This window comes from Mucilaginibacter litoreus (genome assembly GCF_042676805.1).
GTDB lineage: Bacteria > Bacteroidota > Bacteroidia > Sphingobacteriales > Sphingobacteriaceae > Mucilaginibacter > Mucilaginibacter litoreus.
In genome coordinates this window covers 173,015-228,221 of the sequence record NZ_JBHTHZ010000003.1, presented here as the reverse complement: position 1 = coordinate 228,221, position 55,207 = coordinate 173,015, and the positions used below count along the sequence as shown (strand labels likewise).

The following is a 55,207-nucleotide window of genomic DNA, read 5'->3' as shown; positions in this document are numbered from 1 at the left end:
CTTCCAACTTGATGCCTGCGCCACGTTTACCGTAGTTAGGCACTTCAGGCTTCTCATGCAACCGCAAACCTACGCCATGGCCAACAAGTTCTTTTACAACCCCAAAACCATGCTTTTCGGCATGTTCCTGCACGGCGTAACCAATATCGCCTATGCGCATACCTACTACGGCTTTCTCAATACCTTTAACAAGGCATTCTTTAGTTACCTGCATGAGCTTTTGAGTTGTTTCATCAACCTCGCCGATAGCGAAAGTATAAGCAGAGTCGCCATAGTATTTATTCAATACTACACCGCAATCTACAGATACGATATCACCTTCAACCAGTGCATGTTTACCCGGAAAGCCGTGTACTACCTGGTCATTAAGCGAAATGCAAAGAGAATAAGGGAAACCGTTGTAATTAAGAAACGCCGGCACCCCTCCGTTATCGCGGATGAATGTTTCGGCAAGGGTGTTTAGCTCTAAAGTAGTAACACCCGGGGCAATAACCTTAGCTACTTCCCCAAGTGTTTTAGAAACAAGTAAAGAACTTTCTCTTATGAGTTCTATCTCCTCGACAGACTTATAATTGATCTTTGACATGCAATTTTATATAACCGGCGGCGTAGCACCAGAAGCAGCAGGCACACTTGAACGGCCTTTGATACGGCCTGTTTTCATCAAACCGTCATAATGGCGCATCAACAAGTGGCTTTCTATCTGTTGTAGTGTATCCAATACCACACCCACCAGGATGATCAATGAGGTACCACCAAAAAATCTTGCAAATAAGCTGCTTACTCCTACCATGCTGGCCAGCGCAGGGATGATCGCTACGATAGCCAAAAATATCGAACCCGGCAAAGTGATCTTAGAGATGACATCATCTATAAAGCTGGTAGTTGGGTTACCCGGTGCAACACCTGGTATAAAACCACCATTCTTTTTCATGTCATCAGACATTTGCTTAGGGTTGATAGTGATAGCCGTATAAAAGTAAGTAAACAAGATGATCAATATCGCAAATACCAGGTTATGCTCCCATGAGTTATAATTTGATAGAGCGATAAGTATACCGTTTGAAGCCGCGTTCGGGAAGAACTGAGCTACTGTAGCCGGTATAAACATTAACGCCTGCGCAAATATAATAGGCATTACACCGGCAGCATTTACTTTTAAAGGTATATATTGACGAACACCGCCATATTGTTTATTACCTACAATACGCTTTGCATACTGCACTGCAATTTTACGTGTACCCTGTACTATCAGTATAGTAAACATTACTACACCTAATAAAGCAACAATCTCAACTATAAAAGTAATTAAACCACCGGCACCATTGGTACGTGAGTTAAATTCAACCACAAATGCGCTTGGCAACTGGGCAATGATGCCCACCATGATGATTAATGATATACCGTTACCGATACCTTTATCAGTTATCTTCTCGCCAAGCCACATTACAAATAAAGTACCTGCAGTTAACACACACGTGTTAAGTATGGTAAAATAAGGGTTAGCGATCAGCATAGCATCAGGGTTTACCTGAGATTTCAGATAACCAACAGCCTGTAATGCAGTAATAATGATAGTCAGGTAACGTGTCCATTGATTGATCTTGTTGCGTCCGCTTTCACCTTCTTTTTGCAATTTAATAAAGTACGGAACGGCAATACCAAGCAACTGCACAACAATTGATGCCGAGATGTAAGGCATAACACCCAATGCCAGGATAGACGAACGTGAGAACGAACCTCCGGCAAACATGTTAAGCAAGCCTACAAGGCCTTCTTTGTTCTGCGATGAGTTAAGCGAAGCCGCGTTTACACCCGGCAACACTATAAATGAACCAACACGATATATCAAAAGAAATAAGAGTGTGTTTATTATACGCACTCTTAAATCCTCAATTTTCCAGATATTGGATAATGTGGTGAAAAATTTCTTCATTGAAATTATAACTTAACGATGGTACCGCCTGCTGCTTCAATAGCTTTTTGAGCAGTAGCAGTAAATGCATGTGCTTTAACTTCTAATTTGGCTTTTAACTCACCACGACCAAGGATCTTTACGATGTCGTTACGAGAAACCAAACCATGCTCTTTCAGCGTATCAAAATCAACTGAAGATAATGAATATTTTTCAGTTAATGCTTGCAATACGTCAAGGTTAACACCAACATACTCCACGCGGTTAGGGTTTTTAAAACCTACCTTAGGTACACGGCGCTGTAATGGCATCTGGCCACCCTCAAAACCTACCTTGGTAGATGTACCTGAACGTGAACCGGCACCTTTATGGCCACGGGTTGATGTACCGCCACGGCCCGAACCGGTACCACGGCCAATTCTTTTCCTATTTTTAGTAGAACCTTCTGCAGGTTTCAGATTACTTAAATTCATGATATTAGATATTTTCTACCGCTACAAGGTGGTTAACTTTTCTAACCATACCTATAATAGCTGCAGTGGCTTCAACTTCCACACTGTGGTTAATTCTCTTAAGGCCTAAGGCCTCAACGGTTTTCTTCTGGCGCTCGCTTCTGTCGATAACGCTTTTTATTTGTGTTATTTTGATTTTCGACATGACTGATTATCCGTTAAATACTTTACCTAAACTAATACCGCGCTGTTGAGCTACTGTATGTGCATCACGTAATTGGGCCAATGCAGATACGGTTGCTTTAACCACGTTGTGCGGGTTTGATGAACCTTTTGACTTAGCCAATACGTTATGTACGCCTGCACTCTCTAATACCGCACGCATCGCACCACCGGCAATAACACCGGTACCGTTAGCAGCTGGTTTAATGTATACAAAACCACCGCTGAATTTGCCAATCTGGTCATGCGGGATAGTGCTGTTGATGATCGGAACTTTTACCAGGTTCTTTTTAGCATCATCAATACCTTTCGCAATAGCTTCTGTTACCTCTTTAGCTTTACCTAAGCCGTAACCTACTACGCCATTTTCATCACCTACTACCACAATGGCAGAGAAGCTGAAAGTACGGCCACCTTTGGTTACTTTGGCAACACGCTGTATGCTTACCAAGCGGTCTTTTAATTCGATCTCGCTTGATTTTACTCTTTTTATGTTGATTGTTGACATTTCTCGTTTCGATTAAAAGTTTAAACCACCTTCACGTGCACCCTCAGCCAGTGATTTAACACGGCCATGGTACAGGTAACCATTTCTGTCAAACACTACATCGGTAATACCGGCAGCTTTAGCTTTTTCAGCTACAAGTTTGCCTACTGCTACAGATTGGTCTGACTTTGTACCATTAGCTGAAAAATCTTTTGATAAAGATGAAGCTGATACAAGGGTTTTACCTGTTACATCGTCAATAATTTGCGCATAAATGCCTTTGTTGCTTCTGTATACAGATAAACGTGGGCGGGCTGCTGAACCAGAAAGGCGTTTTCTGATACCTTTTTTAATTCTGTCTCTTCTTGATAATTTCATGACGATTATTTTTTAGATGCTGATTTACCTGCTTTTCTTCTTAATACTTCGCCAACAAACTTGATACCTTTACCTTTGTAAGGCTCTGGCTTACGCAGCGAGCGGATTTTTGCCGCTACCTGGCCAATAAGTTGTTTATCGTTAGATTCCAGGATGATGGTTGGGTTTTTACCCTTTTCAGCAGTGGTTGTAACTTTAATTTCCTGTGGTAGTTCAAATACATAGTGGTGAGAGTAACCCAACACTAAATCTAAAGTGTTGCCGGTGTTTGTGGCACGGTAACCCACACCTACTAACTCCTGCTCTACCTTGTAACCGGTGGTAACACCAACTACCATGTTATTTAAAAGCGCGCGGTATAAACCGTGCAACGCTTTATGACGTTTTTGGTCTGAAGGGCGTTTAACCAATAGCTGGTCGCCTTCTTGCTCTACAGTGATATCTTTATCAACTGCCTGGTGCAACTCACCTTTAGGGCCTTTTACAGTTACAACGTTATCTGCCGATACAGTAACTGTAACACCGCCGGTGATTGCAATAGGTGCTTTTCCTACTCTTGACATTGTTTAATTTCCTCCTATTAATAAACGTAGCATAAAACTTCGCCACCTACATTCAATTGCCTGGCTTCTTTATCAGACATAACGCCTTTAGAAGTTGACAGGATGGCGATACCTAAACCATTTAACACACGTGGCATGGTATCCATACCAGCGTATTTCCTCAAACCTGGTTTACTAATACGTGAAATGCTGCGGATAGCAGGTACTTTAGTTATCGGGTGGTACTTCAAAGCAACTTTTATGCTGCCCTGTGGCCCGTTTTCCTCAAACTTGTAATTAGCAATGTAACCTTTTTCGAAAAGCACTTTAGTGATTTCCTTTTTCAGATTTGATGCAGGAATTTCAACAACCCTGTGGTTGGCTTTAATAGCATTCCTTACTCTTGTAAGATAATCTGCGATTGGATCTGTATTCATTATTGTTGTTTATGGTAGTGGTTTCCTTTCGGTAACATCCCGAACGACCTTCTACCGGTTAATTCTAAAAAAATCGAGCCGCAAAATTACAAAAAAATTCAAAACATATCATGATATGCTTTGAATTTTGCTGCCCGTTAAAGCTTAAAGGTAATAGAGTAAAGCCGAAAGCTCTACCAGAGCTCTTCACTTTAAGCTTTAAGCCTTCGCTTAAATTACCAGCTTGCTTTTTTAACTCCTGGTATTTTACCAGCTAAAGCCATATCACGGAATGTTACACGTGATATACCAAACTGGCGCATATAACCACGAGGGCGGCCGGTTAATTTACAACGGTTGTGCAATTTTACCGGTGATGCTGCTTTAGGCAGTTTATCTAAAGCTTCATAATCGCCGGCTGCTTTTAACGCTGCTCTTTTTTCAGCATATTTTGCTACTAATTTGGCACGTTTTACTTCACGAGCCTTTACGCCTTCTTTAGCCATTGTTATTTTGATTTTTAAATGGTAATCCAAATTGTTTCAGTAACTCTAAGGCCTCAACATCGTTGGTTGCAGAGGTTACGAACGTAATATCCATACCCTGGATCTTGTTGATCTTATCGATGTTGATCTCAGGGAAGATGATCTGCTCAGAGATACCTAAAGTGTAGTTTCCACGGCCATCAAAACCTTTGTCGTTGATACCTTTAAAGTCACGGATACGTGGCAGGGCAACAGCGATCAGGCGGTCAAGAAACTCGTACATCGTGTTATCGCGTAAAGTTACACGTACACCTACGGGCATATTTTTACGCAATTTAAAGTTAGAGATATCCTTTTTAGATTTTGAAGCAACGGCCAGCTGACCGGTGATTGTAGTTAACTCAGTGATAGTGTGCTCGATAAGTTTTTTATCGGTAGTAGCACCGCCAACACCCTGGTTAATGGCAATCTTCTCCAATTTCGGAACCTGCATTACGCTTTTGTACTGAAATTTATCTTTCAGTGCGGTGCGGATCTCTTCTTTATACTTTGATTTTAATCTTGGTACGTAAGTCATTACTTAATTTCCTCCCCTGATTTTTTAGATACCCTTACTAATTTGCCGGCATCGTTTAATTTACGGCCAACGCGGGTGGTTTTACCTGTTTTAGGTTCAACCAGCGCCAGGTTTGAAATATGTATAGCAGCTTCCTGCTTTACAATTCCGCCGTTGGGGTTGGCTGCATTTGGCTTGGTGTGTTTAGATATCATGTTGACACCTTCTACCACCGCCCTGTTTTTGTCTATTATAACCTCAACTACTTTGCCTTGTGAGCCTTTTGAGTCGCCGGCTATCACCTGTACCAAATCACCTTTACGGATTTTCAATTTGGCTGGTTTTGTGTTTTTCTTGCTTTCCATATTACAATACCTCCGGTGCTAATGATACAATTTTCATAAATTGTTTTTCACGTAATTCCCTTGCAACAGGGCCAAATATACGTGTGCCCCTTGGCTCATCCTGGTTGTTTAACAAAACTGCTGCGTTATCGTCAAAGCGGATGTAAGAACCATCTTTACGGCGAATCTCTTTCTTGGTTCTAACTACTACGGCTTTAGATACTGTACCTTTTTTTACGTTACCTGATGGTAAAGCACTTTTTACGGTAACCACTATCTTATCACCAATAGAGGCATATCTTTTACCGGTACCACCTAATACACGGATCACTAAAACTTCTTTAGCGCCGCTGTTATCAGCTACATTTAATCTTGATTCCTGTTGTACCATGTTATTTAGCCCTCTCTAAAATTTGAACTAACCTCCAGTTTTTGTTTTTGCTCAGCGGGCGGGTTTCCATAATCAATACGGTATCGCCAATACCACAGGTATTTGCTTCGTCATGAGCCATAAATTTGGTAGTTTTCTTTACGAATTTACCATAGATAGGGTGTTTCACCTTACGTTCTACGGCAACAACAATAGATTTTTCCATCTTATTGCTAACTACCAGGCCGGTACGTGTTTTTCTTAAATTTCTTTCCATTTTTTCCGACGCTTAAAATTAATTCTTATCAGAAGCTGACGCCGCTTTACGCTTTGTTATTTCAGTATTTAACCGAGCAATATCTTTACGCACTTTAGTGATGCGTGAAGGGTTCTCGATAGCCGATACCGCATGAGCAAATTTCAGCCTGGTAAGCGTTTGTTTTTCTTCGCCCAGTTTTGCCGCCAATTCTTCGGTTGAAAGCTCTATAATTTCTGAGTTTTTCATTTTCTTAATTAGTTTTTTGAGTTTTTAGTTCCAAGCTCACATATCTAAACTGATAACTGCAAACTCAAAACCGCTAACTTATTTATGCTTCTACGTAATCCCTACGTGTTACAAACCTGGTTTGCACAGGTAATTTTTGTGCTGCTAGGCGTAATGCCTCTTTAGCAACTTCCAAAGGTACACCTTCGGCTTCAAAAATCATGCGGCCCGGGCGTACAACGGCAACCCAGTATTCTGGTGCACCCTTACCTTTACCCATACGTACCTCTGCAGGTTTTTTGGTTACAGGCTTGTCAGGGAATATCCTGATCCAAACCTGGCCCTCACGTTTCATATAACGTGTAACAGCAATACGTGCAGCCTCGATCTGGCGGCTGGTGATCCATGCTGCTTCGAGTGATTTTATACCGAAAGATCCGAATGAAAGCTCGGCGCCACGAGTGGCTAACCCTTTCATTCTGCCTTTTTGCATCTTTCTGAACTTCGTTCTTTTTGGCTGTAGCATTTTGTTAAGCTTTTATATCCTCACGGATATTCTTAATACTTTAATTATTGATATTATCTCCTCGGACCACCCGGGCGGTTACCACCCTGTCCACCACGGTTACCACCCTGGCCACCGCCTCTGCGGTCGCCACCTGGTTTACGGTCGCCTCTGCGTTCACCGCCTCTTTCGCCGCCGCGGGCATTGTCACGGCCGCCAAATGATGCAGAACCCTCTGGGCGTCCGCCTTTACCGCTGCTGCTGCTTGTACCACCAATGTTTGGAGACAAGTCGCGTTTGCCGTAAACCTCGCCTTTGCAGATCCATACTTTAACACCTATTTTACCATAGGTAGTTAATGCTTCTGCCAAAGCATAATCAATATCAGCGCGGAAGGTATGTAACGGAATCCTTCCTTCTTTATATTGTTCGGTACGTGCCATCTCAGCGCCACCTAAACGGCCTGATGTCATCACTTTAATCCCTTCAGCACCCATTCTCATGGTTGAAGCAATTGTAGTTTTCATGGCACGACGGAAAGAGATACGTGCTTCAAGTTGTTTAGCAATACCTTCGGCAACCAACTGGGCATCAAGCTCAGGGCGTTTGATCTCGAAGATGTTGATCTGAACATCTTTTTTAGTGAGTTTTTTTAACTCTTCTTTTATCTTATCAACTTCCTGGCCGCCTTTACCAATTACAATACCCGGACGGGCAGTGTGAATGGTTACGGTAATGCGTTTTAAAGTACGCTCAATTACCACTTTAGATACGCCGCCTTTATTGATACGGGCTGATAAGTATTTGCGGATTTTTTCGTCTTCAACTAATTTATCGGAGTAGTTATTTCCACCGAACCAATTAGAATCCCAACCACGGATGATCCCTAACCTGTTACCTATTGGATGTGCTTTTTGTCCCATCTTAAATTAGTTGTTATCGTTTTTACTATCCACAATCAGAGTTACATGGTTTGAGCGTTTGCGGATACGGTAACCCCTTCCTTGCGGAGCCGGGCGCAGCCTTTTTAACTGGCGACCGCCGCCTACTGAAACCTCTTTTACAAACAGGCCGCTATCTTCAACACGTTTGCCTTCGTTTTTTTGCTCCCAGTTTTTAATGGCTGATAACAAAAGTTTTTCTACACGTATTGCGGCTTCTTTGTTAGTGAATTTTAAGATGTTCAACGCTTTCTCAACGTTCTCACCACGGATCAGGTCAACCACCAAACGCATTTTGCGCGGTGAAGTTGGGCAGTTCTGTAACTTTGCAACAGAAGCGCCACCTGTCTGAGCTTTTGCAGCTTCTTTTTGTTGCCTGATCAGAACAGACTTTTTAATTTTTGTTGTTGCTTCCATTGCGTGTTATTTTTTCTTTTCTGCGTGTCCACGGAATGTACGGGTTGGCGCAAACTCTCCCAGCTTATGACCAACCATGTTTTCTGTTACATACACAGGTATGAATTTGTTACCGTTGTGTACTGCGAATGTATGACCAACGAAATCAGGAGAAATCATGCTACGGCGAGACCATGTTTTAACAACTGATTTTTTATTTGATTCATTCAGGGTCAGAACTTTTCTGTCCAGGTTATGATCAATATAAGGTCCTTTTTTAATTGAACGTGCCATTATTATTTCTTCCTTCTTTCAATGATGTAACGATCTGATCCTTTTTTCTTGTCGCGGGTTTTGTAGCCTTTAGCTAATAAACCTTTGCGTGAACGTGGGTGACCACCTGATGCACGGCCTTCACCACCACCCATAGGGTGATCTACCGGGTTCATGGCAACACCACGAACGCGGGGACGACGGCCTAACCAACGTTTACGGCCGGCTTTACCTAACACTGCGTTAGCTTTTTCGCCGTTTGAAACGGTACCGATGGTTGCCAAACAGGTTGACAAGATCATACGTGTTTCACCAGAAGGCAATTTGATGATGGCGTATTTACCATCACGCGCTGATAATTGTGCATAAGTACCGGCACTACGTGCAAGTGTACCACCCTGACCAGGGTTAAGCTCAATGTTGTGGATGATAGAACCCAGTGGGATGCTTTTTAAAGGCATGGTATTACCAACCTCAGGAGCAACACCTTCGCCAGATACTACTGTCATGCCAACTGTCAGGCCTTCAGGAGCGATCATGTAGCGTTTTTCACCATCGGCGTAGTGTAGCAATGCTATACGTGCTGAACGGTTTGGATCGTACTCAATAGTTGCAACTTTTGCAGGGATATCAAACTTATTACGTTTGAAATCAATTAACCTATATGCTTGTTTATGGCCACCACCCAGGTAGCGCATAGTCATTTTACCGCTGTGGTTACGGCCGCCTGATCTTTTGTTGTTAGCAACAACCAAAGACTTTTCAGGAACGTTTGTTGTAATATCTGAGTTAGATACATCAATCCTGAAGCGGGTACCCGGTGTAACCGGTCTAAATCTCTTTACTGCCATGTCTTATTATATATTGCTGTAAAAATCAATTGTTTCACCATCCTTCAGTGTAATGATGGCTTTTTTGTAAGTAGCAGAGCGGCCTTGTACTGCACCTGCTTTTGTGTTGCGCACTTTAAGCTTGCCTGCATATTTCATTGTGTTAACTGCTGTAACGTTAACACCATACATGGCTTCAATTGCACTTTTGATCTGAATTTTGTTTGCTCTGTGATCAACTTTGAAAGCATAACGGTTAAGCTTCTCAGTTAATTGAGTTACCTTTTCAGTAAGTAAGGGTTTCTTTAAAATTTCCATAATTACTTAGCTAACGCTTCCTCCAAAGTTTTAACAGAACCGGTAGTTAACAAAAGTTTGCCTGCGTTAAGCACATCGTAAGTGTTTAACTGATCGGCAGTGATAACCTTTGCTTTTTTAAGGTTTCTGCTTGATAAATACACATTGTTATTTGCAGCAGGCAATACCAATAAAGTTTTTTCATTGGTGATGTTCAGATCTGCAACCAGCTGTACATAGTTCTTGGTTTTGATGCTATCAAAGTTAAAATCTTCAAGAACCAGGATATTGTTATCCTGCGCTTTGTATGATAAGGCTGATTTACGGGCCAATGATTTAAGCTTTTTATTCAGCTTAAAGCTATAGTCGCGCGGCTGCGGGCCAAATACACGGCCACCACCATTAAATAATGGAGATTTGATGCTACCGGCACGTGCACCACCTGTACCTTTTTGTTTATGTAATTTGCGGGTTGAACCTGCAATTTCGTTACGTTGTTTTGCTTTGTGCGTACCCTGGCGCTGGTTTGCTAAGAACTGCTTTACATCTAAGTAAATAGCATGATCATTTGGCTCAACACCGAATACGGACTCAGGAAGCTGCACCTTGGCACCTGTTTCTTTACCTGATACGTTTAATACGTTAACTTCCATCTTATTTATCCACTATTACGAATGAACCCTTAGCTCCCGGTACGGAACCTTTAACTACTAACAGGTTTTGCTCGGCAAATACTTTAACTACTTGTAAGTTTTGTATTTTAACACGGCTGTTACCTGTTTGGCCCGCCATACGCATACCTTTAAATACGCGTGAAGGCCATGATGACGCACCCAGTGAACCCGGAGCGCGTAAACGGTTGTGCTGACCGTGAGTTTGCATACCCACACCACCAAAACCATGGCGTTTTACCACACCCTGAAAACCTTTACCTTTAGAGGTACCAACCACATCAACGAAATCTCCTGCTGCGAAAATCTCAACGGTAACGGTGTCACCAAGAGCTTTTTCATCTTCAAATGTTTTGAATTCAACAAGTTTACGTTTTGGAGTAGTACCGGCTTTTTGAAAGTGGCCTTTTAAAGGAGCAGAGGTGTTTTTCTCTTTTTTCTCGCCGTACGCTAATTGTACAGCGGCGTAACCGTCTGTTTCTACAGATTTTACCTGGGTTACCACGCAAGGGCCAGCCTCGATAACGGTGCAAGGAATATTCTTGCCTGTCTCATCGAAAATGCTGGTCATTCCTACTTTTTTACCAATAATTCCTGACATTTTATTTATTTTATTTTGTGCCCATCGAAGCAGTAGGGCTTCGTTCAAGGCATATTATCCCCTCGTAAGGGACGGCAAAGATAGGAATTTTGTATTAACTGTCAAACAGTTACTAAATTATTTTTTAATATTTATTTAATTGATGTTCAGCGGGAAAACAACCTGTAGAAATGAGTACGGATACTTGAGCTTTACAAAGCATCAGATCTATCCTTAAACAGATAAATAAATTTAAAAGAATGCCTTAAAATGCCCATAAATGCTGCACCCGATCTGGTGTTGATTTAAGGCCACAAATCCCTTAAGCTTAATATACTAAATAAATATTTTATCCATTTTTTAAAACCCTTTTAAAAACTAAAAAAATTAGCATATTGGCTGCACAATAAATCAACGGAGGATTAATGTCTCCGTTGCTCTTAGTATAAAGTATTTATACCTGCATCAGCCTTCGTATCAATTCGGCACTTTGCTTATTGCCTTCTTCTAACCGGCCGGCAAAAAAAGATTGCACCTCATTAAAGTGCTTTTTATAACCCTCCATATCGCCGTATCCAATTATCGCGCTCCACTCCCTAACTGCCGAGTGAAATTCAAGATCGTCACCGCGGATGGTCTTGTCATATAATGCGGTCTGGATAGACTCTTCCAGTAATTCCTCGTTCTTAAAAAGATATTCGGCAATACCCAGTCTTAACCTGAAAGGCGGTGTCTGGCAGATCAGGTTATCATAAGGGTTAACCCCCAGGTGGTACCAGGCGTCAACCATGCTTAGTATACTAAGGTGCGAATTGGGTTTCTGATGATGCGCTTCCGGTGATAACGAAAACTCGCGCATTACGCTATCATTAAGCATTATGGGCTTGCGGCTTTCATGGAACACAAAGTCGCGCGCTTTATATAGCCGCTGGCGGAATTCGGTTTCCTCTTCCCTGATCATCAGCTTAAACAGTTCCGACTCAGACATGGCATACTGCCGTACCTGCTGCCGGGCATAAGGGTTAAGTATAGCTAAACCGGCATATACGTGCGCCTTATAACTGAATATACGCAGTGTAGTCAATATTTTTACATTATCTATACCACCCACATAAGACGCGTTTTCCCAGGGAAAAAAGCCGGCCGATTTCCATGCTGTACCCATACTCTCGAAACCTACGTGGGTAACCGCCTGCGTATCGGCCACTATCTTATCATGCTCGTGATAGTCCTTCATCTCAACAATGTCGGTGCCTACCGCATTGAAAAGGTCAAGCATTTGCTGATAGGTTTGTGCGTTGCTGCGATGGTTGATCAGGATCAGTTTCTGGCCGGCGGGCTCAAAACCCGGGCCGTGCATTGCATGGAAAGTAATGATATTGGCATCAGCCGGAAGATACTTTTCAAAAACGGCTATCTCAGGGTGTTTAACAGAGGTTTGCCCTGCTACAATTGCACCATATTTTGTTGCCGGTGCATATTGCGCTACCACTTGCTCCAGTCTATCGGCTTCTACCGAATAAATGATCAGGTCGCTGATACGGCATACATCCTTACCATCACCCATTATTTTGATTCCGAGTGGGCTAAGTTCGTTTTCCAGCTTTTCGAGGTTGACAGGGATATCACACCCGCATACTTTATAGCCCGCTTTGGCAAAACTTTTAGCGTATAAACGCCCCATATCCCCTAAACCAATAATACCAATCTGCATAGCAAAATAAAAGCGGCTAATATATGGTTTTGATAAACAAACGCCTTGTTACACAGCTTTAAATAACACAATAATTGTAAACTTTATTTAAAAATATAATGCTAAAAACTATATTAGCACCGATACCCTGCAAAACTGATATTGTTATGATGAAGCTTTTTAACACCCGCGCATTTTTTTTGGTTCTGCTTATTTTGGGGAATATGTGTATTGGCCATGCGCAGGATACAACAAAAAAAAACAAGCCGACTGTTACTGAGGCCGATAAAAAAACCACGCTTACTAACAAAAATTATTATAAAAAGCCAATTGCTACACCAGCACAAAAATTAGGCAATGGCTCATCGCTGCAGGTGCCGCCCGCGCCAAAACCAGAAGCGGATAAAAGCCTTAGAGGGCAATATAAATACCTGCTTACTAAAGTTTACAATTACCAGCAACCCCTGGTAGCCGCTTTATTCAAAAACTACACAGATACGCTTAATGCTACACGCAAACAACTGAAGCAGGCGCAGGAAACGCTTGCCAAACAAACTAAAGCTATCGATACGCTTAAAGCATCCGCTTCGAGTAAAGATCAATCGCTTGCCGAATCGCAGGCTAAGGTAGATGAGGTAAGCCTGCTGGGTATTCCGCTTACCAAGGCTACCTATAACTGGATAATGTGGGGGCTTGTTATAGGCTTTGGTGTAATAGCCATAATTGTAATAGCCCGATCAGGCACCTACAGTCGTGAAGCAAAATACCGCGTAAAGCTTTACAACGAGTTGGATGAGGAATACAGAAACTACAAAGCTAAGGCTAACGAAAAAGAAAAGAAACTGGCGCGCGAACTACAAACCGAACGCAACAAGCTGGATGAACTGATGGGCAGGGGTTGATGCCATGAAAGCTTACTTATTTGGCTGGAACCCGCAAAAGTTTGAATGGGCGGATATAGATAATGATATTGCACGTTTAGCCAATGGAGATAAACTTGAAGAAAACTGGAGTGTTGCCAGCCATAAAACAATTAAACCAGGCGACAGGGCTTACGTTGTACGTGTGGGTGTTGAGCCTAAAGGCATATTTGCATCCGGCTATATTTCATCAGAACCGTTCCTGGCTTCGCGAAAGGGGCGTATATACTATCGTATTAATATGGTATTTGATGTACTGCTTAATCCCGATAAAGAACAAATACTCCCTTTAAACATTCTAAAAACCGGCAATTTAGCTGCACAAACCTGGACACCCCAGGCATCAGGCATCTCCATACGCCCTGAACTGGTTAACGAGCTGGAAGGCGTCTGGCTTGATTTTCTGAGCAGCAAAGGCGATTTCTCTTTTTAATTTTATTCTTTTACAAAGCCTTCTGCCGGCCAGGCATTTTTCCGCTCGTCACAAGGATCCGTTGTTGGTATAAGTATCAGCTTACTGTCCTTTAATACATATTTTATAACGGCGGTCTGGTCGGTGCTGCAAGGGCTTCCCCCGCTCAGTTTGTTAATGATTATCTCGTCGCCTTTAAGGGTGTACTTCATGCTTTCAATTACATTGTCAGTCCCGGCAATTACAATATTGATTGTATCTTTCTTAAACCGCAATATAACCTCTACATCTGTTGGCGCGGCTATAATACCCTTCCAGCTTGTATTAGCTAACTGGGCGCTGGCTGTTAAAGATGTAAAAACAATTGCAGCAATAAATATTAAAGCTTTCATAATGTGAGTTTTATACTAAGATATGATTTTTTATAAAATTATGCTCACCAACAAATTGTCGTAAATAGCCCTTTAACTTGTCGTTTTTGCACACTTGCAAGTAACTCTTGTTACTATACCTTTGAGTAAACTAAATCAATAAACCCCCATGGCAACTCAAATCTTTGTGAACTTAGCGGTTAAAGACCTGAACAGATCTGTAGAATTTTTCACCAAACTTGGCTATACCTTTAACCCAAAATTTACTGATGAAAAAGCAACCTGTATGATCATTAGCGATACTATTTATATAATGCTGCTAACCGAACCCTTTTTTCAAACATTTACCAGTAAAAGAATAATTGACGCGCACAAAGAGGTAGAGTGCTCGATCTGTATTTCGGCCGAAAGTAAAGATGAGGTTAACGAGATGGTGGCCAAGGCAGAAGCAGCAGGCGCCATAATACCTAACCCTGCTACCGACTATGGCTTTATGTATCAGCACAGCTTTGCCGACCTGGACGGCCACCACTGGGAATTTGTTTGGATGGATCCTAACGGCGCACCTGAACATCAACCGGAAGATTAAGATAATAGCCATTGATCAAAAGAAAGGCTTGCCAGAGTTTGGCAAGCCTTTCTTTTTTTTTTGATAATTAGCTGTATTTAACTACTCATAAAGAATAATTTATTAATAAACTCCTTCTCTTTACACTTGGCTTTATGTCGGCCGTTTTAATGGCACAACAAACCTTTAGCGTTGATGGTAATGTTAAACACCGACAAGCTTTATTACTATTACAATGCGGATAATGTTGAAAAAAGCGACTCAATTAAGATACTAAACGGTCAGTTCCAATTAATGGCCTACATCCAGCCCAAAATCAGTAACGCTTTTTGTTGATAAAAATCCTTTAAAAGATCATTTTGGCCCGGAGGATCGTCTTAACGAATTTTAATTTTGTGTTGATGGGGCAAGTTAAACCTTAACAGTAAGGACTCACTTGACAGACAAAATCTTCCCTAAGCTCAGTCAATCTGCTGAATGTTGTTCAGGCTAAACATAACGTTGTAATCTGGTCATAATAATCAAAAGATTGTTCATTAAATTTTAGAAACCTGGTTTTCCTTACTATCGCTCGGCTAACAAAATGAGTAAACAAAGCCAGTTTTTTGAACTGGCTTTATAATATCGGGTCCTGGCGGTTATCCCAGAATAATAAGATTTCTATTTGATCCTCTTTTACTTCATACAAAACAGAACAATTGCCATGGATATACCCTTTACGAATATTTGATTTATCATTAACAGACTGATATACAAATGGAGACTCTTGAATAATGTTAACTACTTTGACCACTCGCTGTTCAAATTCTTCTGCAATTTTAGCGCTCCATCGAATCTCTAACTGCTCTAATATTAAATAATAAGTTTCTAACGCGTTAGATGAAAATACAACCGAGTATTTCATTTAGCGAACTTTAGTCTCTTTTTGAAATCTTCAAACGTAATAAAGCGACCGGCCTCAATATCTTCCCGACTTTTAGCTATTCCTTCTAAAACGTGCGCAGGTAATTCACTCGATGAATCATCTTGTTCAAACGCTATATCAAGGGCCTTCAAAAAAGCTTTTACTACTTTTTCCTGTTCTTGTGTAGGATGTATAAGAAAAGTACTCATAAACAAATTTACTTAAAATACATTAAGCAACAAAAAAGCCATCCTTTTTCAAGAATGGCTTTTCATATTTTAGATCTTCCGGTACTATCACACTTTGATCTCAACTTCAACACCGCTTGGCAATTCAAGCTTCATCAAAGCATCTACAGTTTTTGAGTTTGAGCTGTAGATATCCAATAGCCTTTTGTAAGAGCATAACTGGAATTGCTCACGAGCTTTTTTGTTTACGTGTGGTGAACGCAATACAGTAAAGATTTTCTTTTCTGTTGGTAAAGGCAGCGGTCCGCTAACTACAGCGCCGGTAGGCTTTACTGTTTTTACGATCTTCTCGGCTGATTTATCAACCAGATTGTAATCGTACGATTTTAATTTGATCCTGATTCTTTGGCTCATTTTGTTTGTTTTTAAGTAACCATCCTAAGAGCTATTTATTAGGAATGATTGATTTATTGTGTTAATGAATTACTGATCAGCTAGGCCTTGTTCAGGCAGTCACTGATTCAGTAATTCAATATTATTTAGTCTACAGAAACCTGTTTACGGCCTTTTGATTTAGCCACAACTTCGTCTTGTACGTTACGTGGAGCTGGCTCATAGTGGTCAAACTCCATTGTTGAAGTTGCACGACCTGAAGTAATGGTACGTAACTGAGTTACATAACCAAACATTTCAGAAAGTGGTACCATTGCTTTGATAACCTGCGCACCGTTACGGGTGTCCATACCTTGCAGCTGGCCACGACGACGGTTCATGTCACCGATAACATCACCCATGTTTTCTTCAGGGGTAAGGATCTCGATTTTCATGATAGGCTCCAACAATACCGGTTTTGCTTTTGGTAAAGCTTCGCGGAATGCTGCACGACCGGCGATCTCGAATGATAATGCATCTGAATCGACCGCGTGGAATGAACCATCAATCAAACGTACTTTTAAGCTGGTAAGCGGGAAGCCTGCAAGTACACCATTGTCCATAGCTGATTTAAAGCCTTTTTCAACAGATGGAATAAACTCACGCGGGATAGCACCACCTACAATTTCGTTAACGAATTGTAAGCCTTCTTTCTCGTCGTCAGCAGGTGAAATAACAACCTGGATGTCGGCAAATTTACCACGACCACCGGTTTGTTTCTTGTAAGTTTCGCGGTGTTGAACTGTACCTGTGATAGCCTCTTTGTAAGCTACCTGCGGAGCACCCTGATTAACTTCTACTTTAAACTCGCGTTTAAGACGGTCCATCAGGATATCTAAGTGAAGCTCACCCATACCGCTGATTACGGTTTGGCCGGTATCTTCGTCAGTTTGTACGCGGAATGTTGGATCCTCTTCGGCCAGTTTACCTAAAGCCATACCCAGTTTATCAACGTCGGCCTGAGTTTTAGGCTCAATCGCTAAACCGATAACCGGTTCAGGGAATACCATCGACTCAAGAACAAGCTTTTGTTTCTCATCACAAAGGGTATCACCTGTTTTAATATCTTTAAAGCCTACTACCGCAGCAATATCACCCGCACCTACGTTAGGGATAGGGTTTTGCTTGTTAGCGTGCATCTGGAATATACGGGAGATACGCTCTTTAGACTCTGAACGCATGTTATACACGTATGAACCAGCATCCAGGTTACCAGAGTAAACACGGATGAAGCAAAGGCGACCTACGAATGGGTCGGTAGCTATTTTAAACGCTAAAGCGGCAAATGGCTCTTTAACATCCGGTTTAACCAATATTTCTGCACCAGTATCAGGATTGGTACCAACAACACCTTTAGAATCCAAAGGTGAAGGCATCAATTCCATCACGTAGTCAAGCATGGTTTGTACACCTTTGTTTTTGAAAGATGAACCGCAAGTCATCGGAACGATCTTACCTGCTAATGTAGCCTGACGTAACGCGTCTAATACTTCGCGCTCAGTGATAGTGGTTGGATCATCAAAGAATTTCTCCATTAATGAATCATCAAACTCAGCTACCGCTTCCAATAATTTCTCTCTCCACTCAGTTGCTTCATCCAGCATATCATCAGGGATTGGCACTTCGGTAAAGGTCATACCTTTATCGTGCTCGTTCCAAACAATACCACGGAAGTTGATCAGGTCAACCACTCCTTTAAACTGGTCTTCGGCACCAATTGGTAATTGTAATGGGATAGCTACACTGCCCAGCATTTCTTTAACCTGTTTTACCACGTTAAGGAAATCGGCACCGCTACGGTCCATTTTGTTAACGAAACCAATACGTGGTACGTTATAGTTGTTAGCCAAACGCCAGTTAGTTTCTGACTGTGGCTCAACACCATCAACCGCACTGAACAAAAACACCAAACCATCTAATACACGCAGCGAGCGGTTCACCTCAACGGTGAAATCCACGTGGCCCGGTGTATCAATGATGTTCATGTGATAGTTGTGGTTACGGTATTTCCAATTTACAGTGGTAGCCGCAGAGGTAATGGTAATACCACGCTCCTGCTCCTGCGCCATCCAGTCCATTGTAGCTGCACCTTCGTGTACCTCGCCAATTTTATGGCTTACACCGGCGTAGTACAATATACGCTCTGTAGTAGTGGTTTTACCCGCATCAATGTGAGCGGCAATACCAATGTTTCTTGTATATTTAAGATCTCTTGACATGTTAATATTGAGTTGTTGAATTACCGAATTACTGAATTAATGATTACCGGAATATTTCCAAATCACTAATTCAATAATTCAATCTTTCAAAAATTTTAGAAACGGAAGTGTGAGAACGCTTTGTTAGCCTCAGCCATTTTGTGCGTATCTTCTTTCTTCTTAACAGCTGCACCTTCGCCTTTTGAAGCAGAGATGATCTCGCCGGCCAGTTTCTCCATCATGGTTTTTTCACCACGTTTGCGGGCATAGCTGATCAGCCATTTCATACCCAAAGCAATTTTACGCTCAGGGCGAACCTCTGTAGGTACCTGGAAGTTAGCACCACCTACACGGCGGCTTTTTACTTCTACTGCAGGCATAACGTTGTTAAGCGCCTTTTTCCAGGTATCTAAACCGCTTTCGCTGGTTTTTTTCTCAACAATATCAACTGCGTTATAAAATATAGCGTATGCGGTAGATTTTTTACCATCATACATCATGTTGTTCACAAACCTTGTAACCAAAGTATCGTTAAACTTTGGGTCAGGAAGGATAATTCTCTTTTTTGGTTTTGACTTTCTCATTGTTTTCTATCCTCCTTTAATTATTTCTTTTTACCTTTTGCAGGAGCTGCTGCTGCCTGTCCTGGTTTAGGACGTTTAGTTCCGTATTTAGAACGACGCTGGTTACGGCCTGCAACACCTGATGTATCTAAAGCACCACGGATGATGTGGTAACGTACACCTGGTAAGTCTTTAACACGACCGCCACGGATTAAAACAATTGAGTGTTCCTGTAAGTTGTGGCCTTCACCAGGGATGTAGGCGTTAACTTCTTTACCATTTGTAAGGCGCACACGTGCAACTTTACGCATTGCTGAGTTTGGTTTTTTAGGGGTAGTGGTATACACACGGGTGCATACTCCTCTTCGCTGTGGACAGCTGTCCAACGCCGGAGACTTACTCTTGTCTTCCAGAGCTACTCTACCTTTTCTAACTAATTGCTGAATAGTAGGCATTCTTTCCTTTTTGTTTTACAGTTTTATCCTTATTTTAAGGACTGCAAAGGTAGGTACTATTTTTTGATTTTCAAGCGCTTAATTAAAAAAGTTTTTGTGTTTATGGGGCGCAGGCATTGCGGAGCGAGGTGATGCAATTAGTGGAGCGGGTTACAATGGAACTGTACTTGCAAGCTTAAGCCGGCAATTTAAACAAGTGAGAATGAAAGAATCTTTTGACTATACCCTTCGGTTATAGTATGGAGCGCTTGGCATACCGACGATACTGTAGAATCTGTCAGATATGCTCTATCGTGTTTTTCATTAAACCACTGGTGCCAGGGTTATGTCAGCTAAATTATCAAGTATGTGATTATCAGATAATTGATTGTGTTCACGACGTTCACCTGTGTGATCGTGAACATCTAAATAACTCATTATCAGTTATAACGCAAAAGTACTATAATAGCTTTTTAAAAAATATTTTTGCTATTAAAACTAAAATTATACTTTTGCCACCCCAAACGCGAAAGTAGCTCAGTTGGTAGAGCACGACCTTGCCAAGGTCGGGGTCGCGAGTTCGAATCTCGTCTTTCGCTCAAAAGCCTTCCCTTGCAGGAAGGCTTTTTAGTTTTAATGGTTTTGATATTAGTTGATAAAAACAATCAACATGAAAACTGATCTTTACACTAAAATCATCCTTACCATTATTGCCATTGCACTTACTGTAAACTTATTTAAGGCAAGTATTACCCCAGCTATGGCCGAGAGTAAAAAGTATGTCACCCTACCGGTTAATCCCGATGGTAGCATCAACGTAAATATCAACAAGACAACCTCTCCTATGGAAGTTAAACTTACAGATGTTGACAGAAATGCTTTTTTTATATATCAGCAATACCGGTAAAAATTAAAGAATAAATATCTAATTAACAGATACAACCCATTGCTATTAACTTTAAATATATTAATTATACTAAAACAATAAAATTGCTGTTAATATGCTAACTAACAGATTATTCAATCGGTCGGTTAATAGTTTAAGATTTAATAATGAAAAGCAGGTATAGCGCAAGGCCAAGCCTGCTTTTTTTTAAACTTTATACTTTATTTTTCTGCTGACATAGGGTTGTCATTAGGCACTTGTTTCTTTGAATCATAAACTAAAAACAACATCATCATGTCACTTATCAATTTTTATTTCGAGCAACTTAATCAGGAATCAGCAACCACCCGCAAAATGCTGCAACGTATACCCAACGATAAATACGATTGGGCACCACACGTAAAAAGTATGGATATACGCCGCCTTGCAACCCATATTGCTGAATTGCCGACCTGGATAACTATGGCCTTTACTACCGAGGAACTCGACTTTGCAAGCGCACCTTACAGCCCCGAATACGCCGATAATAATGAGCAGTTGATGCAATTATTTGAAAAATCGGCAGAGGATGGTCGCTCACAGTTAATACCGGAGAACGAAAGCCGCCTAAATGAAAAATGGGTATTAAGAAATGGAGACACTATATTAGTTGATACTACAAGGAGCGGATTAGTGCGTATTGCCTTATCGCAAATCATTCACCACCGCGCACAGTTGGGTGTATACTTACGCCTGCTTAATGTGCCTATTCCGGGCAGTTATGGCCCAAGCGCCGATGAAATGGAATTTCAGCAAAGTGCAGAAGCGGCGGTTTAACTTATCATTACCAATTATGTCATCACATAAAAGATGACATAATTGTATTTCTTTTAATCAACAGTAAGTTTAATAACGGTATCTACCCCATCCATAGCAATGCCATCAGTGTAAATAAAAACACCTTCCGGCAGCTGTTTGAACTTTAAAGTATTGCTGTTACTTAGCAATACCGCTTTGCTTACCTTTTCTTTCTGTCCGGGGATAAAAATGTAGTTGCCTTGGGGCTGCATAATATGCACATATTGTGTTTTACCTTTTACCGTAATTACCCCCCAGGGCTGCGGTGGCACGTAACTGCCCCGTGTGTCATAAATGCTTTCGCTGTTCTTTTGCATCCATTTGCCTACAATAGCAAGCGTATCGGTAAACTCAGGCTGTATCTTTCCGTTTGGCATTGGGCCGATGTTAAGCAGGAAATTTGCATTACGCCCGGCCGCGCCAACAAGGTAATGAATGATCTGTTTGGATGATTTAAAAGTATTGTCATTAATATTGAAGCCCCAACTGCCGTTGATGGTTTCGCAGGTTTCCAGGGGTAATGCACCGATCTTAGAGTCGCCGCTAAAGCCTGTATGGTTTTCGCCCGGCAGGTCTTTCTCAAACATCTGGAAATCCTCGCCATCTTTAGGTGCAAGGTGATGGTTATTGCCTATCATAATGGCTGGGTTAAGCCGATGTATCAAACCATAAATCTCATCATAATGCCAGTTAACATTCCTTCGCTCCCAGTCGCCGTCAAACCAAATACCTTTAACTCCCCGATACTTGGTAATCAACTCTGTTAGCTGATTTTTCATAAATTGAATATAGCTATCCCAATCGCCCTTAACCGGTTTTCCATTCCTAATTTCGCTTCCAAAGGCATAATCAGGCCGCCCCCAATCTAGCAGGGAGTAATAAAAATGCAGTTCAATACCCTCTTTTTCACACTCTCTGGCCAATTCCATCAGGGGGTCTTTATGATAGGGTGTGGCATCAACAATATTATAGGGTGAAAATTTTGTACCAAACATGCTGAATCCATCGTGATGCCTGGAAGTGATGGTGATATATTTCATGCCGGCGCTTTTAGCAAATTGCACCCATTCTTTGGCGTTAAATTGTTGGGGAGTAAAAAATCCTGCCAATCGTTTATAGCTATCGTAAGGAATATGTTTATTGTGCATTACCCATTCTCCGTCGCCCAAAATGCTGTAGATACCCCAGTGGATAAATAATCCGAATTTCATATCCTGAAATTTCTGCCTTTGTTCCAGGTTTTCTTGAGCAGGAGCATAGCTGCCCTGGGCAAATGTGGTTGCAGTGTAAAACACTATAAAAGCGATAGATAAAAGTTTTTTCATTCTACCTGTTATAACTGAAATATTTTGTCCATTAACATCCATTTAGCCCCTGCCGGTGCACCGGGTAACGCCTGCTGATACTTCCACATCAAGGCTTCCCACTCCTGCACTTTGGTATTATTCGCATCTAATTTAGCTTTACATTCAAAAGTAAATTCATCCGTAGTTTCCATAACCATAAAAAGGCGGTTGCCCAGGCGGTAAATCTCCATGTTGTTGATACCAGATACGGAGATGCTTTCTAATACCTCCGGCCACACGGCTTTGTGGTAGCTTTCATATTCAGCTATCAATACCGGGTCATCTATAAGATCAAGCGCAAGGCAGTATCTTTTCATAGGTTTGCTTATGCCTCAATTGGTTATACAAGTAAATAAAAGTTTACTGCAATAACAAACAATCTTTGTTGCATTTACCAGAAACCAACCGTAATTAGTTCATAATTTTTAGCTTAGCTATATGATTGAAACAACCAACCTTATTATCAAACAATTTACTGCCGACGATACCCCTTTTGTATTTGAATTACTTAATACAGAAACCTGGAAACAATTTATAGGCGACCGGAACATACAAATCCTTGATGATGCACTCGGATACATAGAAAAGGTACTTGCGCCTTATTATGATAAATATGGCTACGGCCCCTGGCTTGTGTCGCTTAAAGAAAAAGGAGAGCCCATTGGTTTATGTGGCCTGTTCAAACGCGATTACCTGGACCAACCCGACTTGGGCTTTGCTTTTATGCCCCAATATGCCGGTAAAGGACTTGCTTACGAAAGTTGCCTTGCCATACTTGAATATGTTACAAAAGCGTATAATATTAAAAAACTTTATGCCACTACCACGGCCGCAAACATCCGCTCGCAGGGACTGCTGGAACGATGTGGCTTTGTAAGGAATGGAGAGATAACACCGCCTGAAGGTGAGCCGTTATTGTTGTATCACCTCAGTTTACAATAATATAATACTAAGCTAACTCTATTATTCACCCGTTTAAAACAGGTTTGATATATTAGCGGCCTATGTCAGATACACGCAGAGAGTTTCTAAAAAAAGCCGCCCTGCTTGCAGGTGCAACCGGCTTAAGCAATGTTTTACCGGCATCTATACAAAAGGCACTGGCTATTAACCCTGCACCGGGCAGCACCTGGCAGGATGCAGAGCATGTGGTAATACTGATGCAGGAGAATCGCTCTTTTGATCATTGCTTTGGTACGTTGAAAGGAGTAAGGGGATTTAATGATCCGCGTGTAATCGATCTGCCAAACAAAAACCCCGTTTGGTTACAAAGCAATGAAAATGGCGAAACATTCGCGCCTTTTCATTTAGATATAAAGGACACCCGCGCCACCTGGATGAGTTCCTTACCGCATAGCTGGAGCAACCAGGTAAATGCCCGCAACGATGGCAAATATGACCAGTGGCTGGTTGAGAAAAAATCGGGTAACGAGGCTTACAGCCAAATGCCACTAACATTAGGCTTTCATAACCGGGAGGACCTTCCGTTCAACTACGCGCTGGCCGACGCCTTTACTATTTGCGATCAGCACTTTTGCTCGTGCTTAACCGGCACAACGCCCAACAGAAATTATTTATGGACGGGTACCATACGGCGGGAGCAAAATGAAGAATCGCGCGCTAATGTTTGGAATGAAGACTCTGACTTTGAAAACTCCGATTGGACCACCTTTCCAGAACGCCTGGAAGACGCCGGCATTTCATGGAAATGCTACCAGAATGAACTTTCGATAGGTGTGGGTCTACAAGGTGAAGAAGATGCCTGGCTAAGCAACTTTACCGATAATAACCTGGAGTTTTTTAAGCAATATCACGTAAGGTTGCACCCTGAGCATATTGCGCATGTAAAAAAACGCCTTACTGCCTTGCCTGCTGAAATAACCGCCATGCAGCGTAAAATAGCTGCCTTACCTGCGGATGATGCATCGGTGAAAAAGCTTAACAGGCAGCTTAAACAATTGCAAGCCGAGTTGAAGGATATCAAAGATAACGAAGCCATTTTAGAGCCTGGTGCTTTTGAAAAATTAAGCAAACGCGAGCAGAACCTGCACTTAAAAGCCTTCAGCACTAATCGTAACGATCCTGATTATCATCGGTTAACCACACTTAAGTATACTGATAATGGTGTACAGCGCGAAATGCAGGTGCCTAAAGGCGATGTATTGCATAATTTCAGGCAGGATGTCAACTCTGGCAAATTGCCGATGGTATCATGGATAACTGCACCCGAGAATTTCTCCGACCATCCCGGCGCCCCATGGTATGGCGCATGGTATGTATCGGAGGTATTGGATATACTTACCCATAACCCTGAGATTTGGAAAAAGACGATCTTCATCGTCACATATGATGAAAATGACGGCTACTTTGATCATATACCGCCGTTTACCGCGCCGCACTCCCATAAAGAAGGCACAGGCAAAGTATCCAACGGGATTGACACCCGCGTTGAGTTTGTAACCCTTGAGCAGGAACTGGCACGTAAAGGTTTCCCTAATGATTATAAGCGCGAAAACGCTATCGGCCTGGGCTATCGTGTGCCTATGATCATCGCATCACCATGGACGCGTGGCGGATACGTCAACTCAGAAGTGTTTGATCATACTTCCAACCTTCAGTTCCTGGAAAAATTCATAGCCGCAAAAACCGGCAAAAACATAGCCGAAAGCAACATTAGTGCCTGGCGACGCATGGTATGCGGTGATCTTACATCCTGCTTCCGCCCTTATAAAGGTGAGGCCATCAAACAGCCGGAGTTTTTGAAAAAAGATGCATTTGTAGAGGGCATCCATAAGGCGCAATTCAAAGGGCTGCCTACTTATAGAAGCTTAAGCGACACTGATATTGCAGCAATTAAAGCCGATCCTCGTAACTCCGGCCATTTGCCGCAACAGGAAAAAGGAATAAAACCCGCTGTTGCCTTGCCGTATGAGTTATATGCCGATGGCATGCTGAATGACAGCAAAACCGCATTTGAGATTAAATTTAAAGCAGGCAACACCGTTTTCGGTTCCAACGCTGCCGGTGCACCGTTTAATGTTTATGCACCAGGCAAATACGCAAGCCTAAATGATTCGCAGCAAATGGAAGCCGCGCGAAACTGGTCGTATGCTGTAAAAGCCAGCGACACTTTAGCAGACAGCTGGCCGCTTAATCAGTTTGAAGGGAATAATTATCACCTGCGTACCTATGGGCCGAACGGTTTCTACCGCGAGTTTAAAGGTAACGCCAATGATCCGGGATTGAATGCTTCCGTTGCTTATCAATCGGCAGGTAAAAAGCTAACCGGTAATATCATACTTACTTTTTCGCTGCATGGCAATACTGCCCCTTTAACGGTTGAAGTTACAGATCATTCGTATAAAACCGGGAAGCGTAAATTAACCATACAGCGGGAAAGTTTCGCCCCGCAAACCATCATTCTTGACCTTCAGAAACAACATCACTGGTACGATTTCAGTATCAAAGTACAGGGTTCCGATAGCTTCGAAAAACGGTATGCAGGGCGTGTAGAAACTGGTGCCCAAGGCTTTACAGATCCGTTTATGGGCAGGATGATATGATTAAAGTCTTTGGTAATTGTATAAGTTGACTGTTAGAAATAACAATTAATTATCTCTAACTTTATGGACCACTGCAGCCATGCAGATGCATAAACCTATAACAACATATAATAAATGAGAACGCTTGCCTTAGCCTTACTTACCCTTTGCCCTGCTTTCCTGTTTGCACAAACCGGTAAAGTTTATGATAACCTTACCCTTAACAGTAAAATATTGAAAAGCGAGCGCAAGTACGCTGTTTACCTTCCGCCAGATTATGAAAGCAGCGGCCGCAGTTACCCTGTTTTGTACCTTTTACATGGTGCCGGCGACGACCAGACCGGGTGGGTGCAGTTTGGCGAAGTGCTTAATATAACCGATAAAGCCATACGCGATGGTATAGCCACGCCCATGATCATTGTGATGCCCGATGCCAACACCGGCCGTCGTGGATATTTTAATGACATTAAAGGCGACTGGAACTATGAAGATTTCTTTTTTACAGAGCTGGTTCCGTTTGTAGAGAAAAAATACCATGTAAAAAGCGATAAACGTTACCGTGCTATAGCCGGCCTTAGCATGGGCGGCGGCGGAAGCTTTGTTTATGCTTTGCACCACCCTGAAATGTTTTCTTCAGCTTGTCCGTTAAGTGCCGCTACAGGCTTTTTAAATTTAGACGATGCTAAGGCGGGCATCAGCAAAAACAACCCGGGCCTGCCGGATAGTACAATAGGCAACTATTATAACAAATACAGCGTAATACCGTTACTTAACGCCTTGCCAGATGCACAAAAGAAAGCGGTACGCTGGTATATTGACTGTGGCGATGACGACTTTTTATTTGAAGGCAACGGGCTTGTGCATAATCTGATGCGTAAAAAAGACATTCCGCATGAGTACCGGGTACGGGATGGAGCACACAACTGGACGTATTGGCGTACAGCTTTACCGTCTGTACTTGAATTTGTGTCCCAGGCTTTTCATCAATATTGATAGAGCCTGAAATTTACTAACTTAGAAGTATATCGTTCACCATATTGCATCACTTATGAAACGCCGTAATTTTTTATTTAACACTGCAGTAGCTGCCGGTTCTTTATCATTGTTAAACAGGTCGGGCTTTGCAGCCGCCCTTGCTGCGCCAGCCTATCAGCTAAAACCATTACGTAACAATGTTGGCATTTTTACCGAGCAGGGTGGTACAATCATCTGGCTGGTAAATAAAGAGGGTATTGTTTGCGTGGATGCCGAATTCCCGGACCCTGCCAATAACCTGATAGCAGAGTTAAAGAAAAAATCGGCCCAGCCCTTTCAGTGGTTAATTAATACCCATCATCACGGCGACCACACCAGCGGCAACATATCTTTTAAAGGGCTTGTAAAAAATGTAGCTGCACACGCTAACTCGCTTACCAACCAAAAGGCCGCAGCACAAAAACAAGGCTCGGACGATAAGCAGCTTTACCCCGATACCACTTATACTGATAAATGGAAAATTAAAGTTGGCGACGAACGCATAACCGCACATTACTTTGGCCCGGGCCATACCAATGGCGACAGTTTTATCCACTTTGAGAACGCCAATATTGTACACTGCGGCGACCAGGTTTTTAACCGCAGGTATCCGTTTGTAGACCGCAGCGCGGGTGCATCATGCAGACACTGGCCTTTGGCTTTAGAAGCTGCGCAAAAACAATTTAACAAGGACACCATATTTGTTTTTGGCCATGCCTTTGATCCTGAAAAAGTGGTTGGGACCATGGATGACCTTAAGGCCATGCAAAATTTTATGGAACGCCTTGTTGCTTTTGTCGATAGCAGCATAAAAGCAGGTAAAACTAAAGATGAAATCCTGGCAGCAAAGAGCATTCCGGGCGTTACCGACTGGCAGGGCGACGGCATAGAGCGCGGGTTAACTGCTGCATATGAGGAATTGACAACCTAACCTATATCAAAATGAAACTTCGTACGCCCGTATATGTATTATGCGTTGCTATTGTTTTGTCTGTTGGTTTTACACCGTCAAAACAGCCAACGTCAACAGACATTATCAAAAAAATGTATAACCGTTACCATGGCAAATGGCATAGTTCGCTGGCATTTACGCAAACAACTGGGCGTTACCGTAACGATTCGCTGATCAAAACCGATACATGGCAAGAGCGTATACTATATCCGGACAGGCTACGCATTGATTTTGGCGACCCTGCCCTGGGCAATGGTGTCATCTATCGCGCCGACTCGTCCTACCTGTTCAGGAGTAATAAGATCATGCGGGCTGCAAAAGATGAAAATGAATTGATCTTTTTTTTAGGTGGCCTGTACTTTAAGCCCTTGCAGGATGTACTTGCTCATTTTAAAGCGCTGAATTTCGACCTGAATAAATTTCATGAAAGCACCTGGAAAGGCAAAGCGGTTTATGTTTTAGGAGCAGTTTCAGATAACGAAAAAGTAACCCAGCTATGGATAGATGCCGGCAAACTGGTACCCGTGAGATACTTTAAATATGCTACTAATGGCAAAATGGAGGCTACATTTGAAGAGCATAAAATGATTGCCGGTGCCTGGAGTGAAACCTTTTGCAAGTTTTACATCAACGATAAACTCCTGCAAACAGAAACTTATACAGGGATAAAAGCTAACCAGCAGTTTGATCAAAGTATTTTTGAGCCATCACAGATTGGTAAATAATGCCGTAATCAATAACCTACAAACTCTTTTTGGCTAATCTCTACCGAGCCTTTATTAGCGGTTGTACTTATCAGCATAGTAATATCATAAAAATCATTATTAAATTTATAGATATTATTTTGCTCATCCTGTCCCTGAAATTTCATGGTTAACTGCGCACGTCGGGCTTGGCTAATCAGGTTTACAATATGCTGCGGATCAGTAGTAGTATAAGTAACCGTGCGCAATATGGTGCCATTAGATAAAATGGCATTTTGCCCTATGGTAATAGTTTGATGCGCTACCTTGTTAGATTTTGAACTGAAATGCTCTATAGTTTTACCGTTACTCTCTTCAATGTATTGGTGCTTGAATACATTACCCAATGTTAGATAAGTATGCGCCTGGCCATCGGTTAAATTGGTAAGGTTTGTGAGATCAAAAAAAGAGATACTTTGCCCGTACGAATTTACTCCTGCAAAAAGCAGCGCTAAAAATACAATATACTTCTTCATCTTAATCGGCTAACAAATATAGAAGAATTTTTATAACTGTGCGGGTTATAGCTTCTTTACAAATGTTTAAGTAAGTATGATAATTGATATCAATTACCTGATATAAACATTTGTAACATTTTTGCAATTAAATATATCTTATTAATAATAATTTTCATTAACACCCGTTGGATGTGTATATTTGACATTTAATATCGTTTTTAAAAAGTCAAGGGTACGGCTTGATGTTCTATCTATCACATTTAAAGCATATTACACAAACATAAGCAACCTTAACTGGTTATGCTATAAAGAACTTGGATAAAGTTAAACATGTTATCTGAGGTTTAGTTGATCAACATTATTTGAGAGATGATGTTGCTGTGCGTTCCGGGGTGAGATACGGAACGCACTTTTTTATTTACAGCGTATAGTTATGCCTGTACATGGCCATAAGCAATAGTACCATACGGTTATAAGTATCTAAACCTGCGGGCTGATTGTTGGCCTTTAAAAAGTTATCGTAAAATAAACTTGTTACAGCATTTATTTTTGTTTGGTAAGATAACCAGTAAGTCCTTTCTGTTTTAAAGTCAGCCTTAACCAGTGGCGATATTCTGTTTTTAAGTTTTTTGAACTTTAAACTATCGGTATAGCGCAGGGTGCGCATAAATTCGCCAAGTGCCAGGTTATATGCCGAGTATCGTAACAGCCGGTCACCTGAGTTTCTGGCAGCTAAAAAGCCTGCAAAATTAGCTTCATCTTCGGCCCCATAGCCCATCTGATGCGACATTTCATGGCAGGCTACAAAAGGCCGGTTAAATACAGGCATTTGATAATTAATCTGAGCCTCCCCTGTAAACGGATTATAATAACCGTATGTACCAATATAATTAAGCAAAGGGGTAAGCAGCGAAGGCTTTATATCGGGGCTGTAAGTTTTAAACTGAACAGACGAGTTAGATAGCTTTATCACAGCCAGCCTGGCATTGTAGTAAACAGAATCGTTGCTTTGTTCAAGATCCTCAAGTGTAACCCTTGCCCGGCAGGCATTAGCGCTGTCTATCAGTAAATTAGTAACCTTTTGCAATTCGGCAATAGTAAAAGTACTGTCTGTAAGGTTTAACCTTTTCGCTGCAGATGGCCTGAAATAGTTTAGGCCCCACAATAAGTAAAACATCAACACGGCGCACTGTATGCCAATTATAATAGCCATTGTAAACAAGCCAGCCTGTGCAAACTGCTTTTTCACAAATAATTTTATCAACCTTACCAATGCATATATAATGTAGGCAATAACTAACAGGTAAATTATATCACCGGCGCTAAACGGAAAAATATTAAAAACAGGATGCAGGATGCGGCAGATAAATAAATAACTGCTCTCTGAATAGTACTTTTCTACGGCATCAGGGTGATTAGCAAACAACATTACCAGGTAGATAGCCATAAACAGGGAAAGTGTGATTATCCCCCGTTTTATTAAAACCTTTTTTAATGGCTGTTTAAGCATGAGTAGGATAAATATAACGTTTGTACAGATATTACAGCCACGAGCAATAAAAAACCCCGGTTGTTGCCGGGGTGTAAGTTATAATATAGCTAAGCTTATTTGATCTTAACCGGTACTGAAAGCTCGTCCCAATTTAATGAGAAACCTTTGCTATTTATTTTGTAAACCAGGCGCTCCTGTTTTGGTGCTTTTACCGGTTTAACAGTTACACGTAATGCATCCTGGCTTTCATCATATTTAAAGGCACCCCACTGATTAGCTACTTTATTGAAGATAACTGTCCAGTTGGTAGCAGTAGGTATAGCAAAAAACCCATAAGTGCCGGCAGCAAGTTTTTTACCTTCAACCATAATGTCCTTAGTAGTAGTAAAGGTGGTAGCCTGATTGGCTCCTGTACGCCAAACTTTATCATAAGGGACCAATTCGCCGTAAATTTTACGCCCTTTAACTGACGGACTGCCATAATTAATGGTAATTGTGGCCCCATTGATTTTTGCGCTTACACTGTCTCGGGGGCTTGGAACAGGTTTACCTTGTGCAAATGATGCTGTTGAAAATAACAGGGCAAATACAAAAAATAGCCCGGCTTTTAATAGTGTTGATTTTTTCATGATAGTACCTCTTTTTAGGTTTGCAGGTAAATATAGGTTATATAATGATTATGCGTAGAAAAAATAGTTTGATGAGCATTTATTACAAAACTATTTGAAATGTATAAACGTTATTATTATGAATTCACATTGCAATTAGGAATAGACCGAAAGGTTAAAACAATTGTTGTGAGTTTTTGCCCCTGCCCAAGGCAGGGGTTTTTTTATTGGACTTTATAGCTGTAAACTGCACGTCCAATATTGCCGTTGCTGTCTATCCCTTCAATTGTCACTCTATAACTTCCTGGCGCTGCATTATAGTACTCAAATACAGCATTTCCGGCCGTATCTGTTAATATATCGGGCTTCCATAACACCATAGCACGTTTTTTTAAAGCTATATCAGTATCAGTATTAAACCTACTGGGCTGGTAAAAGCCTTGTGGAGTGATTGCCATTATACCCGGGGACATGTTTGTTACTACCTGTTCAGAATCATTACTGTCTCCACGCTTAGTATTGATCACCAAAACGCCCGCCCCCGAACCCATGCCGTAAATTGAAGCGTTAGCGCCTTTTAATATCTCAACAGATTCTACATCTTTAGGCGACAGATTATCCATATTACCATTAGGTATAATAGCTCCGTCTATCACAAGCATCATAGGTTCCCTTACCGACTGACCTGAAGCAAATACGGTACTTAAGCCTCTTACATAAGCTCTTCCTTCCTCAAAATCCACCCCTCTTACTATACTTATTAATCCTTGTGATAAACTTGGCGCATTACGTATGTCCTTACTAAAAATTACCTGATCGGCATTGCCTGCCCCTGCAAGGCTGACAGTATGATAACTGCCCTTACCACCACCTCTTTTATTAAACGGATTAACCTTTGCATTTGCAGTATAAACATTTGCTTGCTTACTACTATCAATCAAAGCAACCCCATCACTATAAGTATACTGACCGTGTAGGGCAGTTGATGTAACCGGGATATTAGTATGATTTTCTTCTAAAGTCACTTGTGCTTTTTTGCGTATCGACTTGTTTTCGATAATCAACAATATCTTACTATTATTTGTAAAGTTAATATCAGAGAAAGTGAACCGGCCATCCGGATCAGTAACAGCCAATACAGACTGACTGTCGTCTATTAATACCGAAAGCTTTTCATTTGGCAAAGGTTTACCATCTTTAGAAAGCAACCTTCCTTTAATCTGCAAAGCTTTTTCTGGCTTTAAAGTGGTATCTGTTTTAACCGTATCATTCAAAACGTTTTCCCAGTTGAAGTAGCTATAAATTTGTGTAAGCATCAACACATCCAGGTCAGATGTACTGTTAGGGTTATTGCTCTTAAAATAATAGCCGGGTTGCTCAACGTAATCTTTAAGTTTTGATGTGAGTAAATAATAAGAAAGAATATTATCTCCTGTATCGTAATCGGCCGGAACCAAAGTTTCATTAACAACCGAAACGGAAAAGCTTGCTACTGCCGCTTTTCCATCCGGCGTTTTAGCATTTAATGCAATTTTAGCGGCCTGATAAGGTGCATAAATATTTTTATCACTGTTAACCTTTAATTGAAGCTGGTCATTTTTATTTATAAATACCATGCGTTGCCCCATAAGCTTCCCATCATCGTTAAATAAGGCGATTAAAGCTATACCAGTATTAAGGTCTTTTTTAGGGATATCAAAACCAATCATCTGGTTATCGAGCAGTGTTTTAACAGTCTTTAGCAACCCTTGCGAATAGATAAAAACAGTTAGTTGTTTATTTTTATTTGCCAGGTAATAAGGCTTGCTGGCGTTTAAATCAACAGCAACTTTATTACTATCGGCATTATTGACGGTAAGCGTAATACCACTTTCACTTGCTTCCGGTAAGTTGAAAGTGCCGACATTTCTGTTGGCCAAGTTAAACACAGCCTTATAACTTTTCCCTGCCAGTGGAGTGATATAACAACTACCCAACCCAAATTGTGATGAGATGATGTTCGAGATCACCTTACCTGTATTATCAGTCACTACACCTTTTACATCTGCACCCAAGCCGTTAGCACCAGTAGCTTTAAAGGCTACACGGCAGGGTATATCATTTACCAGCATGCCGCCTTCAGGAAAAAACTGTACATTAAATCCCTGATCTGTACTGACTGCTTTTCCCGGCTTCTTTTGATTAATAGCTATTACCTTATCAAAAAAACCGATGCTCCCATAATTTAGCATCCATTTTGTATAAGCCCGTACGCGGCAACTACCTTGTAATAAATACGCAGGTAATGCAAAATCGCCCCAGGCAAGTCCGTTATTTAATTTAAGTATTAAAGATTTTAAGATTGAGTCCTTACGGTTGATCAGGTCTACATGCAGCACACCGCTTATTTTTGACAACTGATGTTTTTCGCCCTGAGTTACATAAGCCTTAAAATAAATGGTATCTCCGGCACTATAGTAAGGTTTGTCAAAGTGCAGATAAACGTTCTCGGCATTATTGCCGGCAAAGGCTTTAAGCTTATCAAAAATTTCTTTGGTATTGGTTTTGGCAGGTACAATTTGCGCATGTATCCAGGCACTACAATGTAAGCTGACAGCACATAATATAAATAAGGCTTTCTTCATAGCGCGCTGAATTAAAATTTATTTGGAAACAGAGTTGAGCCTGTTATAACTGGCAAATAAATTTACTGATAACCAACGCAGTAATGCAAATATTAAAATAAATAGGATAATAATTCAGGCTGAATAAAGAGATAGGTACCTGTTTAAAAATGGTTATACCACGTCTTTAAATTCCTCCCAGTACACCGTATGCTCATGTATGCCATTTTTTGTGGCTACCTGTGCTTTGATTTTGTCAAGTTCGGCTTTAACTTCCTCGGGCGATAATTTTGCGTCAAGCGAAGAGTAAAAAATCACATAACCAGTCCTACTGTTTATGAATTTATAATGTTTTTCAGCAGTATCCATAATAATAATGCTTTACATTATTATAACTGTTGCTGCAGGTTTTAGTTTCAACAGGCCTTGTTAAATAATTTCAAATGCAGTTAACGCCGACCGCCTCCGCCTTCAGATGGCATTTGATCGCCATTATCGACTCTATCGTCCTTGTCTTTATTTTTAGAAAATTCCAGTTTTCCAAACTTATAACTTAACGTAATACCAAACGAACGGAACGGCAATTGCCTTAAGCTGGCCTGATTAAATGTTGGCCCTGTTGTGGTAGAACGCTGATTGATATATTCATTAAAAGGGTTGGTTGCTACTAAACCTATACTTGCTTTTTTATCCCAAAACTGCTTGCGTACCGCTATGTTATAAAAGAAAAACTGCGGGCGCCTGCCTTGCAACGTGCGCGAAGATGAATTGTAGTTACCAAATATCTCACCCATAAAATCTTTACCAAACTGGTAACTCGCATTCAGGTTTATACGGTACTGAAACGCGCTTACCCTATTTACGCCGGGGTTTACGTTGGTGCGGTTAACTACAAAAATATTACTTCGTAAGTTTAACTTATCAGTAACAGGTACCGATGCAAAAATATTACCGCCCACAGATGTTTGTGTGCCGATGTTACTGCGCTGCTCAAGCAATACATCTGTGTATTCTTTGCCATTTACTACAAGCGTATCAAAGTGGGTGCTGTAGTTTTGCATATCATTTTTGTTATGGCGGTAAAACGCGCCTACATAAATATTAGCCCCACTATTGAAAGATTTGTTATAACCCAACTCAAAAGCATGGCTAACTTCAGGTTTTAAATTAGGATTACCTGTGCTGATATTGTGCGGATCGCTTATATCATAAAAAGGGTTCACGTCCCTGTAATCGGGCCTCTCAATACGGTAAGCATAGCTTAACTTTATAGTTTCTGCAGCGCTTAATTTATGCGATATCACTGCCGATGGCGCTACTGTATTATACCCCGGTATAACCACCCCTGGAAAATCGGCCGTAGTTGTGGTATACTCGTTACGCAAGCCGAACTTTACATCTAAAAAGTTTTTGAAAAGCGAAGTCGAAGCCGACAAATACCCCGCATAAATATTTCGCTTATAGTTAAACGCGTAAGTTTGATCGGGGTTATTAACAAATGAACCGTCGGCTAAAAGCGTATCGGTATTTGTGATGTTGTTTAAATTCTCGATAACTAACTTTGCACCACCTTCAAGAGTAAAGTTTTTGCTTACAGGATGCGAATAATCAACAGAAATGTTTGTCTCCCTGTCTTTACCCGGATTGTTGCCGCGTAAGCCTGTAGAGGCCATATCATTGTTAATATAGTCCTGCTGCTGCAGATAATTGACCATATTTTTACTGTAGCTGCTGGTGAATAATACATTTAACTCCTGGCCTTCCTTCGCAAAAGTTTTTTTATAGTTCAAACTATAATCGGTGGCATAGGCACTGAAACGGCTGTCGGAGTTGCGCAAGCTCCGGATTTCTCGAAGCGTATTTCCAAATGCGTCTAACAGCGACTCCTGCTGGTTTGTACCGCCGTAACTATGATTGCCAAAATGATTGAAACCAAATGATGCTGTCAGATCGTCTTTGGGAGTAATACTCCAGTTAAAGCTAAGTCCTGATTGGTATCCGCCCCTTGATGAGTTTGAGCTACCATCCTGAAACAAGTTTGTAGTATTGTTATCTTCACCGGTGGTTGTACGGTTGTTTGTATTTAGCACTGTTGACCTTAGCTGAGCCCTGCCGCTAAAAAATGCATTCACGCCAACGTTGCCTTTACGGGCATTAAAATTAAAAGATCCATTCTCTTGCCTGGTACCTGCAGTTAGGTTTACGCTTCCATTTATACCTGATACTTTACTATCTTTTAATATGATATTTATGATACCACCGGTACCGGCTGCATCATACTTGGCACCAGGGCTGGTTATTACTTCAACACTTTTTATCTGGCTTGCTGGTATGGCCTGCAATGCATCGGCAAGGCTGGCGCCAAAGATGCTGCTTGGTTTACCGTTTATTAAAAATCTGATGTTACCACTTCCCTGCAACTCAACATTACCATCAATATCAACAGTTACCTGGGGCACCTTTTTTAAAACATCTATAGCCGCGCCGCTTTGAGCGGTTAAATCGTTAGCGGCGTTGAATACCATCTTATCTATCCGGTTTTCTATGATTGGCGCCTTAGCCACAATATTTACCCCTTTTAACTGCTTTTGATTGGGCTGTAGTAAAACATTACCTATTTTAGCTGTATTACCGTTAGTTACAATTACATGCGCTATGGTAAATTTCTGATAGCCCAAAAAATCAACAGTTACTTTGTAATCACCTGCCGCAACATTTTCCAGTAAAAAATCCCCTTTGGGATCAGTACTTATTCCGTTGAACGGACTTGTGCTGCCTTGTTTAAATACAGCTATAGTGGCGTAATCAACTGGAGTTTTTGTAACTGCATCTATTACTTTACCAGATATTTTCCCCTTTCCGTTACCCGCGTTTTGAGCGTTTGTTTGAATGCCTATAAATAAGAGAAGTACAAAAACTATAAAATTACGCATATCTGGCTTTTATTGAGAGGCGCAAAGCTGGTAAGAAACTTTGAATTAACAGGTGAAGGTTTCGTAATTGTTACATTAAAATGCCACCCCTTCAACTGGTTCTACATAACAATTTATCTATTTTAATATTAATTTTTATAATATACCTGGTTAAAATATATAATTTCATTTTAATTTTATTAATTTTGGAGATATTTAAAACAATCAATAATTTCATATTGGTTAAATAAAATCCCTTTATATTAAAAAAGTAGGTATTTTTCACAATATTGTCATTTTTATATACGTTTAGTCGTATATTCATCGTTTTAATCCCACATATGAAGAAAACTGATTTTATCTATTCACAGGAATCTGAGCCACATCGTATCCGAACGAAAAAGATCTTAAAACAATTTCCACAGCTAAGGACCCTTATAGGTAAAAATCCAAATACAATTTGGGCTATTATCGGGCTGGTAAGCTTCCAGGTCATAATGGCTTACCTGCTTCGTGATCAATCATGGTGGCTTGTGGTAGGTGCCGCTTATCTTTTAGGTGCATTTGCCGATCATGCGTTATTTGTTATGATTCATGAGTGTACCCATCAATTACTATTTAAAAATCGTAATGCCAATCGCTGGGCTTCTATATTTGCCAATTTGCCGCAAGTAATGCCAAGCGCCATGTCGTTTGAGAAATATCATATTAAACATCACTCTTTTCAAGGTATACATGAGCTTGATGCCGATTTGCCTAACCGTTGGGAAGCAAAGCTTATCAACAACTCATTTTTTGGTAAAGCCCTATGGCTGATGTTTTTCCCATTGTTCCAGATATTTCGCTTATCTCGCCTGCGCGAAATCAACCCGTTTGATAAATGGATAGTTATCAACTTTGTTGTACAAATGGCCTTTAACGTAGCTATATGGTATTTCATGGGTTGGCATTCAATTATATTCTTACTGTTAAGCTTTTCGTTTTCGGTTGGTTTGCACCCGCTTGGCGCCCGCTGGATTCAGGAGCATTATCTTACTCATAGCGCCGAGCAGGAAACCTATAGCTATTATGGTAACCTTAACGTTGTAGCTTTCAATGTAGGTTTTCATAACGAGCATCACGACTTTCCATCAATACCCTGGAATAAGCTACCGCAGATAAAAAAGACCGCTCCTGAGTATTACGAAACCCTGCACTATCACACTTCATGGACAAAACTGTTCTTCAGATTTTTATTTGACCGGGAAATTTCTTTATTCAACAGGATACTGCGTAAAGAGCGTGGCAAAGTTTCACTTAAAGATGTATCTAAACCAGATGCAGAAATTACTTTTGCCGATAATTCAAAATTAGTAGCACAAGATTGATATTTTAATAAAAATTTCGTTATAACTTTAACAGCTCATAATATCATGAGCTGTTTTTTTGTTATATAGCCTATATGTTTAAAAGAAAGGCTTTAAAAGTATTCATTCCTCTGGTTGTATTATTATTTATAGCGGCTTATGCCAAGCACCGGTTTATAGATAGCAAGTTAAAACCAGAAAGCAACCTTAAAAGCCGTGACATGGACGAAACATCCGGACTGGTTGTATCAGCCTTAAATCCTGGGGTGTATTATGCGCATAATGATAGTGGCGACACAAGCCGCTTTTTTTCTATAGATGCACAAGGCAATTTAAAAACCACGATTTATTTCAAAGGAATTGAGAAGAATCAGAACAGTGTAGTTGATTGTGAGGATATTGCTGTTGGCCCTGGGCCCGTTAAAAACAAAAGCTATGTTTACCTGGGTGATATAGGCGACAATTGGGCATCAAGAAAATACATAACCGTTTACCGCTTTCAGGAAAAAAGCATTTGGGCCGCAACAGGCGTAGCACACGCTAATGCCACAGCCTTTAACTTAAAATATCCCGACGGCCCCAAAGATGCTGAGGCTATGACATTAGACCCGGTGCAAAAACTACTATATATTATATCCAAAAGAGGTGATAGCGTAGGTGTTTATACTGCACCTTTAAATTTAAAAACAGCCGATACGATAACTTTAACCTTTCGGGGTAAATTATTTTTTAGCGGCATCAAACCTTTTAAGTGGATAACCGCGGCTGATATTTCTCCTGATGGAAGCCAAATACTTGTGCGCAGCTATGAAAAAGTATATTACTGGCGACGACGGGATAACGAGCCAGTATGGGAAACTATCAGACGAGCCCCTCGTGAACTCCCTTACAAAACCGAAAAACAAGGCGAAGCCATTGCTTTTAATTTAGATGGCAGCGGTTATTATACTACCAGCGAAGGTGTATACGCCCCTATTTATTTCTACAAAATAACAGCTAACAAGTAATAGTCTTTACCTTATTGCTTCTGCAAAACGGTTAACATAATCTCGTGGTGTTTTACCCATTATTTTCCTGAATACGTAATTAAAATTGGTAATACTGGTAAATCCGCAACTGTAGGCTACACCTGCTATATTATCAAACTCCCCGTTGATAAGCCGTTTGCAAGCTTGCTCAACACGAATTTTATTGACAAATTCAATAAGCGTAAGGCGGGTATGCTTTTTAAAATAACGGCAAAAAGCATTGGGCGTAAGGTGGGCCTGCGCGGCAACCTGCTCTAAGGTTATGGAGCTGTTGTAATTATTCATGATATAATTATAAACAGCAGCAATGCGCATACCTTCCGGATCTGATAAAGGTTGATTGTATGTTATTGCAGAAAGGGGTATAATATCGTCAGCCATAATCAAAGTATCCAGCATTCCAATAAAAACGGATAATCGTTCGGCACCATGGCTGTACACAATTTTGTTAATATACTCCTGGTATGCTGGCAGCTTTGCACTTTTCACTTTATAACCTGATTGCCAAGTTCCAAAATACTGTTTAACAGCATTCATCTCGGGTAAATTAAACAGCGGCTGTAGTTTACCCAGCGGGTCAAAAAATACGGTTAATGAATGCACCGGTGTATTACCGGCTGTTGCCAGATAGTCGACACTGGTTTTAAATACGTGCGGCAGGTTTGCACCAAACACAAAAATATCTCCCTGTTTAAAAACATGCATACTGTTTCCGGCTATCAGGGTACCTTCTCCTTTTATCACCCAGGTTAGCTGCACCTCGGCATGGCGGTGCAAATGCGGATAAAAATCGTCCAGTAAATCCTCCTGTACAATAATGGTACTGTCATGCGGTACAGGTATGGTAAACGGCAATACTTTCATTTAGGGTACTAATATCCTACATAATTTTTTAACTTCATTGGGCATTCACTTATCGGAAATTTTATTTTTTTTTTCGAGGCAGGCAACCTTTGTATCAAATGCCACGTGATGACCATAGATAAGGTAGCAATTTCAGAGCAAACGAATAACCCGATATGGGCGAAACAGATTTACATCAACTGATAAAAGACTGTTTAAACGACAACAGGTTAAGCCAAAAAAAACTGTACCAGTTGTTTTATGGCTTTGCTATTGGTATTTGCCTGCGATATGCTAATAACAGGTACGAGGCTTCAGAAATTATGAACCAGGGTTTTTATAAGGTTTTTAAAAATCTGAATAAATATGATACAGATAAACCCTTTAAAGCCTGGCTTGGGCGCATCATGGTAAATACATCAATTGATTATTACCGGGCCAACTTAAAAATTGCTTACACAGATGAGTTAGAAAAGGCTGAACACATTAATAATACCGACTTTGCCGACCAAAACCTGAACTATAACGAATTGCTTGCCATGATAAGCACGCTGCCCCGTTCATATCGTACTATTTTTAACTTGTACGCGATAGAAGGTTATACGCACGAAGAAATTGGCGAAATGCTGAATATCAGTACCGGCACATCAAAATCTAATTTACATAAGGCACGGGAAAAATTAAAGGCTATGATTGCCGAGAGCAACCGTGTGCCGGGTTATAATAATATACCTTTAAATAATAACAACATCATTCCTATAAATCAAAGCAACACACCCAACCTGTCCATATCTTTTATAAACAAGGTTACTAAAAAATGAAAGAGGAAAAAGAAGATAGTATTGATAAATTGTTTAGCCGCGGCCTTAGTAACCCGGGTGACAATGCGTCGTACCGGGAAGAGGACTGGGAGAGACTGGAATTTATGCTGGATGGTAAAAAGCCAAAAAGCAACCGCCGCAATATTATTTATTTAATTACAACAGCGGCCGCAATGCTGCTAATGCTAATTGGCTGGTTATTTTTTAGGCCAAACATAAAAACCGATAACGCACAACAAATAACAAAAGGCATACCCCGTCCAAAACAAGACTCCGGTAATTACGGCTCGCCCAAGCAGCAACGGAAAGATCTCGCAAGCAATACGCTTTCGGCCGGGATAAGTGAAAACAGAAATAACGTTGTATCAGGCCGTAAAAGTAAATCGTTCTTTACCTTATCTGCCGCAGCGGGCGGCCGTACAACTACCGGTTCAGATAGTTTCAACTATAACCTAACAGGGATTCCAGGCGCAAGTAATGGGACAGGATCTGCCGTACCAGTAAAGGATACTACACTGTATGGCAGTGAGCAACCACAAATAGCTTCGGTAATCAATCAAACCAGAGTTGATACAATAATACCGGATGACAACAAAACACAACTTGCCACAATAGCCAGGCAAACTAAACAGGATACTACACCTCCGGATGCCGACAAGCCTCAACTGGCTTCGGTAACCAATGATATTAAAAAGCCTGCAAAGACAAGTCAAGGCTTTTTAAATAATAAACCTACACTGGCAATAACTGTACTGGCATCACCGGATGTAAATAGTGTTGGTGGGTTCAATAATACACGGGTAGGTACTAATGCCGGCTTGCTGTTTACCGTTGGCCTTTCTAAATGGAGCATTAGCACGGGCGTTATCTATGCAGATAAACCCTATGCATCACCCTTCTCCAAATATTCTACAGCTTATAAATTTACCACAAACCCTACGCAGGTTTTCGCGAATTGCAGTGTGCTGGATATTCCGCTTAACATCGGTTACCAGGTTTATAGCAAAAACCGTAATAAGTTTAGCGTTGGCACTGGTTTGTCATCCTACTTCATGCTGCGCGAAAACTATTCGTTTGATTACCCTGCTTACGGTACACCAGGGCCCGCTACGTATAATATACGCAATCAAAACAAACATATAATGGGTGTGCTCAACCTGAACGCTACTTACCAGCGCGAGGTAAGTGCAAGGTTTGGCATAGGCGTACAGCCCTATCTTAAATTACCGCTTACGGGTATAGGCTACGGGCAGGTGAACCTTAAATCGGCAGGGGTTGCCGTTGGTGTAACGTGGAATATAATATCAGCTAAACAACCTTAGTAAAAACATGAAACATATCGGGTTAATTATACTCGTCTGGTTAGGGATAAACCAGGCGGGACAGGGAATCTATGCCTGTAAAAATGCGGTTATCAATCTTTATTCAAAGGCTCCGATCGAAGATATCGAGGCCAGGTCCGAAAGGGGCACCTCTATTTTTAACAGCACCACCGGTGAATTGGCTTTCGCCGTACCTATACGCTCATTTAAGTTTGATAAGTCGCTGATGCAAGAGCACTTCAACGAAAACTACATGGAAAGTGATAAGTACCCGCAGGCATCATTCAAAGGCACGCTGACCACCAAGCCAGACCTAACCAAAGACGGGGTGTATCCGGTATCTGCAACGGGAGTACTTGATGTGCATGGCATTAAGCAAACTCGTACTATACCCGGCAAAATCACTGTAGCCAACGGTGCTATAAGCCTTAGTTCAGAATTTATGGTAGCCTGCAAAGATCATAAAATTGACATACCTACACTGGTATTCAAAAATATTGCGGAGACCATTAAAGTAAACGTCAACGCATCCTACTCACCCTACAAGTAATCTTATCATCAATATGAAAAAACTCACACTCATAGCCGCCATACTACTTTTTGCTTCAACGGCAAAGGCGCAAACAGACACTACAAAAAGCAAATCGGCAACCGACTCGCTGATGCAGAGCCTTAGTGCCACAGACAAGGCCGAACCTGTAATTGCCACATTTAAAGCTACAAGGCTGATTTTTACACAGACAACGGAGACTGTTAAAAAGAAAGAGCTTAACTTCCTGGTGATACACCGCTTTGGAGATATAGGCGGCTCCGCAGGCGGAGGCAAAACACTATGGGGGCTGGATAACTCATCGGATATATATATTGGCTTTGAGTATGGCCTTACTGATAACCTGAACGTTGGTTTTGGGCGGAGCAAATTTGAGCAGTTACTGGAACTACAGCTAAAATACTACCTGCTGCATCAAACAACCGACAACAGTGTGCCGGTAGCCATAAGCGTTGTAGGTAAAACAGGCTTTAAACCCTACCATGTAGAAACCAATGTATTTGATGATTATACTAACCGCTTCTCTTACTTTGCCCAAGCTATTATAGCGCGCAAATTTTCGCCTTCCTTATCAATATTGGTTGCGCCATCGTTTGTGCGGACTAACCTACCCTACCCCTTTTTAGCAGGCAACGAGCAAAACTTTGCGGCGATCTCCGCAGCTGGCAGGTTTAAATTCTCTAAGCGGATGGGTATAGTGCTCGATTACTTTCATCCTTTTTCCAACTTCCGTAACAACAGTGTGAACCATCGGTTTTACGATGGTGTTGGCGTTGGGCTTGAAATTGAAACCGGCGGACATGTGTTCACCATCAATTTCAGTAATCCCCAAGCTATCTCAGAAATAAATTACATGAGTGATACAGTATCTAAATGGGGCAAAGGACAGTACAGGCTGGGCTTTACTATCTCTCGCATGTTTGATTTTAACAAGAAACATAAATCATCTTACTAAAAGAAAAAGAAATGGACAGACAAGAATTTTTATCAAAACTTGGCGTAAGCATGGCCGCGGTTTGCATAGGTTGCAGCATAGTTGGTTGCGGCTCAAAGGTTAATGATCCGGGGCCCGATGATGGCGATGGCGATAATAATCCACCTGCAGGCACTTTAATGAGCGTTAACCTTAACAATGAGTTGCAAAGTGTAGGGGCCTCAAAAATTACAAGCGGCATCATATTAGTGCGGCTGGCTGCCGCTAACGAACCGGCTTCGTTTACCGCAGTACAGGTTGCCTGCACTCATCAGGGAACAAACATTAACTTTAATACCAATCAGGGTATTTTTATCTGTCCTAACCATGGCAGCGAGTTCAGTACAACAGGGAGTGTGATACAGGGCCCGGCAACTACCGCTTTACGCCAATACAAGGTGAGTATAGAGGGCAGTAATTTAACAGTGACAGCCTGATCTATTATTGATACCTTGACGGCACAAACGCCTTAATGCCGATAGTTGTGCTTTGGCCGCTTAACAGCTCCTGTATAAGCTTACCGGTTGCAGGGGCCAGGCTCAAACCCATCATACCGTGCCCGGTAGCAACTGCTAAGTTATGGTATTTATCAGATGAACCTATGTAAGGCAGGCCATCCGGTGAACATGGCCTGAAACCATACCAGATATCCTTTTGAGCAGGCATGGCCGGTTTAAAGTTGGGAAAATAACGCGGGATCGACTCGACTATACCGGCTACCCTGTTCATGTTAACTTGTTGGTTGATCTTGCCTATTTCCATGGTACCGCCAAAACGGATGTGGCCGTTCATAGGGGTTACCGATACCCTTGCCTCGCAAAGCAATGATGGAGTGGTCATACGGTGCTGCGGCTCGCCAAACATAAAGGAGTAACCTTTGCCTGGCATCATCGGAATATTTAAAGCGGCAAGTTTGGCAATGGCAGGGGTCCACGAGCCGGTGGCCAACACGTACGAATCAGCTTTGAAGCTTTTACCGTTACTGATAATTTGTGTGATCTGCCCGCCTGAGTGCTCTATTTTAGTAACCGGCGTGTTGCGGTGAATAGTGACACCGGCATTTTGCAGATAGTTCAACAAACCGGCTATCAGTTTATTTGGATATAGATGAGCATCGCAACGGTAATGTACCGCACCAAGCACATCAAGCTCAACATCTGGTTGAAGTTTACGGCACTGGTCGGCGTTGAGGTATTCGGCATCTAAGCCTAACTGCTTCGCTTTTTCCAGCATGTGTCGTTCTTCATCCTCTATCTTTGCAGTTTTGAACAACATGAGTATGCCTTTATCAGCAAAACCAAAGTCGAAACCTGCTTCTTTTTCAAAATCCAGGTACAGCTTACGGCTTAACAATGAAAGGTCGCGCAATGGTTCGGCAGCGTTCTCGACATGCTGCCTATTTGCAGCTTTTAAAAACTTCAGTCCCCAGCCAATCAGTTCGCCACTTAATGATGGCTTAACATAAAACGGACTTTTACTGTTAAACATCCACCTTATACCCTGTTCAATCATTCCCGGCGCTGCCAGCGGTACAAAATGGCTTGGTACTATCATGCCCGCGTTGCCGAATGAAGCATTGTCATTCAGGTCGCCCTGCTCTAATATCTCTACTTCCCAACCGGCTTTGTTCAGGTAATAAGCCGAAAACAACCCGATTATTCCGCTACCTATTATTATTGCTTTACTCATTGCTTGTAATGTTCAGCGTCATAGCGAGGTACGAAGCAATCTCAAAGCTGTGTATCTATACATGCCCAAGTAAAGATTGCTTCGTACCTCTTAATGACGCTTATTTTGTTATTTACTTTTAGATCACCTGAAACCCATGTGCATACGGATCATCTTCATCATCAATTTTGATGGTGTTATAGCCGTATACCTTAGCCCATCCCTCTATACCGGGAATAATCGCCGGTTTACCGGCAAGTTCAGTTTCACCCTCGATAGTGCCAATAAATTTGCTGCCGATAATGCTTTCATGTACAAATTGATCGCCTTTTTTTAACTTGCCTTTTGCATGCCACTGGGCCATCCTTGCCGATGTCCCGGTGCCACATGGCGAACGGTCAATAGCCTTATCCCCATAAAAAACAGCATTGCGGGCCGTAGCTTCAGGCGTTATAGTTTTGCCAGCCCATAAGATATGCGAACAGCCGTTGATGGTAGGGTTTTGCGGGTGTACAAAAGTGTATTTTTCATTAATGCGCGTACGTAGCACGCGGCTCCACGAGATCAGCTGATCCGCCGTATAATTTTCCAACCCGCCAAAGTTTTCCTGTGGATCTACAATCGCATAGAAATTACCGCCGTAGCTTACATCCACTTTAAGCATCCCAAGATCCGGGCACTCTACCTCCAGGTCTTCGGCAGCCAGGTACGATGGCACATTCACCAGCTTTACCGATTTTACTTTTTTACCTTCCTGTTTATAAGATATCAGCACCAAACCGGCGGGCGCTTCCATGCGCACTATACCCGGCACTTTTGGCACTATCAAGCCTTCTTCTATCGCTATGGTGATGGTACCTATTGTACCATGGCCGCACATTGGCAGGCAGCCGCTGGTCTCAATAAAAAGAACTGCTACATCATTCTGCGGGTCATGCGGCGGATAAAGTATACTGCCCGACATCATATCATGCCCCCGGGGTTCAAACATCAGGCCTTTGCGTATCCAGTCGTACTCACGCAAAAAATGCTGGCGCTTTTCGCTCATATTATTGCCAATCAGGTTTGGCCCGCCACCGGCGACCAATCTTACCGGGTTACCGCAGGTATGCGCATCTATACAGAAAAAAGTTTTATTCATTCTTTGATATCATTGGATCTTTACTGCCCTGAATTTAAATTTCAGGCTACAGACTTATCGCGTCCATTCGTTATTATACAAACGCCATATATTTAAAGGATTGCCGTCTTTCAGTTCATCCGGCAACAGATCATTTTCCCAGTTTTGCCAGCACACCGGGCGTACAAAACGCTTAATGGCACCGGTACCCACTGATGTGAACCTGCTGTCAGACGTTGAAGGGTATGGCCCACCATGCTGAATGGCGTTACCTACTTCTACCCCTGTTGGGGGGCCATTTAAAATTACACGCCCCGCCAGTTTAGCCAGCTTATCGGTTATGTTCTTGTACCAGGTAAGCTCTTCCTTTTCGGCCATTATGGATGCGGTTAACTGCCCGTGCAAAGAATTTACTACCTGCTCTAATTGTGCTGTATCTTCAGCAACTACCAGCATAGAGAAAGGTCCAAAAACCTCTTCTTTAAATTTCTCATCAGCCAGAAATGCAGATGCGCTTATCTGGGTAACTACCGGCACTCCCTGGTTTTGCTTGCCGGTATCCAGTTTGTTTGATTGGGCAATTAAAGTAACAGCCTCATCGCTGAGCATATTGCCACTTAGCTTATTAAAGCTTGAGTAGATGCCAGGAGTAAGCATGGTGTTGGAGCTTATTTCTTTTATTTCGTTAGCCAAGGCTTCCTTAAACTTTTCCAAAGCTTCAGATTGTACAGCCAGCAGCAAACCCGGCTGAGTGCAAAACTGCCCGGCGTTATTGGTTATGGCAACAGCCAGCTTTGCCAGTTCTTCTGTGCGTTTCTCTAATGCTTGCGGCAATAGTATAATTGGATTGGTACTGCCCATCTCTGCAAATACAGGTATAGGTTCCGGGCGTTCCCGGGCCATTTTTACCAGCGCCATACCGCCTTTTAATGAGCCGGTAAAAGTTACGATCTTAGTCTCGGGATGCTTTACCAAAGCTTCGCCTACAGTGTAGCCATCGTCAAAAAGCAAGGAAAAAACGCCTTCGGGCAGTCCATTGGCCTTAGCAGCTTTTTTAACGGCCGAACCAACCAGCGCACTTGTGCCCGGATGCGCAGGATGCGCCTTAACCACTACCGGGCAACCGGCAGCTAAAGCGGCACAGGTATCCCCTCCGGCTACAGAGAAAGCCATCGGGAAATTACTCGCCCCAAAAACAACCGCCGGACCAATAGGTACCATCATCTTACGTATATCGGCACGGGGCAGGGGTTTACGGTCTGGTATGGCTGTATCTATTACCGCCTCTACCCATGATCCTTCCTCCAGCATATTAGCATACATATTCAGCTGGCCGGTGGTACGGCCACGCTCACCCTGCAGACGAGCTTCGGGAAGGCCGCTTTCGGCCATTGCGCATTCAATCAGCGCATCACCCAGATTATTTATTTCATCAGCTATGCTGCGCAAAAATGCAGCTTTTATGCTGCGGTTAGTCAGGCTGTAAGTTTCAAATGCCTCAGCCGCCAATCGCATGGCTTTGCCGGCATCTTCAACGCTTGCTGCGTTAAATTCAGCATCAAGGTATTCGCCTGTTGCAGGGTTTACTGCTTTAAAAGCTTTACCACCCTTTACATAGCTGTATCCAATTAAATTTTGTGTTTCCATAGTAGTATTACGGCCGTTGTAAATCATTTATTGCCATCACGGCCAGCCCGCAAATTAGATATTTGATGATTAACTTACGCCTGTCACATCAACCTCAGCCTCCACGCCCCAACTGCCTGCCGGTAATTCAGGGCGATTTTTCACTGCATGGTTAATCACACCCAACACGCGTTCGCGCTCATCTCCGGTGATTTTTAACCTTGGCAGGCGAACTGTTTCGGTACCTAAGCCGGTAACAGATTCAGCAAGTTTAATGTACTGCACCAGTTTAGGATGGATATCCAGCTCAAGCACCGGCAAAAACCAACGATAAATTTTAAGCGCTTCCTGTATGCGCCCTTCTTTAGCTAAACGGTAAACGGCTACAGTTTCTTTCGGGAAGGCATCAACCAAACCGGCAACCCAGCCATCGGCACCCATAAAAAGGCTTTCTAAGGCCAGCGTATCAACACCACATAAAATGGCAAACCTGTCGCCAAAGCGATTGATCATCCTGGTTACATTGCTTACGTCACGTGTGGACTCTTTTACTGCCTGTATATTTTTGTATGCTGATAGCTGCTCAAACATATCAAGCGTAACTTCAATTTTGTAATCGTAAGGGTTATTGTAAACCATTATGGGCAAACTGGTGCTTTTAGCTACATCTGTAAAATATTTTACAGTTTCTTCCTCATCAGCCTTATAACGTAATGGAGGCAGCATCATTAAACCATCTGCACCGTATTTCTCGGCATTGGCTGCGCAGGCTAAAGCTGCTTTAGTAGTTTGCTCTGCAATATTCAATATCACATATGCCCTTTTGGCAACTACTTGTACAGTATGCTTTAATAACTCAATTTTTTCATCATCTGTAAGTACGCTGGCTTCGCCTAACGAGCCGCCAATGATAATACCGCTGGCACCGGCCTCTAACTGTGCCTCTATATTTTTGTCGAATGCTTCAAAATCAAATTCATCGTTTTCGGTAAACTTGGTTGTAACTGCAGGGAATACCCCTTTCCATTGAATGCTCATTGTTTGTGTGTTTAATATCTTTTAATGGGTTAATAAATCGACATATTTTACCTGCTGCGGAAACCAAACCGTCATTTCCCCGGCGCCACGGTTGGCCCACGAATAATAAGGTATAGCAGTTAATGTTGTATTTTCAGTGCTGATGTTCTGCCCCCCGGCATCTACCTTCACCGCTTTAACGTTGGCTTTTAACACGGTAACTCCGTTAAGCAAACCTGGCTTATAAGCGGCGGTGAATGTTGTATTTTGCGGGATAATAATATTGGCTGCTTTGCCATTGTTATCCTTCCACTCTGCACAATACATCAAAGGGCCACGTTGTAAGGCTACCTTGTCGCAATTTTCCGGCAGTTTATCGTTAGCTACTACCCGGCGTATATCCATTGGCAGGTTCATTTCTACTTTATCTCCTTTTTTCCATTTGCGACTGATAACCGCGTAACCATTCTGCATTACATAATTCACCGTTTTACCATTCACTTTTATTTCCGCTTTTTGGCCTGATGGTGTTTGATAAGCGTAAAGATCTGACGGCATCGCAACATTTTGTGCCCAGCCTGGTATGCGTAGCTTCAGGTTCATATCCATACTGGCAGCAGGATTGATAGTGAAGGTCAGTCCGCCATCCCATGGGTAATTATTTTGTTGGATTATCTGCACCGCTTTACTACCCACTTTAAGATTGCCCGTGCCGCTTATAAAAAGATTTACAAACACATCTTTACCATTTTGGGCATAGATATAACCGGGAATAGATGGGATTAACCTCACCAGGTTAGTAGGGCAACATGAGCATACAAACCAACCCGAGCGGCCGCGTTCAATATCCGGGTGGTTAAAACTGTCATGTATCTGCATGGCATTGGTGTAAAAGAAGGATTTGCCATCAAGGCCGATGCCTGCTATTAGTCCGTTATACAAAGTCTTTTCAAGCACATCGATATACTTAGAATCTCCATGAAGTAAAAACATGCGCTGGTTCCAGTAAACATTACCAATAGCGGCGCAGGTTTCGTTGTAGGCAGTAGCATTTGGCAACTCATAGTTTTCTCCAAAGCGTTCACCATCGCCAACAGCGCCTATGCTTCCCTGCACGTACATCTTTTTACCAACCATGTTGTTCCATATTTTGTCTATGGCTGCCAGGTATTGTTTATCTCCAGTAAGCGCGGCAACATCAGCCATACCAGAGTAAAGGTACATGGCTCGCACGGCATGGCCTTCGGCCTCGTCCTGCTCAACTACAGGCTTGTTATCCTGCCAGTAGATACCGTTTTCGTAAACGTTCTTACTTTTCTTGTTATACTCTTTATGCCCCCGCTCATCTATAAAAAATTTGGCCAGGTCCAGGTATTCTTTTTTACCGGTTACACGGTATAGTTTTACAAGTCCCATTTCCACCACTTCATGGCCTGGGGCCACATGCCTTTTATTGGGGCCAAAAGTATTCACTAATAAGTCGGCATTTTTAATGGCGATATTAAGCAAGTTGCGTTTGCCGGTAGCCATGTAATGCGCTACCGCACCTTCGTACAGGTGGCCTGCATTGTATAATTCATGGCTGTTTTCCTGTTCCTTCACCCAGCGCTCGGTACCCAACCACGAGCCTACGTGCAATGGGTCGATAGTACGGGCGGTATAAAGGTAACCATCGGGTTCCTGTGCACGACCGACAATGGTTATTAATGAGTCTACGTATTTACTCAGTTTCTCATCCGGATGTAAGGCAAGCGAGTAAGATGCCCCTTCTATGGTTTTATAAATATCGGTATCATCAAAAGGATAAGTGGTGCAAAATTTCCCTTTATGTTCTGCTGCCATCTGAAAATTCTTTACCCTGCCGGTACTCTCGCAGCGCTCAAAGGAAGCCGGAATAGTAACTGTACGATTAGTTTCTATACGTGAATTCCAAAATTTATCAGTCAGCTTGACACTCGTAAAAGGAACAGGTTGTATCGGATAGTCTTGTTTCTGAGCGATTGCTTTTTGTGCAATAACTAATAATAATAACAATATTAACTTCTTCATGAAAATCAAGTTAAGAGCGTAACCAAATGTATGGCATTGTTGTCTTACCATTACTATAATAATTATCCAGTTATAGCAATATTTTAACATTATTTTTAATTTCAACTTCATTATATAGATAAGATATAATAACCAAAATAAAATAGTACTTTGTATTGCATAATACTATATTAAACATATATCTTTGTTATATAAATAAATTAAACAATGAAAACAAAATGTATCAAAACCTTAGCTATAAGCACCTTTATAGTGCTTTGCGCTATTACTGCCACATTTGCTCAATGTGATAAAGCTGTAACTTTGAAATCATCCGAAACCAGCTTTTTAGATGGTCAAGGAAATGTTACCCGTACCAAAGCTGAAGATGTGGTAGTAACCATTACACCGACAGATATTACTATTGAGCCTAATGATGATCCAAAAATGACGGGTAAAATATCATCTAAAACCTGTAATTGGACGGTACCTTTTAAAGAAGGAAGAATGGTAATTAAAAGCACCATAACCGGCCAGGGCGATGAAAAGCATATCACCGTTACTGTTGAAGGCAAGGGTGGAAAAGTAACCTTGACATTTGAGGCCGAAGAAATGAAAGACCGCAAAATACAAATTGTTGCAGATAAGTTTGAATAGCAAATACATTTTACAGCAGAGGTATGCTATATGCTCCTGCTGTTTTTTTTATTTAATATGCTGGAAATAAATTGATGTCTGAAAAACCTTATATTAGAGCTATAAAATAAACCAATATGAAAAAGAAGATTTTCACTACAGCCTTATTATCATGCTGCTTTGTAATTTGTATGGCAGTTGCTTTTGCCGATTTAAATGGTAAATGGTCCGGTTCTATCAATACGCCAGATGGTAACGCTATTGATGTTGCTTATAATTTTAAAGTTGATGGTGAAAAGCTAACCGGTACTGCCGAATCGCAAATGGGTGAAGTTACAATAGACAATGGTAAGATCAACGGTGACAATTTCTCATTCAGTGTAAATGTTTCTGGTACTGATTATCCGCATAAAGGTAAAGCCTATGCCGACTCTTGTGCCATGGATATCGATTTTGGCGGCAGCAGTTCTCACTTTGTTATCAAACGCGCTAAATAACACCCAAACCATATTATGATTGTAAGCCCTGCCAACCCGGTGGGGCTTTTTTGCGTTATATACTTAAACAAGGTGTATTTACACCTTGTTATATAGCACACAAAACTTACCTTTGCGCTCATGTTGCAACGTATAACCGCTTACTTACTGATTGTAGCGATGGTATCGGCCAACTTCTCGCGTTTTTTTATTTACGCGGGTTTTGAGCTGAACCGTAATTACATTGCGACAAAGCTTTGCGAAAACCGCGATAAACCTCAGCTCCATTGTAACGGCAAATGCTATTTCATGAAGAAATTAAAGCAAGCCGAAAACAATAAAAGCACCGAGGAACGACAGGCACAGAAAAACCTTATCCAGGAAGCTTTTTACAATCAGGCTTCAAAGGTTACATTTTACACTGTGCTGCTATCGGTTACCAAAGTACCCAACTACCGCATTGCTTTGCCGCAAACAACCCTTCCTATTTTTCAGCCGCCCCGGCTTTCATAAAAACATCATTTATTATATCAAAACAGTAAGCCTTTAGGCCTTGCTACGCCTTGCCTTTGCGCTGCTGTTATTTCCTATAACTGGTACCCGTAACTATAGGTACTGATACATGTTTTATGAAAATATCTACAATATTATTATATATAATGCTGTGCATTATACCTGCTGTAACATTTGCGCAGAGCAGCTTGCATGGCACCGTTACCGATGCCCGAACGCACGAGCCACTTGCCGGCGTAATGATTTACAATGTTTCTAACTCCAGTTTGCTCACTACTACCAACAGCAAAGGCAAATTTACTTTTCAGGCAGATACCATTACAACCCTGCGTTTTGCCATGATTGGCTTCACCGCTCAAACTTATACCTTAAACGGTGCTGCCAATATCGAGATAGCACTTGAACCATCAACAGTGGATTTGCAGCAGGTAGTTATATCAGCCAGTCGCGAGCGGCAGTCGCGCCAGAGCGCGCCTATTGCCATCAGTAAAATTAACGCCACACAAATACATGATACCAAGGCAACTGCACTTTATCAGCTTTTAAATAAAGTAACCGGCGTTTACATGGTTGATCTGGGTAACGAGCAGCATACCATGGCCATACGCCAACCCATTACTTACAATGCATTGTATTTGTATATGGAAGATGGTTTGCCCATACGCCCTACAGGTATATTCAATCATAATTCGCTTTATGAAATCAATATGAGTGGCGTGCGCGATATTGAGGTGATCAAAGGCCCCGCATCATCCTTATACGGAAGTAATGCTATTGGCGGCGCAGTTAACTTTATTACGCAAGGCCCGCCGGCCGGATATGCAGGCAATGTTTCGTTACAGGGTGATAATTATCATTACCGCCGGGTTGATGCAGATGGCGGCTTCACATCCGGTAAATTCGGCCTGTATGTTGGCGGCTATATAGCTAAACAACGCGACGGCTGGCAGGATTATACCGACTTTGACAAATACTCGGTAAATTTTAAAAGCACTTATGATTTTGATGCTAACACCAGGTTAACTGCATCTGCTGCTTATAACTACCTTAATACACAAACGCCGGGCAGTTTGGACAGCGCCAAGTTTTACAGCCGAAGTTATGGCGCTAACCAGCGTTTTACCTACCGTAAAGTTAAAGCATGGCGTGCCAATACCCGCCTTGATCATACCTGGAATGACAAGAGCAGTACTTTCCTTACCCTGTTCTACCGTAACAATTCAACCGGGCAATTGCCGAGCTATTATATCTCAGATGTTCGGGATAATGCAGGTAATTACGTCAGCTCTAATGGCCAGGAGAACAACCAAAGCTTTCATAGCCTTGGTCTGTTAACACAGCACCGCCAGGATTTTGATTTCCTGCATTCAAGATTGATTGTAGGTGCTTACCTGGATAACAGTCCAAGCTCATACTATGCACAGTTTCTGGATATACAAAAGGATGTAGCTAACAATTATTATACAAGCTATACCAATACCGGCACCTACATTGATGATTATCGTATTAAATTATTTAACACCGCGGCTTATGCGCAGTATGAAATTAAACCTACCGAAACTTTACGCATAGTAATGGGCCTTAGGTATGACAGAATTCATTACAACTTTACCAACGGCATCACCAATGGCAGCACCAAGTACAAACAGCACGAGGTGAACGACTTTAACATAGTAGCACCAAAAATCGGCCTTACTTATAATTTCGGTAACAATAAAGGCCTATATGCCAATTATAGTGTCGGCTTTCAGCCCCCAGAGACGGGCGACTTGTACAGCTCCCGCCAGTTAGTGCCGCTTAAGCAAGCAACATTCAATAACTATGAAGCAGGTGGCTGGTTTACTGCCTTTGATAAAAAGCTGTATCTGGAAGTAACATTATATGACCTGGAAGGCCGCAACGAGATCATTAACCAGTTACTGCCTGATAACACCACACAAAACCAGAATGCAGGCGCTACCCGTCACCGGGGCATTGAGTATTCAGTAGCCTTTGCACCGGTTAAGTCGTTAAGTTTTCG

At 41.8% G+C, this 55,207-nt stretch carries 65 protein-coding genes and 1 tRNA gene (2 of these 66 cut by a window edge); 22 read left to right on the top strand and 44 right to left on the bottom strand.

The features are described 5' to 3' along the window. The 23 genes from map to ACFQZX_RS06885 all read right to left on the bottom strand — a co-directional run. Nucleotides 1–586: the 5' portion of a type I methionyl aminopeptidase gene (map, locus tag ACFQZX_RS06995; protein WP_377113034.1), read on the bottom strand. The gene continues 206 nt to the left of window position 1, outside the view; the window shows 586 of its 792 coding nt (coding positions 1–586); its start codon is at nucleotides 584–586; the stop codon falls past the left edge of the window. Nucleotides 587–592: 6 nt separating this feature from the next. Next, nucleotides 593–1,936: a preprotein translocase subunit SecY gene (gene secY / locus ACFQZX_RS06990; RefSeq protein ID WP_377113032.1), complete on the bottom strand. Its 1,344-nt coding sequence runs from the start codon at nucleotides 1,934–1,936 to the stop codon at nucleotides 593–595. Nucleotides 1,937–1,941: 5 nt separating this feature from the next. Continuing rightward, nucleotides 1,942–2,388 carry a 50S ribosomal protein L15 gene (rplO, locus tag ACFQZX_RS06985; RefSeq protein ID WP_377113029.1) on the bottom strand — a complete coding sequence of 149 codons (447 nt, stop codon included), beginning with the start codon at nucleotides 2,386–2,388 and terminating at the stop codon, nucleotides 1,942–1,944. 4 nt (nucleotides 2,389–2,392) lie between these two features. After that, the gene (gene rpmD / locus ACFQZX_RS06980) at nucleotides 2,393–2,572 is read right to left on the bottom strand and encodes a 50S ribosomal protein L30 (RefSeq protein ID WP_095703474.1); all 180 of its coding nucleotides are present in this window, start codon (nucleotides 2,570–2,572) and stop codon (nucleotides 2,393–2,395) included. 6 nt (nucleotides 2,573–2,578) lie between these two features. Next, the gene (gene rpsE, locus ACFQZX_RS06975) at nucleotides 2,579–3,097 is read right to left on the bottom strand and encodes a 30S ribosomal protein S5 (RefSeq protein ID WP_095703473.1); all 519 of its coding nucleotides are present in this window, start codon (nucleotides 3,095–3,097) and stop codon (nucleotides 2,579–2,581) included. A 12-nt stretch (nucleotides 3,098–3,109) separates the two neighbouring features. After that, entirely contained in the window at nucleotides 3,110–3,454 is a 345-nt protein-coding gene (gene rplR, locus ACFQZX_RS06970) for a 50S ribosomal protein L18 (RefSeq protein WP_449288926.1), read from the bottom strand. Between the two features lie 5 nt (nucleotides 3,455–3,459). Next, nucleotides 3,460–4,017, bottom strand: a complete 558-nt coding sequence (rplF, locus tag ACFQZX_RS06965) for a 50S ribosomal protein L6 (protein WP_377113027.1) — start codon at nucleotides 4,015–4,017, stop codon at nucleotides 3,460–3,462. Nucleotides 4,018–4,034: 17 nt separating this feature from the next. Continuing rightward, on the bottom strand, nucleotides 4,035–4,433 hold the full coding sequence (gene rpsH / locus ACFQZX_RS06960) for a 30S ribosomal protein S8 (protein ID WP_449288925.1): 399 nt from the start codon (nucleotides 4,431–4,433) through the stop codon (nucleotides 4,035–4,037). Nucleotides 4,434–4,648: 215 nt separating this feature from the next. Continuing rightward, entirely contained in the window at nucleotides 4,649–4,918 is a 270-nt protein-coding gene (gene rpsN, locus ACFQZX_RS06955; protein ID WP_377113025.1) for a 30S ribosomal protein S14, read from the bottom strand. Further along, the gene (gene rplE / locus ACFQZX_RS06950; protein ID WP_377113022.1) at nucleotides 4,911–5,474 is read right to left on the bottom strand and encodes a 50S ribosomal protein L5; all 564 of its coding nucleotides are present in this window, start codon (nucleotides 5,472–5,474) and stop codon (nucleotides 4,911–4,913) included. The genes rpsN and rplE overlap by 8 nt, the downstream gene beginning before the upstream one ends. Continuing rightward, nucleotides 5,474–5,818 carry a 50S ribosomal protein L24 gene (gene rplX / locus ACFQZX_RS06945; protein ID WP_449288924.1) on the bottom strand — a complete coding sequence of 115 codons (345 nt, stop codon included), beginning with the start codon at nucleotides 5,816–5,818 and terminating at the stop codon, nucleotides 5,474–5,476. Before rplX ends, rplE begins: the two co-directional genes overlap by 1 nt. Before the next feature lies 1 nt (nucleotide 5,819). Further along, nucleotides 5,820–6,188 carry a 50S ribosomal protein L14 gene (gene rplN, locus ACFQZX_RS06940; RefSeq protein WP_073405786.1) on the bottom strand — a complete coding sequence of 123 codons (369 nt, stop codon included), beginning with the start codon at nucleotides 6,186–6,188 and terminating at the stop codon, nucleotides 5,820–5,822. A gap of 1 nt (nucleotide 6,189) precedes the next feature. Next, nucleotides 6,190–6,444 (bottom strand): 30S ribosomal protein S17, encoded by a 255-nt coding sequence (gene rpsQ / locus ACFQZX_RS06935; protein WP_100342673.1) that lies wholly within the window; start codon nucleotides 6,442–6,444, stop codon nucleotides 6,190–6,192. Between the two features lie 18 nt (nucleotides 6,445–6,462). Next, complete coding sequence (gene rpmC / locus ACFQZX_RS06930) at nucleotides 6,463–6,672, bottom strand: 50S ribosomal protein L29 (RefSeq protein ID WP_377113019.1); 210 nt, start codon at nucleotides 6,670–6,672, stop codon at nucleotides 6,463–6,465. 82 nt (nucleotides 6,673–6,754) lie between these two features. Then, on the bottom strand, nucleotides 6,755–7,177 hold the full coding sequence (gene rplP, locus ACFQZX_RS06925; RefSeq protein ID WP_377113017.1) for a 50S ribosomal protein L16: 423 nt from the start codon (nucleotides 7,175–7,177) through the stop codon (nucleotides 6,755–6,757). Between the two features lie 53 nt (nucleotides 7,178–7,230). Further along, the gene (gene rpsC, locus ACFQZX_RS06920; RefSeq protein ID WP_377113015.1) at nucleotides 7,231–8,079 is read right to left on the bottom strand and encodes a 30S ribosomal protein S3; all 849 of its coding nucleotides are present in this window, start codon (nucleotides 8,077–8,079) and stop codon (nucleotides 7,231–7,233) included. 6 nt (nucleotides 8,080–8,085) lie between these two features. Next, on the bottom strand, nucleotides 8,086–8,514 hold the full coding sequence (rplV, locus tag ACFQZX_RS06915; protein WP_377113013.1) for a 50S ribosomal protein L22: 429 nt from the start codon (nucleotides 8,512–8,514) through the stop codon (nucleotides 8,086–8,088). Nucleotides 8,515–8,520: 6 nt separating this feature from the next. Then, complete coding sequence (gene rpsS / locus ACFQZX_RS06910) at nucleotides 8,521–8,787, bottom strand: 30S ribosomal protein S19 (protein WP_100342678.1); 267 nt, start codon at nucleotides 8,785–8,787, stop codon at nucleotides 8,521–8,523. Between the two features lie 2 nt (nucleotides 8,788–8,789). Further along, nucleotides 8,790–9,617, bottom strand: a complete 828-nt coding sequence (rplB, locus tag ACFQZX_RS06905) for a 50S ribosomal protein L2 (RefSeq protein WP_377113010.1) — start codon at nucleotides 9,615–9,617, stop codon at nucleotides 8,790–8,792. Nucleotides 9,618–9,623: 6 nt separating this feature from the next. Then, nucleotides 9,624–9,914 carry a 50S ribosomal protein L23 gene (gene rplW, locus ACFQZX_RS06900; RefSeq protein ID WP_377113007.1) on the bottom strand — a complete coding sequence of 97 codons (291 nt, stop codon included), beginning with the start codon at nucleotides 9,912–9,914 and terminating at the stop codon, nucleotides 9,624–9,626. A gap of 2 nt (nucleotides 9,915–9,916) precedes the next feature. Continuing rightward, nucleotides 9,917–10,546, bottom strand: a complete 630-nt coding sequence (gene rplD, locus ACFQZX_RS06895) for a 50S ribosomal protein L4 (RefSeq protein ID WP_377113005.1) — start codon at nucleotides 10,544–10,546, stop codon at nucleotides 9,917–9,919. Nucleotide 10,547: 1 nt separating this feature from the next. Beyond that, the gene (gene rplC, locus ACFQZX_RS06890; RefSeq protein ID WP_377113003.1) at nucleotides 10,548–11,165 is read right to left on the bottom strand and encodes a 50S ribosomal protein L3; all 618 of its coding nucleotides are present in this window, start codon (nucleotides 11,163–11,165) and stop codon (nucleotides 10,548–10,550) included. 433 nt (nucleotides 11,166–11,598) lie between these two features. Beyond that, entirely contained in the window at nucleotides 11,599–12,858 is a 1,260-nt protein-coding gene (locus ACFQZX_RS06885; protein WP_377113000.1) for an NAD(P)-binding domain-containing protein, read from the bottom strand. A 146-nt stretch (nucleotides 12,859–13,004) separates the two neighbouring features. On the opposite strand from ACFQZX_RS06885, the gene ACFQZX_RS06880 reads away from it, so the two are divergent. Together ACFQZX_RS06880 and ACFQZX_RS06875 are read left to right on the top strand one after the other, a co-directional pair. After that, nucleotides 13,005–13,739 carry a hypothetical protein gene (locus ACFQZX_RS06880; protein ID WP_377112997.1) on the top strand — a complete coding sequence of 245 codons (735 nt, stop codon included), beginning with the start codon at nucleotides 13,005–13,007 and terminating at the stop codon, nucleotides 13,737–13,739. A 4-nt stretch (nucleotides 13,740–13,743) separates the two neighbouring features. Further along, entirely contained in the window at nucleotides 13,744–14,190 is a 447-nt protein-coding gene (locus ACFQZX_RS06875) for a hypothetical protein (protein ID WP_377112994.1), read from the top strand. 2 nt (nucleotides 14,191–14,192) lie between these two features. Here ACFQZX_RS06875 and ACFQZX_RS06870 read toward each other — a convergent pair whose 3' ends face one another. Beyond that, nucleotides 14,193–14,561, bottom strand: coding sequence for a hypothetical protein (locus ACFQZX_RS06870; protein WP_377112991.1), 369 nt, complete (start codon nucleotides 14,559–14,561; stop codon nucleotides 14,193–14,195). Between the two features lie 148 nt (nucleotides 14,562–14,709). Between ACFQZX_RS06870 and ACFQZX_RS06865 the strand changes: the two genes are divergently transcribed. Continuing rightward, on the top strand, nucleotides 14,710–15,129 hold the full coding sequence (locus ACFQZX_RS06865; RefSeq protein ID WP_377112988.1) for a VOC family protein: 420 nt from the start codon (nucleotides 14,710–14,712) through the stop codon (nucleotides 15,127–15,129). Nucleotides 15,130–15,724: 595 nt separating this feature from the next. On the opposite strand, the gene ACFQZX_RS06860 is transcribed toward ACFQZX_RS06865, so the two are convergent. The 6 genes from ACFQZX_RS06860 to rpsL all read right to left on the bottom strand — a co-directional run bounded on the left by ACFQZX_RS06860 (nucleotide 15,725) and on the right by rpsL (nucleotide 19,848). Next, on the bottom strand, nucleotides 15,725–16,012 hold the full coding sequence (locus ACFQZX_RS06860) for a type II toxin-antitoxin system RelE/ParE family toxin (RefSeq protein WP_377112986.1): 288 nt from the start codon (nucleotides 16,010–16,012) through the stop codon (nucleotides 15,725–15,727). Next, entirely contained in the window at nucleotides 16,009–16,221 is a 213-nt protein-coding gene (locus ACFQZX_RS06855; protein ID WP_377112984.1) for a DUF2683 family protein, read from the bottom strand. Before ACFQZX_RS06855 ends, ACFQZX_RS06860 begins: the two co-directional genes overlap by 4 nt. Before the next feature lie 87 nt (nucleotides 16,222–16,308). After that, nucleotides 16,309–16,614 (bottom strand): 30S ribosomal protein S10, encoded by a 306-nt coding sequence (gene rpsJ, locus ACFQZX_RS06850; RefSeq protein WP_022830652.1) that lies wholly within the window; start codon nucleotides 16,612–16,614, stop codon nucleotides 16,309–16,311. A gap of 125 nt (nucleotides 16,615–16,739) precedes the next feature. Continuing rightward, a complete protein-coding gene (fusA, locus tag ACFQZX_RS06845) occupies nucleotides 16,740–18,851 on the bottom strand; it encodes an elongation factor G (protein ID WP_377112981.1) in 2,112 nt (703 codons plus the stop codon). Nucleotides 18,852–18,946: 95 nt separating this feature from the next. Continuing rightward, nucleotides 18,947–19,414, bottom strand: a complete 468-nt coding sequence (gene rpsG / locus ACFQZX_RS06840) for a 30S ribosomal protein S7 (RefSeq protein WP_377112978.1) — start codon at nucleotides 19,412–19,414, stop codon at nucleotides 18,947–18,949. 20 nt (nucleotides 19,415–19,434) lie between these two features. Beyond that, nucleotides 19,435–19,848 (bottom strand): 30S ribosomal protein S12, encoded by a 414-nt coding sequence (gene rpsL, locus ACFQZX_RS06835; RefSeq protein ID WP_079717716.1) that lies wholly within the window; start codon nucleotides 19,846–19,848, stop codon nucleotides 19,435–19,437. A gap of 505 nt (nucleotides 19,849–20,353) precedes the next feature. On the opposite strand from rpsL, the gene ACFQZX_RS06830 reads away from it, so the two are divergent. The 3 genes from ACFQZX_RS06830 (at nucleotide 20,354) to ACFQZX_RS06820 (ending at nucleotide 21,529) form a co-directional block, all read left to right on the top strand. Further along, nucleotides 20,354–20,426 (top strand) — tRNA-Gly (locus ACFQZX_RS06830). Between the two features lie 71 nt (nucleotides 20,427–20,497). Beyond that, entirely contained in the window at nucleotides 20,498–20,734 is a 237-nt protein-coding gene (locus ACFQZX_RS06825; RefSeq protein ID WP_377112975.1) for a hypothetical protein, read from the top strand. Between the two features lie 273 nt (nucleotides 20,735–21,007). Continuing rightward, nucleotides 21,008–21,529, top strand: a complete 522-nt coding sequence (locus ACFQZX_RS06820; RefSeq protein ID WP_377112972.1) for a DinB family protein — start codon at nucleotides 21,008–21,010, stop codon at nucleotides 21,527–21,529. 53 nt (nucleotides 21,530–21,582) lie between these two features. On the opposite strand, the gene ACFQZX_RS06815 is transcribed toward ACFQZX_RS06820, so the two are convergent. Both ACFQZX_RS06815 and ACFQZX_RS06810 read right to left on the bottom strand, forming a co-directional pair. Beyond that, a complete protein-coding gene (locus ACFQZX_RS06815) occupies nucleotides 21,583–22,875 on the bottom strand; it encodes an alpha-L-fucosidase (protein ID WP_377112970.1) in 1,293 nt (430 codons plus the stop codon). A gap of 8 nt (nucleotides 22,876–22,883) precedes the next feature. After that, the gene (locus tag ACFQZX_RS06810) at nucleotides 22,884–23,213 is read right to left on the bottom strand and encodes an L-rhamnose mutarotase (RefSeq protein ID WP_377112967.1); all 330 of its coding nucleotides are present in this window, start codon (nucleotides 23,211–23,213) and stop codon (nucleotides 22,884–22,886) included. Between the two features lie 121 nt (nucleotides 23,214–23,334). Here ACFQZX_RS06810 and ACFQZX_RS06805 point away from each other — a divergent pair, with 121 nt between their 5' ends. From ACFQZX_RS06805 to ACFQZX_RS06785, 5 genes are all read left to right on the top strand, one after another. Further along, nucleotides 23,335–23,838, top strand: coding sequence for a GNAT family N-acetyltransferase (locus ACFQZX_RS06805; RefSeq protein ID WP_377112964.1), 504 nt, complete (start codon nucleotides 23,335–23,337; stop codon nucleotides 23,836–23,838). A 62-nt stretch (nucleotides 23,839–23,900) separates the two neighbouring features. Next, nucleotides 23,901–26,459: a phosphocholine-specific phospholipase C gene (locus tag ACFQZX_RS06800; RefSeq protein ID WP_377112962.1), complete on the top strand. Its 2,559-nt coding sequence runs from the start codon at nucleotides 23,901–23,903 to the stop codon at nucleotides 26,457–26,459. A 114-nt stretch (nucleotides 26,460–26,573) separates the two neighbouring features. Continuing rightward, nucleotides 26,574–27,431, top strand: a complete 858-nt coding sequence (locus ACFQZX_RS06795) for an alpha/beta hydrolase (protein ID WP_377112959.1) — start codon at nucleotides 26,574–26,576, stop codon at nucleotides 27,429–27,431. Nucleotides 27,432–27,486: 55 nt separating this feature from the next. Continuing rightward, on the top strand, nucleotides 27,487–28,383 hold the full coding sequence (locus ACFQZX_RS06790) for an MBL fold metallo-hydrolase (protein ID WP_377112958.1): 897 nt from the start codon (nucleotides 27,487–27,489) through the stop codon (nucleotides 28,381–28,383). A gap of 11 nt (nucleotides 28,384–28,394) precedes the next feature. Then, nucleotides 28,395–29,129 (top strand): hypothetical protein, encoded by a 735-nt coding sequence (locus tag ACFQZX_RS06785; protein ID WP_377112956.1) that lies wholly within the window; start codon nucleotides 28,395–28,397, stop codon nucleotides 29,127–29,129. An 8-nt stretch (nucleotides 29,130–29,137) separates the two neighbouring features. Here ACFQZX_RS06785 and ACFQZX_RS06780 read toward each other — a convergent pair whose 3' ends face one another. The 6 genes from ACFQZX_RS06780 to ACFQZX_RS06755 all read right to left on the bottom strand — a co-directional run bounded on the left by ACFQZX_RS06780 (nucleotide 29,138) and on the right by ACFQZX_RS06755 (nucleotide 37,241). Further along, on the bottom strand, nucleotides 29,138–29,623 hold the full coding sequence (locus tag ACFQZX_RS06780) for a hypothetical protein (protein WP_377112953.1): 486 nt from the start codon (nucleotides 29,621–29,623) through the stop codon (nucleotides 29,138–29,140). A gap of 400 nt (nucleotides 29,624–30,023) precedes the next feature. Then, nucleotides 30,024–31,115: a DUF3810 domain-containing protein gene (locus ACFQZX_RS06775; protein WP_377112950.1), complete on the bottom strand. Its 1,092-nt coding sequence runs from the start codon at nucleotides 31,113–31,115 to the stop codon at nucleotides 30,024–30,026. Nucleotides 31,116–31,210: 95 nt separating this feature from the next. Continuing rightward, nucleotides 31,211–31,726: a DUF2911 domain-containing protein gene (locus tag ACFQZX_RS06770; protein WP_377112948.1), complete on the bottom strand. Its 516-nt coding sequence runs from the start codon at nucleotides 31,724–31,726 to the stop codon at nucleotides 31,211–31,213. A gap of 203 nt (nucleotides 31,727–31,929) precedes the next feature. Then, a complete protein-coding gene (locus tag ACFQZX_RS06765) occupies nucleotides 31,930–34,329 on the bottom strand; it encodes a TonB-dependent receptor plug domain-containing protein (RefSeq protein ID WP_377112945.1) in 2,400 nt (799 codons plus the stop codon). Nucleotides 34,330–34,482: 153 nt separating this feature from the next. After that, nucleotides 34,483–34,677: a hypothetical protein gene (locus tag ACFQZX_RS06760; RefSeq protein ID WP_377112943.1), complete on the bottom strand. Its 195-nt coding sequence runs from the start codon at nucleotides 34,675–34,677 to the stop codon at nucleotides 34,483–34,485. 80 nt (nucleotides 34,678–34,757) lie between these two features. Then, nucleotides 34,758–37,241 (bottom strand): TonB-dependent receptor domain-containing protein, encoded by a 2,484-nt coding sequence (locus ACFQZX_RS06755; RefSeq protein ID WP_377112941.1) that lies wholly within the window; start codon nucleotides 37,239–37,241, stop codon nucleotides 34,758–34,760. 320 nt (nucleotides 37,242–37,561) lie between these two features. Here ACFQZX_RS06755 and ACFQZX_RS06750 point away from each other — a divergent pair, with 320 nt between their 5' ends. Both ACFQZX_RS06750 and ACFQZX_RS06745 read left to right on the top strand, forming a co-directional pair. After that, a complete protein-coding gene (locus tag ACFQZX_RS06750) occupies nucleotides 37,562–38,587 on the top strand; it encodes a fatty acid desaturase (protein WP_377112938.1) in 1,026 nt (341 codons plus the stop codon). Between the two features lie 74 nt (nucleotides 38,588–38,661). Next, nucleotides 38,662–39,573 (top strand): hypothetical protein, encoded by a 912-nt coding sequence (locus ACFQZX_RS06745; RefSeq protein WP_377112936.1) that lies wholly within the window; start codon nucleotides 38,662–38,664, stop codon nucleotides 39,571–39,573. Nucleotides 39,574–39,579: 6 nt separating this feature from the next. On the opposite strand, the gene ACFQZX_RS06740 is transcribed toward ACFQZX_RS06745, so the two are convergent. Continuing rightward, nucleotides 39,580–40,458 (bottom strand): AraC family transcriptional regulator, encoded by an 879-nt coding sequence (locus ACFQZX_RS06740; protein ID WP_377112934.1) that lies wholly within the window; start codon nucleotides 40,456–40,458, stop codon nucleotides 39,580–39,582. A 155-nt stretch (nucleotides 40,459–40,613) separates the two neighbouring features. Here ACFQZX_RS06740 and ACFQZX_RS06735 point away from each other — a divergent pair, with 155 nt between their 5' ends. From ACFQZX_RS06735 to ACFQZX_RS06715, 5 genes are read left to right on the top strand one after another with little or no spacing between them, the layout of a single operon-like run. After that, on the top strand, nucleotides 40,614–41,258 hold the full coding sequence (locus ACFQZX_RS06735; protein ID WP_377112932.1) for an RNA polymerase sigma factor: 645 nt from the start codon (nucleotides 40,614–40,616) through the stop codon (nucleotides 41,256–41,258). Then, nucleotides 41,255–42,580, top strand: a complete 1,326-nt coding sequence (locus ACFQZX_RS06730; protein ID WP_377112929.1) for a hypothetical protein — start codon at nucleotides 41,255–41,257, stop codon at nucleotides 42,578–42,580. The genes ACFQZX_RS06735 and ACFQZX_RS06730 overlap by 4 nt, the downstream gene beginning before the upstream one ends. A gap of 7 nt (nucleotides 42,581–42,587) precedes the next feature. Beyond that, the gene (locus tag ACFQZX_RS06725) at nucleotides 42,588–43,130 is read left to right on the top strand and encodes a YceI family protein (RefSeq protein WP_377112927.1); all 543 of its coding nucleotides are present in this window, start codon (nucleotides 42,588–42,590) and stop codon (nucleotides 43,128–43,130) included. 13 nt (nucleotides 43,131–43,143) lie between these two features. Further along, on the top strand, nucleotides 43,144–44,085 hold the full coding sequence (locus ACFQZX_RS06720) for a DUF5777 family beta-barrel protein (RefSeq protein ID WP_377112924.1): 942 nt from the start codon (nucleotides 43,144–43,146) through the stop codon (nucleotides 44,083–44,085). 11 nt (nucleotides 44,086–44,096) lie between these two features. Further along, complete coding sequence (locus ACFQZX_RS06715; RefSeq protein ID WP_377112922.1) at nucleotides 44,097–44,540, top strand: QcrA and Rieske domain-containing protein; 444 nt, start codon at nucleotides 44,097–44,099, stop codon at nucleotides 44,538–44,540. Nucleotides 44,541–44,544: 4 nt separating this feature from the next. On the opposite strand, the gene ACFQZX_RS06710 is transcribed toward ACFQZX_RS06715, so the two are convergent. From ACFQZX_RS06710 to ACFQZX_RS06690, 5 genes are all read right to left on the bottom strand, one after another. Further along, on the bottom strand, nucleotides 44,545–45,792 hold the full coding sequence (locus ACFQZX_RS06710; protein ID WP_377112919.1) for an NAD(P)/FAD-dependent oxidoreductase: 1,248 nt from the start codon (nucleotides 45,790–45,792) through the stop codon (nucleotides 44,545–44,547). 118 nt (nucleotides 45,793–45,910) lie between these two features. Next, nucleotides 45,911–46,912 carry a 4-hydroxyproline epimerase gene (locus ACFQZX_RS06705; protein WP_377112916.1) on the bottom strand — a complete coding sequence of 334 codons (1,002 nt, stop codon included), beginning with the start codon at nucleotides 46,910–46,912 and terminating at the stop codon, nucleotides 45,911–45,913. A gap of 54 nt (nucleotides 46,913–46,966) precedes the next feature. Beyond that, nucleotides 46,967–48,538, bottom strand: coding sequence for an aldehyde dehydrogenase (NADP(+)) (locus tag ACFQZX_RS06700; protein WP_377112914.1), 1,572 nt, complete (start codon nucleotides 48,536–48,538; stop codon nucleotides 46,967–46,969). Between the two features lie 69 nt (nucleotides 48,539–48,607). Continuing rightward, nucleotides 48,608–49,555 carry a dihydrodipicolinate synthase family protein gene (locus tag ACFQZX_RS06695; protein WP_377112911.1) on the bottom strand — a complete coding sequence of 316 codons (948 nt, stop codon included), beginning with the start codon at nucleotides 49,553–49,555 and terminating at the stop codon, nucleotides 48,608–48,610. A 21-nt stretch (nucleotides 49,556–49,576) separates the two neighbouring features. Then, nucleotides 49,577–51,583: a glycoside hydrolase family 127 protein gene (locus ACFQZX_RS06690; RefSeq protein ID WP_377112909.1), complete on the bottom strand. Its 2,007-nt coding sequence runs from the start codon at nucleotides 51,581–51,583 to the stop codon at nucleotides 49,577–49,579. A 207-nt stretch (nucleotides 51,584–51,790) separates the two neighbouring features. Here ACFQZX_RS06690 and ACFQZX_RS06685 point away from each other — a divergent pair, with 207 nt between their 5' ends. From ACFQZX_RS06685 to ACFQZX_RS06670, 4 genes are all read left to right on the top strand, one after another. Then, nucleotides 51,791–52,219: a hypothetical protein gene (locus tag ACFQZX_RS06685; RefSeq protein WP_377112907.1), complete on the top strand. Its 429-nt coding sequence runs from the start codon at nucleotides 51,791–51,793 to the stop codon at nucleotides 52,217–52,219. A gap of 116 nt (nucleotides 52,220–52,335) precedes the next feature. Next, a complete protein-coding gene (locus ACFQZX_RS06680; RefSeq protein ID WP_377112905.1) occupies nucleotides 52,336–52,695 on the top strand; it encodes a hypothetical protein in 360 nt (119 codons plus the stop codon). Between the two features lie 120 nt (nucleotides 52,696–52,815). Then, a complete protein-coding gene (locus ACFQZX_RS06675; protein WP_377112903.1) occupies nucleotides 52,816–53,187 on the top strand; it encodes a hypothetical protein in 372 nt (123 codons plus the stop codon). 116 nt (nucleotides 53,188–53,303) lie between these two features. Then, nucleotides 53,304–55,207 carry the 5' portion of a TonB-dependent receptor domain-containing protein gene (locus ACFQZX_RS06670; RefSeq protein ID WP_377112900.1) on the top strand. Its footprint extends 445 nt past the window's final position, so only the first 1,904 of its 2,349 coding nucleotides appear in the window; its start codon is at nucleotides 53,304–53,306; its stop codon lies off the right edge, out of view.

Excerpts from the sequence above, each read along its gene's own strand:
- secY (WP_377113032.1), bottom strand. The coding sequence starts at position 1,936 with ATGAAGAAATTTTTCACCACATTATCCAATATCTGGAAAATTGAGGAT.
- rplO (WP_377113029.1), bottom strand. The coding sequence starts at position 2,388 with ATGAATTTAAGTAATCTGAAACCTGCAGAAGGTTCTACTAAAAATAGG.
- rpmD (WP_095703474.1), bottom strand. The coding sequence starts at position 2,572 with ATGTCGAAAATCAAAATAACACAAATAAAAAGCGTTATCGACAGAAGC.
- rpsE (WP_095703473.1), bottom strand. The coding sequence starts at position 3,097 with ATGTCAACAATCAACATAAAAAGAGTAAAATCAAGCGAGATCGAATTA.
- rplR (WP_449288926.1), bottom strand. The coding sequence starts at position 3,454 with ATGAAATTATCAAGAAGAGACAGAATTAAAAAAGGTATCAGAAAACGC.
- rplF (WP_377113027.1), bottom strand. The coding sequence starts at position 4,017 with ATGTCAAGAGTAGGAAAAGCACCTATTGCAATCACCGGCGGTGTTACA.
- rpsH (WP_449288925.1), bottom strand. The coding sequence starts at position 4,433 with ATGAATACAGATCCAATCGCAGATTATCTTACAAGAGTAAGGAATGCT.
- rpsN (WP_377113025.1), bottom strand. The coding sequence starts at position 4,918 with ATGGCTAAAGAAGGCGTAAAGGCTCGTGAAGTAAAACGTGCCAAATTA.
- rplE (WP_377113022.1), bottom strand. The coding sequence starts at position 5,474 with ATGACTTACGTACCAAGATTAAAATCAAAGTATAAAGAAGAGATCCGC.
- rplX (WP_449288924.1), bottom strand. The coding sequence starts at position 5,818 with ATGGAAAGCAAGAAAAACACAAAACCAGCCAAATTGAAAATCCGTAAA.
- rplN (WP_073405786.1), bottom strand. The coding sequence starts at position 6,188 with ATGGTACAACAGGAATCAAGATTAAATGTAGCTGATAACAGCGGCGCT.
- rpsQ (WP_100342673.1), bottom strand. The coding sequence starts at position 6,444 with ATGGAAAGAAATTTAAGAAAAACACGTACCGGCCTGGTAGTTAGCAAT.
- rpmC (WP_377113019.1), bottom strand. The coding sequence starts at position 6,672 with ATGAAAAACTCAGAAATTATAGAGCTTTCAACCGAAGAATTGGCGGCA.
- rplP (WP_377113017.1), bottom strand. The coding sequence starts at position 7,177 with ATGCTACAGCCAAAAAGAACGAAGTTCAGAAAGATGCAAAAAGGCAGA.
- rpsC (WP_377113015.1), bottom strand. The coding sequence starts at position 8,079 with ATGGGACAAAAAGCACATCCAATAGGTAACAGGTTAGGGATCATCCGT.
- rplV (WP_377113013.1), bottom strand. The coding sequence starts at position 8,514 with ATGGAAGCAACAACAAAAATTAAAAAGTCTGTTCTGATCAGGCAACAA.
- rpsS (WP_100342678.1), bottom strand. The coding sequence starts at position 8,787 with ATGGCACGTTCAATTAAAAAAGGACCTTATATTGATCATAACCTGGAC.
- rplB (WP_377113010.1), bottom strand. The coding sequence starts at position 9,617 with ATGGCAGTAAAGAGATTTAGACCGGTTACACCGGGTACCCGCTTCAGG.
- rplW (WP_377113007.1), bottom strand. The coding sequence starts at position 9,914 with ATGGAAATTTTAAAGAAACCCTTACTTACTGAAAAGGTAACTCAATTA.
- rplD (WP_377113005.1), bottom strand. The coding sequence starts at position 10,546 with ATGGAAGTTAACGTATTAAACGTATCAGGTAAAGAAACAGGTGCCAAG.
- rplC (WP_377113003.1), bottom strand. The coding sequence starts at position 11,165 with ATGTCAGGAATTATTGGTAAAAAAGTAGGAATGACCAGCATTTTCGAT.
- ACFQZX_RS06885 (WP_377113000.1), bottom strand. The coding sequence starts at position 12,858 with ATGCAGATTGGTATTATTGGTTTAGGGGATATGGGGCGTTTATACGCT.
- ACFQZX_RS06880 (WP_377112997.1), top strand. The coding sequence starts at position 13,005 with ATGATGAAGCTTTTTAACACCCGCGCATTTTTTTTGGTTCTGCTTATT.
- ACFQZX_RS06875 (WP_377112994.1), top strand. The coding sequence starts at position 13,744 with ATGAAAGCTTACTTATTTGGCTGGAACCCGCAAAAGTTTGAATGGGCG.
- ACFQZX_RS06870 (WP_377112991.1), bottom strand. The coding sequence starts at position 14,561 with ATGAAAGCTTTAATATTTATTGCTGCAATTGTTTTTACATCTTTAACA.
- ACFQZX_RS06865 (WP_377112988.1), top strand. The coding sequence starts at position 14,710 with ATGGCAACTCAAATCTTTGTGAACTTAGCGGTTAAAGACCTGAACAGA.
- ACFQZX_RS06860 (WP_377112986.1), bottom strand. The coding sequence starts at position 16,012 with ATGAAATACTCGGTTGTATTTTCATCTAACGCGTTAGAAACTTATTAT.
- ACFQZX_RS06855 (WP_377112984.1), bottom strand. The coding sequence starts at position 16,221 with ATGAGTACTTTTCTTATACATCCTACACAAGAACAGGAAAAAGTAGTA.
- rpsJ (WP_022830652.1), bottom strand. The coding sequence starts at position 16,614 with ATGAGCCAAAGAATCAGGATCAAATTAAAATCGTACGATTACAATCTG.
- fusA (WP_377112981.1), bottom strand. The coding sequence starts at position 18,851 with ATGTCAAGAGATCTTAAATATACAAGAAACATTGGTATTGCCGCTCAC.
- rpsG (WP_377112978.1), bottom strand. The coding sequence starts at position 19,414 with ATGAGAAAGTCAAAACCAAAAAAGAGAATTATCCTTCCTGACCCAAAG.
- rpsL (WP_079717716.1), bottom strand. The coding sequence starts at position 19,848 with ATGCCTACTATTCAGCAATTAGTTAGAAAAGGTAGAGTAGCTCTGGAA.
- ACFQZX_RS06825 (WP_377112975.1), top strand. The coding sequence starts at position 20,498 with ATGAAAACTGATCTTTACACTAAAATCATCCTTACCATTATTGCCATT.
- ACFQZX_RS06820 (WP_377112972.1), top strand. The coding sequence starts at position 21,008 with ATGTCACTTATCAATTTTTATTTCGAGCAACTTAATCAGGAATCAGCA.
- ACFQZX_RS06815 (WP_377112970.1), bottom strand. The coding sequence starts at position 22,875 with ATGAAAAAACTTTTATCTATCGCTTTTATAGTGTTTTACACTGCAACC.
- ACFQZX_RS06810 (WP_377112967.1), bottom strand. The coding sequence starts at position 23,213 with ATGAAAAGATACTGCCTTGCGCTTGATCTTATAGATGACCCGGTATTG.
- ACFQZX_RS06805 (WP_377112964.1), top strand. The coding sequence starts at position 23,335 with ATGATTGAAACAACCAACCTTATTATCAAACAATTTACTGCCGACGAT.
- ACFQZX_RS06800 (WP_377112962.1), top strand. The coding sequence starts at position 23,901 with ATGTCAGATACACGCAGAGAGTTTCTAAAAAAAGCCGCCCTGCTTGCA.
- ACFQZX_RS06795 (WP_377112959.1), top strand. The coding sequence starts at position 26,574 with ATGAGAACGCTTGCCTTAGCCTTACTTACCCTTTGCCCTGCTTTCCTG.
- ACFQZX_RS06790 (WP_377112958.1), top strand. The coding sequence starts at position 27,487 with ATGAAACGCCGTAATTTTTTATTTAACACTGCAGTAGCTGCCGGTTCT.
- ACFQZX_RS06785 (WP_377112956.1), top strand. The coding sequence starts at position 28,395 with ATGAAACTTCGTACGCCCGTATATGTATTATGCGTTGCTATTGTTTTG.
- ACFQZX_RS06780 (WP_377112953.1), bottom strand. The coding sequence starts at position 29,623 with ATGAAGAAGTATATTGTATTTTTAGCGCTGCTTTTTGCAGGAGTAAAT.
- ACFQZX_RS06775 (WP_377112950.1), bottom strand. The coding sequence starts at position 31,115 with ATGCTTAAACAGCCATTAAAAAAGGTTTTAATAAAACGGGGGATAATC.
- ACFQZX_RS06770 (WP_377112948.1), bottom strand. The coding sequence starts at position 31,726 with ATGAAAAAATCAACACTATTAAAAGCCGGGCTATTTTTTGTATTTGCC.
- ACFQZX_RS06765 (WP_377112945.1), bottom strand. The coding sequence starts at position 34,329 with ATGAAGAAAGCCTTATTTATATTATGTGCTGTCAGCTTACATTGTAGT.
- ACFQZX_RS06760 (WP_377112943.1), bottom strand. The coding sequence starts at position 34,677 with ATGGATACTGCTGAAAAACATTATAAATTCATAAACAGTAGGACTGGT.
- ACFQZX_RS06755 (WP_377112941.1), bottom strand. The coding sequence starts at position 37,241 with ATGCGTAATTTTATAGTTTTTGTACTTCTCTTATTTATAGGCATTCAA.
- ACFQZX_RS06750 (WP_377112938.1), top strand. The coding sequence starts at position 37,562 with ATGAAGAAAACTGATTTTATCTATTCACAGGAATCTGAGCCACATCGT.
- ACFQZX_RS06745 (WP_377112936.1), top strand. The coding sequence starts at position 38,662 with ATGTTTAAAAGAAAGGCTTTAAAAGTATTCATTCCTCTGGTTGTATTA.
- ACFQZX_RS06740 (WP_377112934.1), bottom strand. The coding sequence starts at position 40,458 with ATGAAAGTATTGCCGTTTACCATACCTGTACCGCATGACAGTACCATT.
- ACFQZX_RS06735 (WP_377112932.1), top strand. The coding sequence starts at position 40,614 with ATGGGCGAAACAGATTTACATCAACTGATAAAAGACTGTTTAAACGAC.
- ACFQZX_RS06730 (WP_377112929.1), top strand. The coding sequence starts at position 41,255 with ATGAAAGAGGAAAAAGAAGATAGTATTGATAAATTGTTTAGCCGCGGC.
- ACFQZX_RS06725 (WP_377112927.1), top strand. The coding sequence starts at position 42,588 with ATGAAACATATCGGGTTAATTATACTCGTCTGGTTAGGGATAAACCAG.
- ACFQZX_RS06720 (WP_377112924.1), top strand. The coding sequence starts at position 43,144 with ATGAAAAAACTCACACTCATAGCCGCCATACTACTTTTTGCTTCAACG.
- ACFQZX_RS06715 (WP_377112922.1), top strand. The coding sequence starts at position 44,097 with ATGGACAGACAAGAATTTTTATCAAAACTTGGCGTAAGCATGGCCGCG.
- ACFQZX_RS06710 (WP_377112919.1), bottom strand. The coding sequence starts at position 45,792 with ATGAGTAAAGCAATAATAATAGGTAGCGGAATAATCGGGTTGTTTTCG.
- ACFQZX_RS06705 (WP_377112916.1), bottom strand. The coding sequence starts at position 46,912 with ATGAATAAAACTTTTTTCTGTATAGATGCGCATACCTGCGGTAACCCG.
- ACFQZX_RS06700 (WP_377112914.1), bottom strand. The coding sequence starts at position 48,538 with ATGGAAACACAAAATTTAATTGGATACAGCTATGTAAAGGGTGGTAAA.
- ACFQZX_RS06695 (WP_377112911.1), bottom strand. The coding sequence starts at position 49,555 with ATGAGCATTCAATGGAAAGGGGTATTCCCTGCAGTTACAACCAAGTTT.
- ACFQZX_RS06690 (WP_377112909.1), bottom strand. The coding sequence starts at position 51,583 with ATGAAGAAGTTAATATTGTTATTATTATTAGTTATTGCACAAAAAGCA.
- ACFQZX_RS06685 (WP_377112907.1), top strand. The coding sequence starts at position 51,791 with ATGAAAACAAAATGTATCAAAACCTTAGCTATAAGCACCTTTATAGTG.
- ACFQZX_RS06680 (WP_377112905.1), top strand. The coding sequence starts at position 52,336 with ATGAAAAAGAAGATTTTCACTACAGCCTTATTATCATGCTGCTTTGTA.
- ACFQZX_RS06675 (WP_377112903.1), top strand. The coding sequence starts at position 52,816 with ATGTTGCAACGTATAACCGCTTACTTACTGATTGTAGCGATGGTATCG.